The organism is Massilia cellulosiltytica, assembly GCF_047325105.1.
In the GTDB taxonomy this organism is placed as follows: Bacteria; Pseudomonadota; Gammaproteobacteria; order Burkholderiales; family Burkholderiaceae_D; genus Telluria; species Telluria orientalis.
The window spans coordinates 1762455-1817138 of record NZ_CP168562.1 but is presented as its reverse complement, the minus strand read 5'-3'; the positions used below and the strand labels follow the sequence as shown (position 1 = coordinate 1817138).

Genomic DNA, 54684 nt, shown 5'->3' with positions numbered 1-54684 from the left:
CTGCTCGGCTATGCCAACACCCACCTGGCCCAGCTGGCGCGGCGCTACCGCCTGGAGCGCGTCGTCAGCACGGCCGGCCCGTCGCTGGCGCTGATGGTGCGCGACCAGGACATGGGCGGCGAAGTGCGCTCCGTAAACTCCCTGTCCGGCGGCGAGTCGTTCCTCGTGTCGCTCGCGCTCGCGCTGGGCCTCGCCTCGCTGTCGTCGAACCGCGTCAAGGTGGAATCGCTGTTCATCGACGAAGGATTCGGCAGCCTGGACAGTGATACGCTGGGCGTCGCGATGGATGCGCTGGACGCGTTGCAGTCGCTGGGCCGCAAGGTCGGCGTCATCTCGCACGTGCAGGAGATGACGGAACGCATCGCCACCAAGGTGCTCGTCCGGCCGGCCGGCGGGGGGAGCAGTGCCGTGACCGTGCAGTGCTAAAATGCGCCCCTTCCTTTGATTCATCGCTATCTTTCATCATGAACAAACCCGCCCGTTTCCTGACCTTCAAGTGCGCCAAATGCGCCAAGCCGGTCAAGGTCGCCCTGCAGAAAGTGTCCGCCTGCTCGCACATCCAGCCCTACCAGGGCATTTGCGAATGCGGCGAAATCAAGCGCCACGCGACCGGCAACCCGGACGCCGTGAAATCCTTCGTCGAGTCGAACGAACTCCACTGGCACCACCACCATTGATCGGACGCGCGATGACGACTCCCGACGGCGCGGTGCGCATCCACTGGATCGAACACGGCGAGGAACGCTCGGCGCGCTGGCGCTCGGAAAGCGGCTGGCCGGCGCCGAAGAAGGTCGTGCTCGCGGACGACACGATGAGCGCCGACGCGGCCTGGCGCCACGCGCTGGACGGCACGGCGCTGCTGTGGCGCGGGGACTTCCAGAACGCGCGCCAGCTGCTGCAGGCGCTCGTGCGCCGCGTCGACCATAAAGGTTCGCGCGCCAAACGCGCCAAGGCCGGCAAGGCGCCGGCGTCGCTCACCGAACAATTCCACCGCCACCGCCTCGCGCAACTGCAGCGCGCGCGCACGCTGGCCATGCTGCTGGTGCCGTTCGACGCGGACCACGGCGTCCCGCTGCGCCGCGCGCCCGACGTGCGCGAAGCGTGCACGGAAGCCTACGGTGGGGCGACGGAACCGTACGTCGCCTCGCTGCGCGAACTGCTGGGCGTGATCGGCGCGCACGAGTGGCGCCGCAAGGGCGTGTTCATTCCCGCCCTCGACGAGCGCATCCACCCGTGGTACGGCGTGTTCTCGCCGGTGCGCGGTGAATATGTCGAACTCGTCGCGCAGGCGCCGTTGCCGGCCGGCGCGACGCTCGCGTTCGACATCGGTGCCGGTACCGGTGTGCTGTCGGCCGTGCTGGCGCATCGCGGCATGCAGGGCGTGCTCGCCACCGACGTGGACGAGCGCGCGCTCGGCTGCGCCCGTGCCAACGTCGAGCGCCTGGGTCTCGCCGGCCAGGTCGAGATCGTGCGCGCCGACCTGTATCCCGAGGGCCGCGCCGACCTCGTCGTCTGCAATCCGCCCTGGCTGCCGGGCAAGCCGAGCTCCGCCATCGAATACGCCGTCTACGATCCCGACAGCCGCATGTTGAAAGGTTTCCTCGCGGGATTGAAAGAGCACCTGCGCGATGGCGGCGAAGGCTGGCTCATCCTGTCCGACCTGGCCGAGCACCTGGGCCTGCGGTCGCGCGATCAACTGCTCGGCTGGATCACCGAGGCGGGGCTGGACGTCGCCGGCCGCCACGACATCCGCCCCACGCACCCGAAGGCCAGTGATCCCGACGATCCGCTGGCCGCGGCACGCATGGCCGAGGTGACGTCGCTGTGGCGCCTGCGGGTGGCTGGCTAATGAATCGACAACCCGATTTGCGCTCCGGCGCCGATCGGGTTAAAATAGCGTACTCAGACGCGGGGTGGAGCAGTCTGGCAGCTCGTCGGGCTCATAACCCGAAGGTCACAGGTTCAAATCCTGTCCCCGCAACCAAATACCGTAACAACAAGCCCGACTCTTGTAGCCGGGCTTTTGTTTTCTGGGCCAGCGCAGCGCATGAGAGACAAGAAAGACAACGCGACCTTCGACCTGCCCGGCTTCGAGCCGGCGCCGCACGACGATGACGCCGCGGCTCTTTCTTCGTCTCCGTCCGCAGTTCCGGCGGCAGCCAAGCGTCCCCGGGCGCGCCGCACGGCACAGAAACAGGAACAGCTGATGCTGATGAACCTGGCAGAAACAGATGCGACCGGCCTGCCGGTCTGGAAACACGATCCCGATCTGGACCTTACCGGCTTGCCTGTCTGGAAGCCGGCACCCTGAAGCACGCGACATGAACACCGGTTCGTCGCGCCAACGAAACGCCGACACCATGTCCGACACCACCTTTTCCTCGCTGCAGCTCGCAGCCCCCTTCCTCGCCAACCTCGACCAGCTCGGCTACAAGGACATGACGCCCGTGCAGGCGGCCACCTTGCCGCTCGCACTCGCAGGCCGCGACCTCATCGCGCAGGCCAAGACGGGCAGCGGCAAGACGGCCGCGTTCGGCATCGGCATGCTGCTGAAGCTGAACCCGACCCTGTTCGCCGTGCAGGGCCTCGTCATGTGCCCCACGCGCGAGCTGGCCGACCAGGTCGCGAACGAGCTGCGCCGCCTGGCGCGCGGCATCGGCAACGTCAAGGTCGTCGTGCTGACGGGCGGCATCTCGATGCGTCCGCAGATCGCGTCCCTGGAATTCGGCGCGCACATCGCCGTCGGCACGCCGGGCCGCATCCGCGACCACCTGCAGCGCCGCACGCTCGACCTCGCGCGCCTGCGCACCCTCGTGCTGGACGAGGCCGACCGCATGACGGACATGGGGTTCTACGACGAGATCGCGGCCATCGTGCGCGAATGCCCCGCGCATCGCCAGACCCTGCTGTTCTCCGCGACGTATCCCGACGACATCCGCGCCGCCACCGCGCGCTTCCTGCGCGATCCGCTCGAGGTCGCCGTCGACACGGCGCACGCGCCGGCCCGCATCGAGCAGCGCTTCTACGAGATCGGCTTCGACGGCCGCGTCGATGCCGTCGCGCGGCTGCTGCGCCATCACCGGCCCGTGTCCGCGATCGCGTTCTGCAACACGAAGGCGCGCTGCCGCGAAGTCGCGGACGCCCTGCGCGCGCAGGGCTTTTCCGCGCTCGCACTGTACGGCGAAATGGAACAGCGCGAGCGCGACGAGACGCTCGTGCGCTTCGCCAACCGCAGCTGCGCGGTGCTCGTCGCCACCGACGTGGCCGCGCGCGGCATCGACATCGCGGGGCTGGAAGCCGTCATCAACGTCGACGTGTCCAAGGATCCGGAAGTGCACGTGCACCGCGTTGGCCGCACGGGACGCGCGGGGGCGAACGGCCTCGCGCTGTCGCTGTGTGCGCCGAACGAAAAGCGCTGGGTCAAGCTGATCGAGGACGCACAGGGCTTCACGGCCGAGTGGCATGCACTCGGCGAACTGGATGACGACGACGGTGCGGTCGACCCCGCGCCGATGATCACGTTGTGCGTATCCGGCGGCAAGAAGGACAAGCTGCGGCCGGGCGACCTGCTGGGTGCCCTCACCGGCGACGCGGGCCTGCTGAAGGAGCAGGTCGGCAAGATCGCCATCTTCGAATTCGTCAGCTACGTCGCGCTCGACCGCCGGGTCGCGCAGCAGGCGTTCGACCGGCTGAACGGCGCCAACCCGTTGGGACCGGATTTCGGCACCATCAAGGGCCGGCACTTCAAGATGCGCTTCATCGACGACTGATCGTCGACAGGTCGCGCTTGTAACAGTTGTAACAGGCGCGCACGGTTGAGTTGTGCACGGGCACCGGCGCTACAAATCTGGCATGATTTTGCCAAGCCCATGCCTTAGCAAAATGACCAGCCTAACTACCATCGGACCGGAGCAGCAGCACCTCGAAGGCCGCACCGTCAGGGACATCGTCGAGTACAGTCCCGAACAGGTCAACGAAGTCTGGTGCCGCAAGATCCTTCGCCAGATCCTGCAGTCGCTCGAACTGCAATACGCGATGCACATGCCGCATCGCGCCATCACGCCCGACACGATCGTGTTCCACGAGAATGGCGAGCCGCTGCTGATTCCCACCGACTTCGGTCCGCCGGAAGCACAGGAGGCCGATGACCTGAACGCGCTGGCACGCATCATCCATTACGCCATCACGCGCGAGCTCGCACCCATGGGCCCATTGGCCGGCCGGGCCGAGGGCTACAGCGATTCGCTCGTGAATGCCGTCGACCGCTGCATGGATTCCGACCCGGCGCGCCGCCCCCAGAGCATCGAACAGCTGCGCGACCTGCTCGGCATCGTCCCGCTCGGTCCGCCCGTCGGGGCCGCGGTGGCGTCGCACATGACGCCGCCGATGCCTCCCGACGCGCCCGCGCCTGCGCCCGCACCCGCGCCCGACCTCGGTTCCGCAGCCGTGCGACCCGCAGCCGTGCCGCCCGCAGCCGCGCCACCCGCGTTCATGCAGACCGCCGAGCGCCCACGCCGAAGCCTGAACCTGAACCGCTGGCAACGCTGGGCCGTCGCGGCCGGCGGCGGCGCCGTCCTCATCGCGCTGGCGCTCGCCATGTTCGCGGAAATGCGCGATTCGGGCTCGTTCGACCACGTCGTGCTCACGTTGCCCCAGCAGGCCGATAAACCGTCCGTCGCGACCGGCGCCGCGGCCGCGGGCGCACTGGACAGTGGCGAGGGCTATGTCGCACCGGATTCGCCGGCAGCGAGCCCGGCGGCCGTGCCGCAAACGCCCGCCAACCCGGCCGCGCCCATCGTCGCCGGCCAGGCCCAGTCCGCGCCGGACACCCGGCTGCCCGGTGTCGTCGTCACGCCGAACGGCAACCTCTACAAGTTGCAGATCCAGCCATGGGGCGTCGTCTACGTTGACGACGTCGACCGCGGCGTGAGTCCACCCGTCAAGCGCCTCGTGCTGGCACCCGGCCGCCACACGATCCGCGTGACGAACCCGAACTTCCACGACCGCGTGCTCGAGGTCGATACGGCGAGCAGCGACGGCCAGATCACCGTCGACTTCACGGCGGAACCCTGATGCCCCACGACCGGAGACCAATGAATACCCACCGCTTCGCCCACGCCATCCTGCTGACCGCGGCGGCCGCCCTCCTCGGCGGCTGTGCCGACCTGCCCGGCTTCGACAAGAAGCCGGCACGCAGTCCCAGCCATCCGAAGGCGGCGGCGGTGGAGCGGGACACCCCGGCAGTGCGCGAAGCCCCGGCGCGGCCGAAGGAAAAACCGCGCGAGCGCGACGACGTGTCGACGCCCAGCGCGGGCCTGCAGGAAGGCATCCGGTTGTACAACGACGGCGACTACAACGGTGCGATCCGGCGCCTGTCCGCGCGCGACGTGAACAACGGCCCGCTCGCCACGCGCCTCACGGCCTTGAAATACATGGCGTTCAGCTATTGCGTGACGTCGCGCCCCGGTCCGTGCCGCCAGGCGTTCGACCGCGCACTGCGCCTCGACCCGTCGTTCGACCTGGCACCGGGCGAGCACGGCCATCCGCTGTGGGGGCCCGTCTTCACGAAGGCCAAGCAGGCGGCAACGCCGCGCTAGAACGTGAGCGCGCTGCCGGCCCATTGCGATCGCCCGCTGGCCGATAGTACGCCGACGAGCGGCCACACCGACCACCCGCACCTGGTGCTGGCCACGTCGATCCTGGCCAGCAGCCTCGCCTTCATCGACGGCTCCGTCGTCAACGTGGGCCTGGCAGCCATCGGCCGCGACCTGGGCGGCGCGGGCGCGGACCTGTCGTGGGTCGTGAGCGGCTATCTTCTCCCCTTGAGTTCGCTTCTTCTGCTGGGCGGCGCGGCCGGCGACCGCTACGGCCGGCGCCGCATCCTGCTCGCCGGCATCGCGACGTTCGCGCTGGCCTCGCTGCTGTGCGCGTGGGCGCCACGGCTGTGGCTGCTCGTCGGCGGGCGCGTGCTGCAAGGCATAGGCGCAGCCTTCTTGCTGCCCAACAGCCTGGCGATCCTCGGCGCCACATTCGACGGCAAGGCGCGCGGCAAGGCCATCGGGATCTGGGCCGCGGCCGGCGCGGCGGCCGGTGCCATCGGGCCGCTGCTCGGCGGCTGGCTCATCGACACGGTGGGCTGGCGCGCGGTGTTTTACATTAACCTGCCGATCGCGGCAGTGGCCATGTTCCTCGGCTGGCGCTACGTGCGCGTGCCGCGCGGCGAGAAGCCCGTCGCGCTCGATCCGGCCGGCGCGCTGCTGGCCAGCGTCGGCCTGGGCTGCTTGACGTGGGGCCTGGCCGCGGCATCGGCCGACAAGGGCGTGACGGCGGCATCCGGCGGCGCGATGGCGGCCGGCGTGCTCGTGCTGCTGGGGTTCCTGTGGGCGGAGCGGCGGGCGGGCGACAAGGCGATGCTGCCATTGAAACTGTTCGGATCGAGCGGCTTTTCCGGCCTGAACCTGATGACGTTCCTGCTCTACGGCGCCCTCGGCGCGCTGATGCTGCTCGTGCCGTTCGTGTTGATCCAGGCGCTGCAGTATTCGGCGAAGCAGGCGGGCGCGGCGCTGCTGCCGTTTCCCATCGTCCTCGCGATCGGTTCGCCATTGATGGGCAAGGTAGCCGGCAGCCACGGGTCGCGGCTACCGTTATCGATCGGCGCGCTCATCGTCGCCGGCGGATTCCTGCTGGGCACGCGCATCGGCGACGGCGGCTATGCCACCACCGTGCTGCCCGCCATCCTCGTCATCGCCGTCGGCATGGCGTGCGTGGCCGCCCCGCTGACGACGGCCGTGCTGTCGTCCGTGGACGCCCATCACACGGGCGTCGCGTCCGGCTTCAACAGCGCCGTCGCGCGCGGCGGCGGGCTCATCGCGACGGCGCTGCTGGGCGTCGTGCTGACGGCGCAAGGCCGCGCACTGCTGGCGCCGTTCCACGTGGCGATGGTCGTATGCGCCGCCTGCGCACTGGCGGCGTCGATCTGCGCGTTCGCGTGGGTCAGGCGCGCGGGTTGACGGACGCCGGATACGTGGGCGCGCGGCGCCGCTGGCTCGCCTGCTCGTAGGCATAGGCCATCGCGATCAGCGCCGCTTCGCTCCAGGCGCCGCCGACGAACGACAGCCCGACGGGCAGCCCGTGCACGAAGCCGGCCGGGACCGTCACGTGCGGGTAGCCGGCCACCGCCGCGGGCGACGAAAAGCTGGGGCCGTCGTGGTCGCCGTTGATGTAGTCGGTCAGCCAGCCCGTGCCGCCCGTCGGCGCGACCAGCGCATCCAGCTTTTCCTCGCGCAGGATCTGGTCGATGCCCTCGTCGCGGCTGTAGCGATGGTTGTTGGCGAGTGCGTCGCGGTAGGCCCTGGCGTCGAGGCCCGGCCGGGCCGCCGCCGCGATCAGGTGTTCCTGGCCGAAGTGGCGGAGTTCCTGCGCGGCGTGCCTGTCGTTGAACGCGATCACGTCGGCCATCGTCTTCACGGACGCGTGCGGCGCGTAGCCGGCCAGGTATGCCTCCAGGTCGGGACGGAATTCGGACAGCAGCACTTCCAGTTCCGAGTCGCCGTACTTGTCGACGTTGGGCACCTGCACGTCGACGAGCGTCGCGCCCTGCGCGCTCAGGATGGCCAGCTCGGCTTCGATCACGGCGTTCACGGCCGGGCTATTGAAAAAATTGCGCGCGACGCCGATGCGGCGGCCGCGCAGGCCGTCCGTCCGCAAGGCCGCCGCGTAATCGGCCGGCCTGCCCTGCATGGTGCCCGTGGCGGCGTCGTCCGGATCGGCGCCGGCGATGGCCGCGAGCAGCAGCGCGGCGTCGGCCACGGTGCGCGTCATGGGGCCGGCCGTGTCCTGCGAATGCGCGATCGGGATGATGCCGCTGCGGCTGACGAGGGCCAACGTGGGCTTGATGCCGACGATGCCGCAGATCGATGCCGGCGACACGATCGACCCGTCCGTCTCCGTGCCGATGGCGAGCGTGGCGAGCGCGGCCGCCATCGCGGCGCCCGAGCCGGCACTGGAACCGCTCGTGTTGCGGTCGAGTGCATACGGGTTGCGCGTCTGGCCGCCGCGTCCGCTCCAGCCGCTGACGGAATGCGTCGAGCGCATGTTCGCCCATTCGGACAGGTTCGTCTTGCCGAGGATGACGGCGCCGGCCGTGCGCAGGCGCGCCGCGACGAACGCATCGCGCGTGGCGCGCACGCCGTCCAGCGCGAGCGAGCCGGCGCTCGTACTCATCCTGTCGCCCGTCGCAATATTGTCCTTCAACAGGACGGGGATGCCGTGCAGCGGGCCGCGCACCTTGCCGGCCTTGCGCTCGCGATCGAGGTCGGCGGCGATCCTGGCGGCGTCGGGATTCAGTTCGATGACGGCGTTCAGGCGCGGCCCGGCCTTGTCGACGGCCGCGATGCGCGCGAGGTAGCGCTGCACGAGCGTCTTCGACGTCAGCTTGCCCGTTTCCATCAGCGCCTGCTGCTCGCGCACGCCGGCGTCCAGGACGGCATCGAGTTCCTTGCCCGTCGCCGTGGCGGTCACGCCGGCCGCGGCGCTCGCCGCCAGTCCCAGTCGAACGAAATCCCTGCGATCCATGCGTCCTCCTCGAGAATGCGCCAGCATAACAGCATCTTGCTTATATGACATGCACGTGTGCCGGACGTATCGACGAAAAAAAACGCTGCCCGATGGACAGCGTTTTTTTCAGAGAGCGGTCGGCTTAGTTGCGGACGACTTTCTTGTACTCGGCGGTACGGGTGTCGATCTCGATGACGTCGTCCTGGTTGACGAACAGCGGCACCTGGATGGTGAACTGCTTCGACTCGATGGCGTTTTCGAGCTTGGCTTCCTTCAGGACGTTGCCCGAGGTATTGCCCTTGACGGCCGGTTCCGTGTAGATGATCTGGCGTGCGATGGTGATCGGCAGTTCGACCGAGATGGCCTTGCCGTCGTAGAACACGGCTTCGCATTCCATACCGTCTTTCAGGTAGTTGATGGCGTCGCCCAGGTTTTCTTCTTCGATTTCGTACTGGTTGTACTCTTCATCCATGAAGACGTACAGCGGGTCGGCGAAGTACGAGTAGGTCACCGGCTTCTTGTCCAGGACGACGACGTCGAACTTGTCGTCGCCGCGGAACACGTTTTCCAGCGGTGCGTTGGTGAGAAGATTCTTCATCTTCCACTTGTACGTGAAGCCCGTGCGGCTCGAGCCATTGACGTCGGAGCGCAGCACGATGAAAGGCTTGGCATCAACCATGATGATGTTGCCGACACGGATTTCTTTTGCGGGTTTCATAGGAGGGTTTTAACCTAAAAATGAGTTGCAGTAATCAAGCATGATACCATGTTCCTCGCCCGTCGCCTACCGCAGCGACCGGGCGAAATCCAGCAGGTTGCGCACCAGGTCGCCATTCGCCGACATCCGCGCCTGCCACTCGGCATCGCGTGAGCGTATCGTTGGCAAACTGGCTTGCAGCGATGTCCACAGGGCCGGCCAAGCGGCCGGCGCATCACCTTCCACGCCATTCCAGCGCAGGGAAAAATCGATCAGGCTGTCCAGGTTCTCCGCGTACTTTTGCAGGAACGCGCGGAGTTTAACATGATGCAAGTTTTCATCTTGCGGATAAATGTGCCAGATGAATGGTCGCCCAGCCCATTGCGCGCGCACCCAGGAATCCTCGCCCCGGACGAAGTTCACGTCGCACGCCCACAGCAGGCGGTCGTAATCGTCCTGCGACAGGAACGGGATGGTGCGGACCGTGAGATTGCCGTGCGTCGCCACCGCGTCGGCGCCGACGAACGCCGCCACCTGCTCGTGTGCGACACCTTGCGGCACGAGGCACGTCACCGGACGATCCCCCGCCTGCCACGCGGCGAACAGCGCCGCCACCGGCGCGTGCGGATAGCAGAACAGGCTGACCGTCAGCGCGGCCATCTCGTCCTTTCCGACGCCCAGCCGCGCCAGGAAATCCGCCCGCGCCGCCGCGTCGGCCTGGAAGCGGTCGCGCGCGTCGAGCAGATCGCGTTCGCGCAGCAGGCCGCCCGTCTTGTCCGTAAAACCCGGGAAGAAGAAATGCTTCGTCAGCTTCAGGCGCGGATGCATCGACGGCAGCGCGTGGCAACCCTCGACCCATTCCTCGGCGCTGAGGCCTTCGTAATTGATCCACACGGGCCGCGGCTCGCACTGGGCCATCGCGGCGACATAGCCCGGCGGGATGTCGACGCCGAAGAATTCGATGACGATGTCGGCCACGTCGGCCGGCGCGTAGACGCCGTCCTGGTCGCGCCAGTGCAGAACGCGCACGCCGTCGACCACCTGTTCGCCGGCATCGACGGACACGCCCGGCCAGATGCGGCGGAAACTGGCGAGGTCGTCGACCCACAGGGTCACCGCGATGCCATGCTCGCGGTGGAACTGGCGCGCGAGGCGCCAGCAGATGCCGATGTCGCCGAAGTTGTCGACCACCTTGCAGAAGATGGCGAGAGTCGTGGAGCGTTGATCGTTGTGCATGGTCGCGGACCCAAAGAAAAACCGGAGCACCTTTCCGCATGTGCGGGTGGTCTGCTCCGGTCTTTGACTGGCGTCCCCACGGGGATTCGAACCCCGGTACTCACCGTGAAAGGGTGATGTCCTAGGCCTCTAGACGATGGGGACCTAAAACTGTTTTTACTACTGCTTGCCGTATTCTTGGCGTCCCCACGGGGATTCGAACCCCGGTACTCACCGTGAAAGGGTGATGTCCTAGGCCTCTAGACGATGGGGACCCTGGAACTTTTACCGCTATGCCTTATCGCAGGCATCTTACATCAAAACTGGCGTCCCCACGGGGATTCGAACCCCGGTACTCACCGTGAAAGGGTGATGTCCTAGGCCTCTAGACGATGGGGACCTGAACTTTGCTACTACGTATTCTTGGTGGAGGTAAGCGGGATCGAACCGCTGACCTCTTGCATGCCATGCAAGCGCTCTCCCAGCTGAGCTATACCCCCAAATTCCCGCTTCGGGGTGAGAGCCCCAATTTAACGGGCGGGCTCTGACCCCGACTTACTAATAAAAAAGCCGCTCAAGGCGGCTTCCTTGCAACTCTACTGCGACAGGCCAATCAAATCTTGGCGTCCCCACGGGGATTCGAACCCCGGTACTCACCGTGAAAGGGTGATGTCCTAGGCCTCTAGACGATGGGGACCCTGGACTGCACTGTGTTACTCTGTTTTTCCCTGCTTGGTGGAGGTAAGCGGGATCGAACCGCTGACCTCTTGCATGCCATGCAAGCGCTCTCCCAGCTGAGCTATACCCCCTACGGGAAAACAGCACTATAACACACTACATTTACTGCTTACGTCGTTTTTCAACGTCGCTGCCGAATCTGGCGTCCCCACGGGGATTCGAACCCCGGTACTCACCGTGAAAGGGTGATGTCCTAGGCCTCTAGACGATGGGGACCTGGACTACGACATACTGCACTTCAGAGTTGGTGGAGGTAAGCGGGATCGAACCGCTGACCTCTTGCATGCCATGCAAGCGCTCTCCCAGCTGAGCTATACCCCCGCAGCGCTGAAGTGCGAGCATTATAGCGGACGCACTTGCATTACGCAAATAGTCACAACCCCTTGTTCACTCGGGCAAGCACAGTGTCACGGCCGAACAATTCCAGCACCGCGTCGATGGCCGGCGTCTGCAGTTGACCGGTGACGAGCAGGCGCAGCGGCATGGCCAGTTGCGGCATCTTGAGACCGTGCGCGGCCAGCACTTCCTTCATCATCGCGGACAGCGCAGGCTTGGTCCATTCCACGTCACGCAGGCGCTCGGCGAACTGGGCCAGCGCGGGACGCACGACGTCCGTCAGGTGCTGGGCCAGCAGCGCCGCGTCCGGCTTCGGCTCGCGGTAGAACAGCATGGCGGCGTCTGCCAGTTCGTTGATCGTGTTGGTGCGCTCTTTCATGAGGCCCAGTACGGCGGCCAGCGGCGGCGCGCCGTCGAACACCGCGCCTTCGCGCTCCATCTTCGGACGCGCGAGACCGGCCAGGCGCTCGTTGTCGGCCTGCTTGATATAGTGGTTGTTCAGCCAGCCCAGCTTTTCCGGATTGAACTGCGCGGCCGACGCGGTCAGGTGGTCGAGGTTGAACCACTCGGTGAACTGCTGCATCGAGAAGATCTCGTCGTCGCCGTGACTCCAGCCCAGGCGCGCCAGGTAGTTCAACATCGCTTCCGGCAGATAGCCCTGCTCCGGGTATTCCATCACGCTGACGGCGCCGTGGCGCTTGGACAGCTTCTGGCCGTCCGGGCCGAGAATCATCGGCAGGTGGCCGTACTGCGGCAGTTCGGCGCCCAGCGCGCGCAGGATATTGATCTGGCGGGGCGTGTTGTTGACGTGGTCGTCGCCGCGCAGCACGTGCGTGATCTTCATGTCCCAGTCGTCGACGGCGACGCAGAAGTTATACGTCGGCGTGCCGTCCGGACGGGCGATCACGAGGTCGTCCAGTTCCTTGTTGGCGATGGTGATCGGGCCCTTGACGACGTCGTGCCACGTGACTTCGCCGTCCAGCGGATTCTTGAAGCGCACGACGGGCTTGACGCCTTCCGGCACGGGCGGCAGCACCTTGCCCGGTTCCGGGCGCCAGGTGCCGTCGTAGCGCGGCTTGTCGCCGGCGGCGCGCATGCGCTCGCGCATCGCTTCCACTTCTTCCGGCGAGCAGTAGCACAGGTAGGCCGTGCCGGCTTCCAGCATGCCCTTCACCACCTCGCGGTAACGGTCCATGCGCTGCATCTGGTAGAACGGGCCTTCGTCGTGCGCGAGGCCCAGCCATTCCATCCCCTGCAGGATCGCCTGCACGGCTTCCGGCGTCGAGCGCTCCAGGTCGGTGTCTTCGATGCGCAGGACGAAGGTGCCGCCGAAATGGCGGGCATAAGCCCACGAATACAGCGCGGTGCGCGCGCCGCCGAGATGGAGATAGCCGGTCGGGCTGGGAGCGAAACGGGTACGGACGGTCATGGTCGGATGCGAAGGGAACGCATGAATAGTAATGAAGCGGCTATTTTACCGCGAGGCCCGGCAATGGGGGGGCAAGCGATCCTGCGACATGGTTACTCACGATGACTGAAAATTACTTTACAGAAATTAAAGTTTTGGCTACAGTCTCGTCCGGCTTTTCCATCTCATGCATATATCACTCTACCCATGACGAGCGACCCGAGCACCGCTGCCATTGCGCGCCTGCGCGGCGAATTCGTCTGCGCGGCGACGGAAGCCGGCTTCCTGCACGAGCAGGCGCCGACGATCCTGCGCGACCTGCGCCGCGCCCTGATCGTGTGCTCGCTGTTCTACCTGATGTTCAGCGTGGCCGACGTATTGGCGCTGGGCCTGCAGGGCGCCATCCCGTCCCTGCTCGCCCGCGCCGTCGTGCCGGTCTTCGCCTGGGCCGGCCTGCGCCATGCGCGCCGCGCCGCCACGCCCGTCAAGGCCGCGTACCGGGTGGCGAGCGTGTTCACATTGCTGGGGATGCTCACCTATATGTTCGTCGCCTGGCGCCGCCCGGCCGACACGCTGCTGCACGGCACGTCCGTCGGCCTCATGGCCGTCGTGATCCTGATCTTCATCCCGAACCGCCTGCGCACGTCGGTCGCCATCGCGCTGGGTTCCAGCCTCGTGTTCGTCGCGCTGGCGTGGATCCAGCACCTCGAAACGACGCGCCACCTCGTGTCGATGACGATGCTGGTCCTGTTCGCCAACGCCTTCGGCGCCGTCGCCGCGAACCGCCACGCGCGCCTGTGGCGCGAGCAATATCGCACGCGCCAGGTGCTGACGAATTTGTCCGTGCGCGATCCGCTGACCGGCTGCTACAACCGGCGCCACCTGAATGCGGCCCTGCTCGACGGCGAGATCGCCCGCGCGCGGCGCTACCGCTTGAGCCTGTCGCTGATCATGTGCGACCTGGACGGCTTCAAGGCCATCAACGACACGTACGGCCACCACGCGGGCGACGAGTTGCTGCTCCGCTTCGCCGACCTGTTACAGGCCATGACGCGCGAATCCATCGACACCGTCGTGCGCTACGGCGGCGAGGAATTCCTGATCATCCTGCCGGAGACCCGGCTGGACGGCGCCGTCGAACTGGCCGAGCGTGTCCGCGCCGCGTTCGCCGCCGAACGCATCCCGTACGGCGACACCGCGCTGGCCACGACCGCCAGCTTCGGCGTCGCCGGCGCCGACTTCGCGGCGCACCAGGCCATCACGCCGCAATCGCTGATCGCCGTCGCGGACGACCTGATGTACGACGCCAAGCGGGGCGGCCGCAACCAGGTACGCGCACGCCAGGTCGAGACGGGTATCGCACGCGTGGCATAGAATCGCCCGGATGAGCGATTCTTCTTTACCCGATCTGCGCGCCCACTACGACGCCATGTGGGACCGCGCCTGGCCGGACGTCTCCCGCGGCGACGTCGAGTGCGACTTGCACCTGGCCGGCGGCCTCGATCCGCGCCGCGGCCTCACGCTGGTCGCGCGTCCCGACGCGGCGCTGGCGGCCCGCTTCGAAGCCGTGCAGGACGCCTTGCTCGCCGCCGACCCGCGCCAGTACCGGCAACCCCTTTCCGACCTGCACATGACGGTGCTGTCGCTGTTCACGGTCACGGAAGATTACGCACCGCACCTGGCCCGGCGCGCGGATTATGCGGCGGCCGCGCGCGCGGCACTGGACGACCTGGCGGCGTTCGAGATCGGCTTCGAAGGCATCACGATCTCGCGCGGCGCCGTGCTGGCCAAGGGATTCCCGCGCGACGGCACACTGGAACGGCTGCGTGCGCGCCTGCGCGACGCGCTGCGCGCACGGGGGCTCGACGGCACACTGGACCAGCGCTACCGGCTCGTCACCGCGCATTCGACGGTGCTGCGCTTCGTCGCCCCGCCCGCCGATCCGGCGCGACTGGCCGCTGTGCTGGGGGCGATGCGCGACGTGCCGCTCGGGACCATGCGGGCAAGCAGCCTGCAGCTCGTGATCAACGACTGGTATATGTCGAGCGCGGCGGTCGAACCGGTCGCGACATTTACGCTGCGGCCGCCGTCCGACGCAACGTGACGGTCTGTTCGCCGGTGGCGCGCGCCCGCAACTGGCCGCAGCCGCCGTCGACATCCTGCCCGGCCGAGTCGCGCAACTTGGTCAGGATGCCCCGCTCGAACAGCCAGGCGGCGATAGCCCGCGCCTTGTCCCAGTCGGGCCGGCGGAACGGCAGCCCGGGATTCGTGTTGTAGGGGATCATGTTCAGCACGGCATACTTGCCGCGCAAGAGGTCTACCAGGGCTTCGAGTTCGTCCGGCCCGTCGTTGACGCCGTCCAGCAAGGTCCACTGGTACTGGATCGGATAGCCGGTCAGGCGCGCATAGCGTTCGCCCTCGTCGACCAGTTCGCGCGCCGCGAAGCGCGGTGCGCGCGGCAGCAGGCGTGCGCGCAGGTCCGTCTTGGTCGTGTGCAGCGACAGTGCCAGCGCCGGTTTCACGCGGCCTTGCGGCAGGCGCTCGAACACGCGCGGATCGCCCACCGTCGAGAGCACGAGATTCTTGTGCGCGATATTGCCTTCGACGCCCAGCAGCTCGATGGCTTCCAGGACATTGTCGAGGTTGTGGGCGGGCTCGCCCATGCCCATGAACACGACCTTCTTGACGGGCCGCAGGCGGCGCGCCAGCACGACCTGGGCGACGATCTCGCCGCTTGTCACCTGCCGGATCAGGCCACTTTGACCCGTCATGCAGAACTGGCAGCCGACCGCGCACCCGACCTGGCTCGATACGCACACGCCATCGCGCGGCAGCAACACGGATTCCACCGTCTGACCATCGGCGAGGCCGACCAGCAGGCGGGCCGAGCCGTCGTCCGCGGGGTGCGTGCTGATGACGCGGGCGAGCGCGTCCAGTTCCGCATCCAGCTGCGGCAGCGCTTCGCGCACGGGCTTCGGCAGGAAGTCGTCGGGACGGCGGCGGCCGCGGTCGTGGTCCATCACGCGGACCCAGTCGCGCAGCACGCGGTCTTCGTGCAGGGGCCGGGCGCCGAGGGCGCGCAGGCGGGTGCGGATTGCTTCGATACGCAAAATAAACCGGAAATCAAAACAACGTCATTCCCGCGCAAGCGGGAATCCATACTGCGCCACTTCGATAAGCTCAGTATGGGTCCCCGCTTTCGCGGGGACGACGGTAGGTTAATCGTTCTTGACGACGATCGTCGGAAACTTCGCCGACATATCCTTCGACTGCTCCGCCACCTTCACGGCCACCTTGCGCGCGATCTCCTTATAGATCGCGGCGATGGCGCCATCCGGCTCCGCCACGACGGTCGGCGTACCGGAATCCGTCTGCTCGCGGATCGACAGCTGCAGCGGCAGCTTGCCGAGGAAGTCCACATGGAAGTCTTCGCACATCTTCTGGCCGCCGCCTTCGCCGAAGATCGCCTCGACGTGGCCGCAATTCGAGCAGATGTGGGTGCTCATGTTTTCCACGACGCCGACGATCGGGATGCCGACCTTCTCGAACATCTTGAGCCCCTTGCGCGCGTCCAGCAGCGCGATGTCCTGCGGGGTCGTGACGATCACGGCGCCCGTCACCGGAACCTTTTGCGACAGCGTGAGCTGGATGTCGCCCGTACCCGGCGGCATGTCGACGATGAGGTAGTCGAGGTTCTTCCAGTTGGTCTGTTCCAGCAGCTGCTGCAGGGCTTGCGTGACCATCGGGCCGCGCCACACCATAGGCTCGTCCGGATCGATCATGAAGCCGATCGACGACACCTGCACGCCGTGGTTTTCCAGCGGCTCCATCGTCTTGCCGTCCAGGCTCTGCGGACGGCCGTTCACGCCCAGCATCATCGGCTGCGACGGGCCGTAGATGTCGGCGTCCAGCAGGCCGACCGCGGCGCCCTCGGCGGCCAGCGCCAGCGCGAGGTTGACGGCCGTCGTCGACTTGCCGACGCCGCCCTTGCCGGACGCGACGGCGATGATGTTCTTCACGTTCGGCATCACCTTCAGGCCGCGCTGCACGGCGTGCGACAGGATCTTGCTCGTGACGTTGACGCTGGCGTTGTCCACGCCCGGAAGCTTGCGCAGCGCGTCGACGACGGCCGCGCGGATGCCCGCGACCTGGCTCTTCGCCGGATAGCCGAGCTCGATGTCGAGGGCGACGTTGCCGCCGTCGACCTGGACGTTCTTGACTGCCTTGGAGGTGACGAAATCTTTATGGGTGTTGGGATCGACGACAGCGGCCAGGGCGGCCTTGACGTCATCTACAGTGATGCTCATTGGGTTCTCCGGATGTGATGCGCAAGTTTAGCGCAAAACACGGTATCCCCTGTTGTCAGGCCGGCAAATGCACGAAGTACCCCCTGCGCGCTTGGGGTCATCCGCTGGTAAAATGCTTTTTTTCCTCGACAACCTCACCCTTCGACCATGACACGCAAGCTGTTCGTCACCACCGCCCTGCCCTACGCCAACGCTGCCTTTCACATCGGCCACATGATGGAATACATCCAGGCCGACATCTGGGTCCGCTTCCAGCGAATGCAGCGCGACGCCGGTGCGCAGCGCGTCGTGCACTTCGTCGGCGCCGACGACACGCACGGCACGCCGATCATGATCGCCGCGGAGAAGGAAGGCGTCACGCCGCAGGAATTCGTCGCGAAGATCGCGGCCGGCCGCGCGCAATACCTGGACGGCTTCCATATCGCGTTCGACAACTGGTACTCCACGGATTCGCCAGAAAACGTCGACCTGTCGCAGGGCATCTACCGCCGCCTGCGCGACAACGGCCTGATCTACACAAAGACCGTCGACCGCTTCTACGACACGGCCAAGGGCATGTTCCTGGCCGACCGCAACATCAAGGGCGAGTGCCCGGTCTGCCACGCGAAGGACCAGTACGGCGACAACTGCGAAGTATGCGGCGCCGCCTACCAGCCGACCGAGCTGATCAACCCGTACTCCGTGTTCACGGGCTCGACGCCGATCCTGAAGCCGTCCGAACAATACTTCTTCAAGCTGTCCGACCCGCGCTGCTTCCAATTCCTGAAGGAGTGGCTGAACACGCCGGGCCGCCTGCAGCCGGAAATGGTCAACAAGGTCTCCGAATGGCTGGGCGAGAACGGCGAAAAGCTGGCCGACTGGGACATCTCGCGCGACGCGCCCTATTTCGGCATCCCGATCCCGGATGCGCCAGGTAAATTCTTCTACGTGTGGCTGGACGCGCCGGTCGGCTATCTCGCCAGCCTGAAGAATTACTTCGAAAAGCAAGGTATCGATTACGAAGCGTTCCTGAACGATCCGTCCGCCGAGCAAGTGCACTTCATCGGCAAGGACATCGTGTCGTTCCACCTGCTGTTCTGGCCGGCGATGCTGAATTTCTCGGGCCACCCGATTATCGACAAGCTCAAGGTCAATGTCCACGGCCACCTGACCGTGAACAACGAGAAGATGTCGAAGTCGCGCGGCACGGGCATCTCGCCGCTGCGCTACCTGCAGCTGGGCATGAATCCGGAATGGCTGCGCTACTACCTCGCGTTCAAGTTGAACGCCCGGGTCGAAGACCTGGACTTCACGGGCGAGGACTTCGTCGCGCGCGTGAACAGCGACCTGATCGGCAAGTACGTGAACATCGCCAGCCGCTGCGCCGGCTTCATCGCCAAGCGCTTCGACGGCAAGCTGGCATCGACCTTGTCGGACGATGCGAAGAGCTGGATCGCGCGCGCCCTCAATGGCGAGAATGGCGAACGCCAGGCCGCCATCGCCGCGAACTTCGAGTCGCGCGAATTCGGCAAGGCGCTGCGTGAAATCATGGAAGTGGCCGACGTCGCCAACCGCTACGTCGACGAGAACAAGCCGTGGATCCTGGCCAAGGACGAGTCGAAATCGGCCGAACTGCACGACGTGTGCACGACCGCGCTGATCCTGTTCCGCCAGCTGACGATCATGCTGTCGCCGGTGCTGCCGCACGTGGCCGCGCGCGTGCGTGAATTCCTCGGCGACGAGGCGTACTCGTGGGAAGACACCCAGGGCGAGGGCGTCTACGCCCCGCTGCTGGGCCGCACGATCGGTGCGTACAGCCACCTGATGCAGCGCGTGGATGCCAAGATGGTCGAGGACCTGTTCGACAAGCCCGCGCCGGCACCGGCCGCTGCCGCGCCGGCCGCCGCCGTCGAGACCGCCGCCGCCCCGGCCCCGGAAGCCTCCGACATCGAGGAACTGGCACCGGAAATCTCGATCGACGACTTCACGAAAATCGACCTGCGCGTGGCGAAGATCGTCAATTGTGAGCACGTCGAAGGCGCAGGCAAGCTGCTGCGCCTCACGCTGGACGTGGGCGAAGGCCGCTATCGTAATGTGTTCTCGGGTATCAAGTCGGCTTACCAGCCGGAGCAATTGATCGGCAAGCTGACGGTGCTCGTGGCCAACCTGGCGCCGCGCAAGATGAAGTTCGGCGTGTCGGAAGGCATGGTGCTGTGCGCGTCCGCGCAAGATGAAAAAGCGAATCCGGGCCTGTATCTGCTGGAGCCGGTGAGCGGCGCCCAGCCGGGCATGCGGATCCGCTAAGCGGGCCGTGCCGGTGGCGCTAGTTGCTCTGCAGCGGCGCCATCAGCGAGCTCTTGTTGTCCTTGTAGTCCTTGCCGCCGATCTGGCTGACCATCTTTTCGGTGCGTTTGGCCGGAATGCGGCTGCCGGTGATCGGCGCGGCCGCGTCCGTCGTCGATGTGGATGCGGCGCCCGGCGCGGGCATGTCCGCGGCGGCAGGCTCATTCGTACTGGCGCACCCGGCCAGGATGAATGACAAGGCAGCGCAAGGCAGGACAGCTTTCATGGATCACCTGTACGGGAATAGGTTGAGGGAAAGATAAATACCTTGCCAGAATACTATCAATTCCCGCACGCGGGTAGCAGTATAATGCGCTGTTTTTAGAAAAAAATAGGACGCGAGCAATACCATCGACGTCCATCCTCCACACTTTAGAGTAGTAGCGACTAATATGACCGAATACAAAGCCCTGAGGCACATCCCGCAAGCGAATCTGTTCCGCCAAGGTGACGTCTTCGTCCTGTTCGGCGAACTGTTCGGCCGCGGCTATGTGAACGGCCTGATCGACGAGGCGCGCGCCGCCGGCATGACGATCCTCGGCATCACCGTCGGCCGCCGCAACGACGATGGCACCCTGCGCGCCCTGACGCCGGAAGAACACGTGGAAGCGGAAGCCAAGCTGGGCGGCCGCATCATCAATGTGCCCCTGATGGCCGGTTTCGACATGGACGCGCCCCCGGGCGAGCAGAATCCGACCGAGATGCTGTCCGGTATTACCCTCAAAAGCTGGCAAGAAGACAAGCTGGACTGGACCAAGATCGAAGCCTGCCGCACCGCCGGCGTGCAGCGCTTCACGCAGTCCGCGCAAGACGTCATGGCCGAGATCGACAAGCTGATCCCGGACGGCGCCAACGTGTTCTTCGCCCACACGATGGCCGGCGGCATCCCGAAGATCAAGGCCTTCCTGGCCATCGCCAACCGCATCTATAAAGGCCGCGGCGACCGCTTCATGTCGTCGCGCGCCCTGCTCGACAGCGACCTGGGCAAGCTGATCCTGATGAACTTCGACGAAGTGTCGGCGAACACGCTGAAATACCTGATCGATGCGTCCGCCGCCATCCGCGCGCGCGTGGAAGCCAAGGGCGGCCAGGTGCGCTACACGGCGTACGGCTACCACGGCACCGAGATCCTGATCGGCGGCGAGTACGTGTGGCAGACCTACACGAACTACACGCAGGGCTATGCCAAGATGCGCCTGGAGTCGATCGCCGAGGCCGCCTGGGCCCAGGGCGTCACCGCCACCGTGTTCAACTGCCCGGAAATCCGCACGAACTCGTCCGACATCTTCGTCGGCGTGGAACTGTCGCTGTTCCCGCTGCTGCTCGCCCTCAAGAAGGAAGGTGGCGGCGCATGGGCACAGGAGCAATGGGACATCTGCCAGGGCCTGCTGGGCGAAGGCGTCTCGCTGCAATCGATCCTCGACAAGCTGGAAGCGTATCTGCAGACCGCCACCAGCACCTCGTTCCGCAACTTCGACGCCTGGCCGATGGACAACACGCCGGAACTGGCCGACCTGATGATCGGCACGTCCGACGAGATCACGTCGCTGCACACGGACAAGAAGGCGCTGATCACGGACCACCTGTCGGCCCTCGTGCTGGAAGGCACCGGACCGCTGATGTTCCACGGCGCCGCCGAGAAGATCGCACCGGTGCTGTGGCTCAACCACGACATCATCGCCCGTCAACTGAATGCGCTGCACCAATAAGCACTGACTCGCAGTATCATTCCTTGTTTTTATGATGCGGCGGCTCTCGATAAGCGAGGCCGCCGTTTGTACGACCTGCCTAGAAAAGCCATGAAACACATCCAGTACGAATCCGAGCACACCAAGTTCATCAAGGAACTGAAGGAAAAGACCCCGGGCATGGAAGAGCGCCAGCAGGCCGGCCGCTCGCTGCTGTGGGACAAAGCCCCGCTGTCGCTGGACGAGCAGCGCCGCATCGACGAGTCGCGTCTCCGCCAGCAGGCGTATCCGTACCAGACGAAGGTCTGACCTACCCGGTCTGACGCCCTCTCGATCATTCCCAGGCCGACGACGATGGTGCCCGAGCAGGCGACGCCCGGGGGGCGCGCCGATCCCGACACGGGCGACGGCACCACGGCCTCCCCTTCCGATACCGCGAGTGTCGACGCCCACGTCGACAGCGCCATCGCACGCCTGTACGGCGAGCCGATGCTGCAGCTGCCCACGGACCTGTACATCCCGCCCGATGCGCTCGAGATCTTTCTTGATGCGTTCGAAGGTCCGCTCGACCTGCTGCTGTACCTGATCCGCAAGCAGAATTTCAATATCCTCGACATCCCGATGGCCCAGGTCACGTTGCAGTACCTGGAATACGTCGAGCAGATCCGCAAGAGCAACCTGGAGCTGGCGGCGGAATACCTGTTGATGGCCGCAATGCTCATCGAGATCAAGTCGCGCATGCTGTTGCCAAAGCGCGTCGACACGCTCGTCGAGGAGGCGGAAGACCCGCGTGCGGAACTGGTGCGGCGCCTGCTGGACTACGAGCAGATCAAGATCGCAGCCCAGCAGTTGGGTGCCCTGCCCCAGGAAGGCCGCGACTTCGTGCGCCCGCAGCTGCACATCGAGCAGGCGCTGGGGCCGGTCTGGCCGCAGGTCGACCCGCACGATCTGCAGCGCGCCTGGATGGACGTGCTGCGCCGCGCCAAGCTGACCCAGCACCACCGCATCGGCCGCGAGGAATTGTCCGTGCGCGAGCACATGTCGGCCATCCTGCGCACCTTGCAGTCGGCCCGCTTCGTCGAGTTCTCGGAACTGTTCGGCGGCCAGGCGAGCGTGCCAGTCGTCGTCGTGCATTTCGTCGCCATGCTCGAACTGGCGAAAGAAACCTTAATCGAAATAACCCAGGCCGAACCTTTCGCCCCCATCTATGTGCGGCTCGCCTATTCTCCCGCGTGACGCCATTACGAATCCGATACCATGAAAATCATCTCCACCATTGACGAACTGCGCGACCAGCTGCGCGGACAACTGCGCACCGCCTTCGTGCCGACGATGGGCAACCTGCACGAAGGCCATCTGTCGCTCATGCGCCTGGCGCGCCGCCACGGCGACCCGGTCGTCGCCTCGATCTTCGTCAACCGCCTGCAGTTCGGCCCGAACGAGGACTTCGACAAATACCCGCGCACGTTCGAAGCGGACGTCGCCAAGCTGGAGAAGGAAGGCGTGTACGTCCTGTTCGCGCCGACCGAAAGAGACCTGTATCCGGAGCCGCAGGAATACCGCGTGCAGCCGCCCGACGACCTGGGCAATATCCTGGAGGGGGAGTTCCGCCCCGGCTTCTTCAACGGCGTGTGCACGGTCGTGACGAAGCTGTTCTCCTGCGTGCAGCCGCGCGTGGCCGTGTTCGGCAAGAAGGATTACCAGCAGTTGATGATCGTCCGTAACATGGCGCGCCAATTCGCGCTGCCGACGGAAATCATCGGCGCCGAGACGTTCCGCGCGGAAGATGGCCTGGCGCTGTCGTCGCGCAACGGCTACCTGAGCACGGCGGAACGCACCGAAGCGCCGTTCCTGTACCAGACACTGCAGTACGTGGCGGAACAGACCCGCGCCGGCCATGCCGACCTGGCCGCGCTGGAGCGCGACGCGATGGAACGCCTGGCCGCGCGCGGCTGGCAGCCCGACTACGTGTCGATCCGCAAGCGCATGAACCTGCAGGCGCCGGGCCGCGAGGAATATGAAGCGGGCGCACCGCTCGTCGTCCTGACGGCCGCCAAACTTGGTGCGACGCGTCTGATCGATAATCTTGAGATCTGACTCTAAAAATTCCTTTGTTGCAAATATGTTGTAGGAATTGGCAACTCTTCTTGTTAGACTCGTGGCTTGGCTTTTTACCCACACCACGTAAAAAGAAGGAGTAGCGTCTTGACCGACCTCTCGATGCTTCAAATGCGCAAGGGCCCGCCCAAACCGGCGGACGCCGCGGACCGGATCCGCCCCGATTCCGGCGCCCATGACATGCGCGACCCGTTCGACATCGGCGACGCGTTGACCACGCTCGCCCTGACCGGCGAACCCTTGACCGTATACCCGCGCGGCCAGGACTTCGTCATGGCGCGCATCGACAGCGTCGATCCCGACCACAAGGTGTTCACCCTCGAGCTCGCCGGCAACGACGTCCTGGCGGAAGGCGAGGCCGTGTTCGTCGCGGCGCTCGGGAGCAATGCGAAGATCCAGTTCGAGCTCGACGCCGGCTGGGCCATCGTGGAGGGACGCCCGGACCTCGTGCAACTGCCGCTGCCGGAGGTCTGCCTCGTGCTGAACCGGCGCGCCGAGCCTCGCCTGGAGTCGCCGGTCGGCATGAATTACGGCGCCCGCTTCACGCTGCTGGGCAAGGTGTTCGAGATGCCGCTGTACGATTTCTCACGCGGGGGCGTCGGCCTGCGCGCGACGCCGGAACAGGCGCTCGAACTGTACGTCGGCAAGAAGCTGGAGGGCGTGCAGCTGGAACTGGGCACGTCGCTGGCCGTCTCGGCCGACCTCGAAATCCGCCTGCTGCGGCCGTTCCGTACCTTCCTGCTGGGTCAGCAGGTGCAGGTGGGGTGCCGCATTTCGAATATTTCGATGCAGATGCGGCAGACGCTCGAGCGGGCTGTTGTCAAGGTCCAGAAGCGCAGATAAACAAAACGGCCCGTCAGGGCCGTTTTTTCACGCTGCGACGTTCTGCGCCCACGCCAGCGCCGATAAATGCGCCTTGTTGACGTCGAGCGGGCTGATATCCAGCGACGCCGCCAACGACGCCACGAGGTCCGAATTCAACTCGCACGCCTCGGCCAGCGCGAGATAAGGCCCGTATACGCCATCGCGCCCCAGCAATGCCTGCACGACCTGCTCCGGCAGCTGGATCGTGTCCAGCACCTCCTTCATCGGCAGCCCCAGCAGGCGGTCCAGCAGCGAGAACATGCCCGCCACGAACAGGTGCTCGCCCTCGCCGCGCGGCAGATACGTCTGGCCCAGCAGTTCGCACAGGCGCGCACGCACGACCGCCGTTTCCATCAGCACGGGCGAATAGCCGCTCGTGCTGGCCGTCGCCAGTAGCAGGACGAGCCAGCGGTACAGCGGCGCGTAGCCGAGCATCGCGATCGCCTGGCGCAGCGACTGGATGTCGCGGCCGGAGCCGAAGCCGGCCGAATTGATGAAGCGCAGGAGTTTATAGATCAGTGCCGGATCGCGCTTGAGCACGGCCTCGATCTTGGGCACGTCCTCGTTGTTCTGCACCATCTGCATCAGCTGCAGGATGATGGTCTGGGCGGGGTTCATGCCCTTGACGGGATTGCCCGGCCGCGGCGTCAGGTGCAGCTTGCCGACGAAGGCATCCAGGCCCAGCGCGGCGCAGGCGTCGAAATCCTGCCACGTCGACACCGGCCGGCCGACGAGGCGCAGCGCCGACTGCTTCGCGGCGGCGTACGCGCGCGCCTGGGCGGCCACGTCGGCGCCGGTAAAGCGCACTTCGGCGTAGGACGCGAAGGGAGACAGGTTCTTGCCCAGCAGGGTCAGGTCGGCGCCGCGGATCGAGATGCCGACGCCGCCCGCGCGCAGCGCCTGCACGGCCGCGCGGGTGTCAGGATTCGCGAGATCGCGCACGGGCAGCGAGAGGACGGTGCGTTCCGGGGGCAGCGCGTGCAGCGCATCCAGCGACAGCATCGCCGGCACGGCGTCGAGGAACAGGATCTTGTCGCGCAGGAGCCAGCCCTGCTCCTCGTCGACCACGTGTTCGGCCACGAAGGCGACGAGGCGTTCGAGGTCGGCGTCGCCGAGTGGCTGGCCGTCGCGCTGTTGCCAGCGGAGCTCGTACCCGATCACACGTTGCTTCGGGTCGAGCAGGGGTTCACGGACGATGAAGTGAGTCTGGTGCATGTCTTGTAACGATCGCCGGGTGGAACGAAAAACGGCGGCTCGAGGCCGCCGCGTCGGGATCAGAAGCCCAGGCTGTCGAGCAAGTCGTCAACCTGGCCCTGGTCGGCCACGATGTCGCTATTGCCTTCCGGGTTGATCTGCGGACCGTTCAGCAAGCCATTGTCGAGCTCGCGCTTGATCTCGCTCGGCGCGAAATCGACGAGCACCTGCACCAGCTGCTTTTCCAGGTTCTGGGCGATGCCCGTGATACGCGAGATCACCTGGCCGGTCAGGTCCTGGAAGTCCTGGGCCATCATGATGTCCATCAAATGCGCCTTCGTGGCGCTGGCCGCTTCGCGCGATTCGGCCAGGCTCGCGACCGTGCGCTCGGCCAACGCACGCCAGTCGCCGTCGGCGCCCGGGGCAGCCAGCAGGGCCTGCCACGAACGGCCGAGTTCGGCGGCACGGTCGTCGATGCCGTCCTGAAGTGGATTGGCGGCATCGGTCGCGTCGAGCACACGCTTGGCCGATTGCTCGGACAGCCGGACCACGTAATCGAGGCGGTCGCGCGCATCGGGGATGTCGCTGGCCGCCTTTTCGATCAGCTTGTCCAGGCCCAGCCCGCGCAGGCTTTCGTGCAATGCGCGGGTCATGTGCCCGATCCGGCTCAGAACCTCGTCGGGCGAAGTCGAGTCGGCGATGTGCTCGCTCATTTACGCGGCCTTTTCCATCTTTTCGAAAATCTTGTTCAGCTTTTCGTCCAGCGTGGCCGCGGTGAACGGCTTCACGACGTAGCCGTTGGCGCCGGCTTGCGCCGCCGCGATGATGTTTTCCTTCTTGGCTTCGGCGGTCACCATCAGCACCGGCAGCTTGGCCAGTGCGGGATCGGCACGGATGTTCTGCAGCATCGTCAGACCGTCCATGTTCGGCATGTTCCAGTCCGACACGACGAAATCGAACTGTTCGCTGCGCAGCTTGGCCAGTGCCTGGACACCGTCTTCTGCCTCGTCGACATTGCCGTAACCCAGTTCTTTCAGCAGATTTTTGACGATGCGTCGCATCGTCGAAAAATCGTCAACAACCAGGAAACGCATCTTAGGATCAGCCATGAAATACTCCGTTGTTTCTTAACTCTGATGATGGGCTTCGAGGACTACGAAGCCCCTAGTATAGGTTGGTCGGTTCGGCACTGCGAATACAGGCTAAAGCATAGCAGTTTTGTTGCTCTACGGCGATAAAACCGCAGTGAATGCACCGTACGCGGATCAAACGCGCAACGCCCGGCCTCCATGCGTTGCCAGATGGCCAAGCACGAGGCCCGGCAATGCGCCCAGGGCGGCCACCTCGTGGGCGGCGCCGATGGCGATCGCTTCGCGCGGCATGCCGAACACGACGCACGACGCTTCATCCTGGGCGAAATTGTAGGCGCCCGCGTTCTTCATCTCCAGCATACCCTGTGCGCCGTCTTTTCCCATGCCCGTCAGGATCACGCCGACGGCATTCTTGCCGGCCGCCTGCGCCGCCGAGCGGAACAGGACGTCCACGGAGGGACGGTGACGGTTGACGGGCTCGCTCTGCTCGATCTTCGTCATGTAGTTGGCGCCGGATCGCGTCAACAGCAAATGGGAGTGGCCCGGCGCGATGTACGCGTGGCCCGGCAGCACACGCTCGTTGCCGGCGGACTCGACGACGCTGATCTTGCACAGCGAATCGAGGCGGCGCGCGAACGACGTCGTAAAGCCTTCCGGCATGTGCTGGGCGATCAGGATGCCGGGGCAGTCCGACGGCATCTGCATGAGGAATTCGCGGATCGCTTCCGTGCCGCCGGTCGAGGCGCCGATGATGATCAGCTTTTCCGACGACGTCAGCGGGCTGCGCAATTGCGGCAGCGGGGTCGTGGCGCCGGCCGTGGCCGCATGCAGGGTGCGCGGCTTGATGCGGGCGCGCGACGCGCCGCGGATCTTGTCGGCGATCAGTTCGGTATATTCGCGCATGCCGCTCTGGATCGAGATCTTGGGTTTGGTCACGAAATCGACGGCGCCCAGCTCCAGCGCGCGCATCGTGATCTCGGAACCGCGCTCCGTCAGCGACGACACCATCAGCACGGGCATCGGGCGCAGGCGCATGAGTTTTTCGAGGAAGTCGAGGCCGTCCATCTTCGGCATCTCGACGTCCAGGGTGAGCACGTCCGGGTTCGTGCGCTTGATCAGTTCGCGCGCGACGAGCGGATCGGGCGCGACGCCGACCACTTCCATGTCGGGCTGCGAATTGACGATCTCGGTCATTACGCTGCGGATCAGCGCGGAATCGTCCACGATCACCACTTTGATCTTTGTCATTGGTTCTGCCTTTCTCTTCAGAACAGGTCGACGGCGCCGGAGACGGGCGTGACCTTGAGGCGGCTGGCGTAATCGAGCTCGCGCTTCGCCAGCGTATCGTTATGGGTTTGCATCAGTTTCTTGACGAGCACCTTGCCCGTGCGCGGGAAGAAATACACCTTGCGCGGATAGATGTCGTTCAGGTCCTCGGCCAGCACCGGAATCCGTTCCGTCTTGAGAAACTGAATGACGAACGCGGCATTGCGCTCGCCCACGTTCATCGCGGAAAAGCCGCGCAGCACGGCGCCGCCGCCGAACACCTTCGCTTCCAGGTGCTCGCGCCGGGCGCCGGCCTTGAGCAGGTCGTTGATCAGCACTTCCATCGCATGCGTGCCGTAGCGCATCGAGGCCGAGACGGGGTTGCCCGGATCGCCGCCGTCCGGCAGCATGAAGTGGTTCATGCCGCCCAGGCCCTTCACACGGTCGCGGATGCACGCCGACACGCACGAGCCGAGCACCGTCACGATCAGCATGTCCTTGCCCGTGTAGTAGTACTCGCCGGGCAGGATCTTGGCCGCGTCGCAGTCGAACGTGCGGTCGTAATAGACGTTGGTGGCGAAATGGCTGTTCGTTTCCATGGGCGGTGTCGTGGGCGTCAGCCTTGGTTCAATTCGTAGACCGTCTTGCCGCGCAGGCGCAGCGAGTCGGACACGTACAGGAAGTTCTCGGAGTGGCCGGCGAACAGCAGCGCGTCCGGCTTCATCAGGGGCACGAAGCGCGACAGGATCTTGCGCTGCGTGGCCTTGTCGAAGTAGATCATCACGTTGCGGCAGAAGATCGCGTCGAACGGGCCCTTGACGTCCCAGCCGTCGGCCAGCAGGTTCAATTGCCGGAACGTGATCAGCTGGCGCAGTTCCGGGCGCACGCGCACGAGGCCTTCCTGGGCGCCCTTTCCTTTCAGGAAAAAGCGGCGCAGGCGCGCCTGTTCCATCTTGTCGACGCGTTCGAGCGGATAGACGCCGGCGCTGGCCGTGGCCAGCACGTTCGTATCGATGTCGGTGGCGATGATCTGGACCGGCGGGGTCAAGGTATCGAACGCCTCGCACGCGGTCATCGCGATCGAATACGGCTCCTCGCCCGTGGAACTGGCGGAGCACCAGATCGTGAGCGGCGCGCCGTGTTTCGCGCGCGCCTTGAGCGCGTGTTCGGCCAGCAGCGGGAAGTGGTGCGCCTCGCGGAAGAACGACGTCAGGTTCGTCGTCAGCGCGTTCGTGAACGATTCCCACTCGGCCGGCATGCGGCCCGCTTCCAGCGCGTCGAGGTAGGACGCGAACGAGGCGATGCCGTTCGCGCGCAGGCGGCGCGCGAGACGGCTGTAGACCATTTCCTGCTTGCTGTCGGCCAGGGAGATGCCGGCGCGCTGGTAGATCAGGGCCCGCACGCGCTCGAAGTCGGCGCGCGTGAAATTGAATTCCTTGCCCGTCTCCTGCTTGTTGGTATTGGTGGGCGGCACGTTATAACCTATGGATTGCTGTCGTTCTGCGGACCGCGTGCGGTCCGGGTGTGTCCCTTGCGCCGCGCTGTGTGTCTTATGCCGCCAACCGGTCCATCAGGCCCATCTCGCTGGACGACATCAGCTTGTCGATGTCGATCAGGATGAGCATGCGCTCGTCGACGGTGCCGAGGCCGGTCAGGTAGTCGGAATTGAAGGCGGAGCCCATCTCCGGCGCCGGCTTGATCTGGTCCGGCGTGAGCGTGGTCACGTCCGACACGCTGTCCACGACCATGCCCATGATGCGGCCGCCGATGTTCAGGATGATCACGACGGTGAACTGGTCGTAGGTCGGCGTGCCCAGGTTGAACTTGATACGCATGTCGACCACCGGGATGATGATGCCGCGCAGGTTGATCACGCCCTTGATGAATTCGGGGGCGTTGGCGATGCGGGTCACGGCTTCGTAGCCGCGGATCTCCTGCACCTTCAGGATGTCGATGCCGTATTCCTCGGAGCCGAGGGTGAAGGCCAGGTATTCGCTGCCGTTGCCGTCGTGGGCATCGTTCGGCTTGTTCGTCGGTTGAGTGGACATGTCGGTTCCTTATCGGAGCAAAAGTAAGGGTTAAATCAGGAGATGACGGATTCGTCGGACAACTGGCGCGACGAGCGCAGCAGCGCGCCCACGTCCAGGATCAGCGCCACGCCGCCATCGCCGAGGATGGTGGCGCCCGAGATCCCGGCGACCTTGCGGTAGTTCGCTTCCAGGTTCTTCACGACGACCTGCTGCTGGCCGACCAGTTCGTCGACGAACAGCGCGGCCTTGCGCCCTTCCGCCTCGAGGATCACGAGGATGCCTTCGCACGGGTCGGTGATGCGCGGCTCGATGTTGAACATCTGGTACAGCGGGATCAGCGGCAGGTATTCGCCGCGCACCTTCACCACGCGGCCCTGGCCGTGGATCTCCTTGACGTCGGCGCGCGCCGGCTGCAGGGACTCCACGACGAAGCCCAGCGGCAGGATGTAGATCTCGTCGCCGCTGCGGATCGACATGCCGTCCAGGATCGCCAGGGTCAGCGGCAGCGAGATCAGGATCGTCGTGCCGAAGCCGCGCGCCGAGCGGATGTCGATGGTGCCGCCCAGCGCCTGGATATTGCGCTTGACGACGTCCATGCCGACGCCGCGGCCCGACACGTCGGTGACGATTTCCGCCGTCGAGAAGCCGGGCGCGAAGATCAGTTGCCAGACGTCGGCGTCGCTCATGTTGTCCGACACCGGCAGGCCATTCTGCCTGGCCTTGGCCAGGATGCGTTCGCGATTCAGGCCGCCGCCGTCGTCCGCGACTTCGATCACGATGTTGCCGCCCTGGTGAGCGGCGGACAGGAACAGGCGTCCCGACTCCGACTTGCCGGCGGCCATGCGCGCGGCGGGCAGCTCGATGCCGTGGTCGATCGAGTTGCGCACCAGGTGCGTGAGCGGATCGACGATGCGTTCGATCAGGCCCTTGTCCAGTTCCGTCGCGGCGCCGTTGGTGATGAAGTCGACTTTCTTGCCCAGCTTGCCGGCGAGGTCGCGCACCATGCGCGGGAAGCGCGAGAACACGAAGTCCATCGGCATCATGCGGATCGACATGACGGCTTCCTGCAGGTCGCGCGTATTGCGCGTCAGCTGCGACACGGACGCCAGCAGGCGCTGGTGCACCATCGGATCGAGGCCGTCGCTGCGCTGCTCGATCATGGCCTGCGTGATCACCAGTTCGCCGACGAGGTTGATCAGCTGGTCGACCTTTTCGATCGACACGCGGATCGACGACGATTCGGATCCCTGCGCGTGGCTGCCCTCGGCGGCCTTCTTGGCGGCTTTCTTTTCGGCCGCCGCTTCCGTCACTTCGAGCGGTTCCGGGCGTACCGGCTCGGGGCGCACGGGCACGGGCGGCAGCGCTTCGGCCACGATGCCCGCTTCGCGGCGGATCTGCTCGATCGGCTGGAAGAATCCATAGCCGAGTTCGTCCTCGGACGGCTCGTTCGTGGTGGCGTCCACCGCATCGGTCGGGTCGAAGAAACCGTAGCCTTGCTCGTCCTCGATGCGGGCGCGTTCTGCCGCCTCGCGCGCGCGCTGCTCGGGCGTGAGCGGGGGCGCCTCGAAGATCCTGAGGTCGTTCGGGTCGAGCACGAAGGAGCAGATGGCGATGATGTCGTCCAGGCTCTCGTGCGTCATGATGATCAGCGCCGTGCGTCCCGCTGCGAGCGGCACGACGGACACGCGGCCCAGCAGGCCGAGTTCGTCCACGAGCGCGTCGACGTCGCGCTTGGCGAGGTCGGGCAGCTCGATCTTGTAGCGGTGGGCGCCCTCGGCGACCTGCTGCTTCGGTTCCGCGTGCAGGAACGACGGCACGGTCGGCTGGTGCGTCGGCACGATCACGCCTTCGGACAGGTCGTGCAGCATCATGCGCACGTTGGCGACCGCTTCCTGGTCGACGTCCGCGCCATTGCGGTGGCCGTCGAGCTGCATCTTGAGGATGTCCTTGGCGGCCAGGAAGGCGTCCACGTGCTGGCTGGTGAGCGCCATCTCGCCCTTGCGGATGCGGTCCAGCAGGGACTCGAGCACGTGCGTCACTTCGCTCATGTCGGTCAGGCCGAAGGTCGATGCCCCGCCCTTGATCGAATGGGCGGTGCGGAAGATCGCGTTCAGGTCTTCCGGGTCCGGCGAATCGATATCGACGGCCAGCAGCAGACGCTCCTTCTCGGCGAGCAGCTCTTCCGCCTCGTCGAAAAAGACCTTGTAAAACTGGCTGATGTCGATGGTCATGTCAAATTTCCGTCTGGTGCGATCGGCGTGAAACGATCAGCCGATGACTTTCTTGACCACCTCGATCAGGCGCTGCGGGTCGAACGGCTTGACCAGCCAGCCGTTGGCGCCGGCCGCGCGGCCTTTCGTCTTCATGTCTTCGGACGACTCGGTCGTGAGCATGAGGATCGGCGTCTTCTGGTAGCCCGGCAGGCCGCGCAGCGACTTGATGAGGGTGAGCCCGTCCATCTTCGGCATGTTCTGGTCGGTCAGGACCAGGTCGACGGTCTGAAGCTTCGCCTTTTCCAGGCCATCCTGTCCGTCGACGGCTTCCACCACCTGGTAGCCCGCGGCCTTCAGGCTGAAAGCCACCATCTGGCGCAGGGAACTGGAATCGTCGACTGCGAGAATAGTTTTTGCCATCTTTATGCTCCTGCTGTTGGGGTCAGAGACCGGTTTTTCTTTTGGGGCTCTGATCCCGGTTTCAATCCGCGCCAGTCGCCCGGCCTTTTATTTATAGTCAGATGGGGTCAGAGCCCAACCCGGACACCGGGCTCTGACCCCATGGTTAAAATAATTCCACGTCGCCGCTTTCGAGATGCCGCTGCTCCACCGACTTGCGCAGCATACTCCGCAGCTCGAGCGACTGGATCGCCAGCGCCATGCTGACCTTGCCCAGGCGCTCGACGATCTCGTCGCCGTCGCTCTCCGGCAGGATCTCGTCGCCATGCTCGGACAACGTCGTCAGGAACTCGCGCAGGCCGGTCACGCGGCGCAACGTGCGGTCCAGCAGCTGGCTCGTCATGTCCTGGAACTGCATGCTCGTCACGGCCGCGTTCACGTGGCCGGCGATCTCGCCCGACATGCCAGTCAGGCATGCACTTTCCTCGGCCGTCGGCGCCTGGCCCGCCAGCAGGCGGTTGATCGCCTCCTGGCGCGAGTCGACCACGTGGTGGATCGCCATGAAACTGCTCGTCAGCTTCTCGACGGCTTCCTCCAGCAACAGCGTCGTCTGCACGAGGTCGGTCTCGACTTCGGACAGGTGGCGCCGGCCATGGTCGGAGACACCCGACAGGAGGCGCTTGACGTGTGACCCGAGAATCTTTTTTCTTGTCGTCATAAAATCCTCCAGAACTCCCCGCCCGTTATTTCTTTCCGTCCGGCGCTGCCGCCGGCTGTGCCAGACCGCCACCCGTTGCCTCGGCAACGGCCTTCACTGCCGCGTCGGCGCTCTCGCCCGGCACGTCCAAAGGCGTACCGTCGTGCAGCACGGCGTTCTCGGTACGCTTGTTCATCACGAGAATGCTGATGCGGCGGTTGATCGGGTTGAACGGATCCGCGCGGTCGAGGTGGACGGCCGAGCCGAGACCCACCACGCGCAGGATCTTGGCGTCGGACAGGCCTCCATGCACCAGTTCGCGTCGCGACGCGTTGGCACGGTCGGCCGACAATTCCCAGTTCGTATACCCTTCGGCCGTCGAATACGGCGTGGAATCCGTGTGCCCCGACAGGCCGATGCGGTTCGGCACGTCGTTCAGCACGAGACCCAGCACATCGAGGATGTCGCGGGTGTACGGTTGCAATTGCGCGCTCGCCGAGGCGAACATGGGGCGGTTCTTTTCGTCGACGATCTGGATGCGCAGGCCTTCGCTCGTCACGTCGAGCAGCAGCTGGTTCTTGTATTTGCGCAGCAGCGGATTGGCGTCGATCGTCTGCTGGATGCGTTGCTTGAGCTCTTCCAGGCGCGCCGCCTCCTGCTTCTCGAGGGCTTCGCGCGCGGACTTCAGGTCCATCGATTTCTTGTTGGGCTCGATGTCGCCGTTCTTGACCTGGCCGTTGCGGCGCGTCAGGTCCTTGCCGCCGCCCTGCAGGATCGAATTGCTGTTACCGGAGCCGGAGCCGCCCTGCATGGCGACCTTCAACGGCGTCTTGAAGTAATTGGCGATGCCTTCCATGTCGCCCTTGGTCGTCGAGCCGAGCAGCCACATGAGCAGGAAGAACGCCATCATCGCCGTCACGAAGTCGGCGTACGCGATCTTCCAGGCGCCGCCATGGTGACCATGGCCGCCCTTCTTGACGCGCTTGACGATGATCGGCTTCTGGCCTTCGTCAGCCATGCCGCACTCCCGCGCCGATGTGGTTAGCTCGCACCATTACTTGCTCTTGGCCTTCTTGATGTGGTCCTCGAGTTCGGCGAACGTCGGGCGCTCGGTCGAGTACAGCACCTTGCGGCCGAATTCGACGGCCAGCGCCGGCGCGTAACCGTTCAGGCTCGCCAGCAGCGTCACCTTCACGGTCTGGAACATCTTGCTCGATTCTTCCAGCTTCTGTTCGAGCAGGCTGGCCAGCGGTCCCACGAAGCCGTAGGCCAGCAGGATGCCGAGGAATGTACCGACCAGCGCGTGCGCGATCAGCATGCCCAGCTCGGCCGGCGGCAGGCCCACGGATTCCATCGTGTGCACCACGCCCATCACGGCCGCCACGATACCGAACGCCGGCAGGCCGTCGCCCAGCTTCGCGATACATTGCGCCGGGACCGCACCTTCATGATGGTGGGTCTCGATCTCGTTGTCCATCAGGTTCTCGATCTGGAACGCGTCCATGTTGCCCGAAACCATCAATCGCAGGTAATCGGTGATGAATTCGATAATGTGGTGGTCCGCCAGCACCAGCGGGTACTTCGAGAACACGGGGCTCTGCTCGGGGCTCTCGATGTCGCCTTCGATCGACATCAGGCCTTCCTTGCGTACCTTCGACAGCACGTCGAACAGCAGGGACATCAGCTCCATGTACATCTCGCGCGTGTACTTGGACCCCTTGAACAGCGTGGGCAGCGCGCCCAGCGTCGCCTTCACCGCCTTGGGCGTGTTACCGACGAAGAACGCACCGGCAGCCGCGCCGCCGATCATCAGCAGTTCGAGCGGCTGGAACAATGCCGCCAGGTGACCGCCGGCCATGGCAAAGCCGCCGAAGACGCATGCGCAGACGATTACGTAACCAACAATGACAAACACGGGACTCCCGATGCGTGATTCCGGGGTTCGCCCGGATTGGATCCAAGTTGATGAATCCAAAGAGAAATATTTACGTAGGGAACTAGATTAGCTTGAGAATGGCCCACGGGCAAGTAAAAGTGCCCGGACGACTGTCAAAATTGCCAAAGAAAGAGAATTTTCTTACTGTTAGTCGTCACAATGCGACGGTCGGGCATTCTTCCGGGAATGTCGAATTCGTAACTTAACAGGATGCTACCGGGCCGCATTTCGCTCTCCGCCTTGCGCCACAGTCCCGCCATCGCCGCCGGCGACAGATAGGCGAACACGACATCGTAGTGACCAAAATTCACCGTTTCGTAGTCGGCGCGCAGGAAGCGCGCGCGGCTGCCCGACAGTTTCCCGCGCAGGCGGCTGGCGAACCACGGCAGCGGCGCCAGTTCGATGCCGTCCACCTGAGAATCGGGACGGCGCCGCGCCAGGTCGAGCACGAGACCACCAAGGCCGCTGCCCACGTCCGCGATCGCGAGCGGACGGTCCGCGGGCAGCACACCGGCGACGGCATCACGGGCAGCACGCCCGGACGGGTAGTACGGCACCTGCGTGCGGAACGTCGACCAATATATTAGAAGGAACAGCACGAACAGCACGAGGAACACGCCCGGCGGCAGCTCGAAGCCGCGCGCCAGCAGCACGCCGGTCGGGAACACGAGTTCGATGGCCCGCCACCAGATGGCGAGCCGGAAGCCCCAGGCCAGCAGTGCGGCAAAGACGCCCTGGATGAGGGCGACACACTCCCACGATATGGGCAACCGCGCGGGTACGCCCGCACGGGCGAGCAGCCAGACGGCGATCAGGGTGAGAGGGAAAGCGCCGGCCTGGGCCAGCAGCGCGCGGACGGACGGCGCCGCGAACGCGCGGCGCGAGGCAGGCTGGGTCATCGACCTGGAGGGAAAACCGCTCAGGCGGCGGCGAGTGCGGCGGCGTCCTTGGCCTTGCGGGTCTTGCCGGCGCGCGAAGGCATGTGGCACAGGCCGCACTGGTAATCGTTGTTCAGGTCGAGGGCGTTGACGACGTATTTACCCTGGCATTTGGAGCACGGTGCCAGTTGGAGCATATTGCCCTGGAAGAAGCGCACGAGGGTCCAGGCGCGGGTCAGCGACAGCAGCGGCTCTTCGCCCGCGGCCGGCGGCATTTGTTCCAGGTACAGCTTGTACGCCTTCATCACGGCCTCGATGCCCGTGGCACCGGCATACTCGACCAGGAATTTATAGATGTTGATGTACAGCGAAGCGTGGATATTCGGTTGCCACGTCAGGAACCAGTCGGTCGAGAACGGCAGCATGCCCTTCGGCGGCGACACACCCTTCAGTTCCTTGTACAGCTTGATCAGGCGCTCGCGCGACAGGGAGACTTCGCTTTCCAGCAGTTGGAGGCGTGCACCGAGCTGGATCAGTTCGATGGCCAGCTGGATTTCCTGGGCTTCCGAGACGACGCTTTTCTTGGTCATGCTGTTCTCCGTGACTTCGATTCTGTTTGCTGGCTGCTGGCTGGATTCGGGGTCAGAGCGCAAAAAGGCAACTTCGCGCTCTGACCCCCGGCTTCGTTCTCTGCCGGGGGTGTGCGACCTCCGGTTTCGTTCTCTGCCGGGGGTGTGCGGTGTTCGATGTCAGGCGATTTCTTCTGCGGGCTGGCCAGCCATCAGGATGGCGGCGTGCGACTGGGCGAGGGCACGGTCCTTGCTGTGGCTCGTCAGCATGCCGAGGATCGCGGCGTCGTCGAAGCGGAAGCGGGCCAGCATCATGTTGCCGCCGGCGAGTTTCAGGATCTGGGCGTTGCTCATGCCTTCGATCAGGTCGGCGATGTCGGCCGAGATGCCGAGACGGAAAATTGCGGTGACCTTGTCCGCGCGAATCATCTGCTGTGCCAGCATCAGGTAGCTCAGGTTCGCATCACGAATTTCAGCCATCATGTCGTTCGCAGTCATTTCCATCTCTCCGTTTGATCTATCTGTGAGGCGTTGTGTGTTGCCGGTGAGATAGATTCTGACTGTGAGGAAACTTTTGGAGAATAGGAGACTGTCTGTATTTTTCGTCCGGCAAAGACGAGATCGATCCGTAGGAGTTTGTCTGACAAACCCTGCCGAATCGTGGTGGCTCCCCTATGAAAAGGGGCCGGAAGAATGATATGCAACCGGGGCGATTTCCTGCCCTTCGACGTCGCCAACAACGTATTGCTGTGTTGGTTTACGTCAACGGTTTCGGGAACTTTAGGGTTCCTCAAAAAATATTTTTTGTCCCTCAAGCAACCCTACTGACTCGTTATCGGACCGTTTTTGCCGAACTTTAGGGTGTCGACAAACTTTTTTTTCGATCCAATCCTGGTCATCTGAGACGGTTATCGTCAGCCTTCAGAGAAACTTTAGGGCCAGGACCAAAAATTTTTGAAAATTTTTTTCTGCGCCCGATTGATGTAAAACTGGCTACACTTCCCGCATGAACCTACCCACCTATGACATCGCCGCCGTCACCACGCGCGCGGCCTGCCTCGCGCTCGACGCCGCCGACCCGGCCGCGCCGCTGCGCGACCGTTTTGACCTGCCCGAGGGCGTCATCTACCTGGACGGCAATTCTCTGGGCGCCCGCCCGCGCGCCGCGCTCGACCGCACGCGCGACGTCGTCGGCCAGGAATGGGGCCAGGGACTGATCCGCAGCTGGAACACGGCCGGCTGGTTCGCCCTCCCCGGCCGGCTCGGCGACCGCCTCGCCCCGCTGATCGGCGCCACGGCCGGCGAAGTGGTCGTCACGGACACGACGTCGCTGAACCTGTTCAAGGCGCTGGCCGCCGCGCTGGCGATCCAGGCGGACCGCGACCCGGCCCGCAAGGTGCTCGTCACGGAACGCAGCAACTTCCCCACCGATATCTATATGGCGGACGGTCTCGCGCGCTGGCTGGACCGCGGCTACCGCATCCACCTCGTCGACTCGCCCGAGGAACTGGAAGCGGCCGTCGACGCGGATTGCGCCGTGCTGATGCTCACGCACGTGAACTACCGCACGGGGCGCATGCACGACATGGCCGCGCTGACGCGCCACGCGCACGCCTGCGGCGCCCTCGTGCTGTGGGACCTCGCCCACTCGGCCGGCGCCGTGCCGGTGGACCTGAACGGGGCCGACGCCGACTTCGCGGTGGGCTGCACCTATAAATACCTGAACGGCGGCCCGGGCGCCCCGGCCTTCATCTGGGTGCCCAGGCGTCACCAGGCCGCGTTCCGCCATCCGCTCACGGGCTGGTGGAGCCACGCGGCGCCGTTCGCCATGGCGCACGGGTTCGAGGCCGCCGACGGCATCGGACGCGCGCTGTGCGGCACGCAGCCGGTCGTGTCGCTCGCGCTCGTCGAGTGCGGGCTGGAGATCTTCGAAGCCACCAGCATGGCCGCCCTGCGCGCCAAATCGCTGGCGCTGACGGACCTGTTCATCGCGCTGGCGGAAAGCCGCTGCGCCGCCCACCCGCTGGGCCTCGTCACGCCGCGCGAGCATGCCGCGCGCGGGAGCCAGGTGAGCTTCACGCATCCGCACGGGTATGCGGTGATGCAGGCGCTGATCGCGCGCGGCGTCATCGGCGACTACCGCGAGCCGGAAATCATGCGCTTCGGCTTCACGCCGCTGTACACCAGTTTCGCGGACGTCTGGGACGCCGTGGAGATACTGCGCGACATCCTCGACCGCGCCGACTACGACACCCGCGCCGAGCGCAGCGCCGTGACCTGAGGAGGCACCGTGGACACCGATAAAAAAGACCCGCAGTGGCACGGCGCACAGATGGATTTCAGCCGCAGCATGAGCTACGGCGACTACCTGGGCCTGGACCAGATCCTGTCGGCCCAGCACCCGCTGTCGCCGAACCACAACGAGATGCTGTTCATCGTCCAGCACCAGACGAGCGAGCTGTGGATCAAGCTGATGCTGCACGAGCTGCAGGCCGTGCGCGCCCACATCCGCGCGGACGACCTGCCGCCCGCTTTTAAAATGCTGGCGCGGGTGGCGCGCATCATGGACCAGCTGGTGCACGCCTGGGACGTGCTGGCCACGATGACGCCCCCGGAATACAGCGCGATCCGCCCCTACCTGGCGTCGTCCTCGGGCTTCCAGTCGTTCCAGTACCGCGAGCTGGAATTCATCCTCGGGAACAAGAATGCCGCCATGCTGGCCGTGCACAAGGCCTCGCCCGAGCACCACGCGCTGCTCGAGCGCGAACTGCACGCGCCGTCGATCTACGACGAAGCCGTGCGGCTGCTGGCCCGCACCGGCCTCGCCATCGCGCCAGGCCGGCTGGACGTCGACCCGACGCAGCCGACCGTCCACGACGACAGCGTGATGGCCGCGTGGCTCGAGGTCTACCGCGATCCGGAGCACCACTGGGCCCTGTACGAACTGGCCGAAAAGCTGGTGGACCTGGAGACGGCCTTCCGGTTCTGGCGCTTCCGCCACGTGTCGACGGTGGAGCGCATCATCGGCTTCAAGACCGGCACGGGCGGCACGGCGGGCGTGAGCTACCTGCGCAAGATGCTGGACGTCGTACTGTTCCCCGAGCTGTTCGCGCTGCGCACGGCGCTGTAGCGGCGCGCCATCGTACAATGGCCGGCAAGACCACACTGGAGCGAACATGAAGTGCGACATCCTGACCCTGGCCGGCCTGTGGAACTCGGGCCCGCAGCACTGGCAGACCCATTGGGAACGTAAATATCCCGCCTGGACACGGGTGCCGCATCGCGACTGGAACAACCCGGACCGCGACGAATGGGTGGCCGAACTGGATGCCGCCATCGCCGAGTGCGAGGGCCGGCCGATCCTCGTCGCGCACAGCCTCGCCTGCATGCTGGTGGCGCAATGGGCGCAGTCCGGATCGAAGCTCAAGATCGCCGGCGCCTTCCTCGTCGCGCCGAGCGACGTCGAAGCGGCGTCCTACCCGATCGATGCCAACGGCTTCAGGCCGATCCCGCTGGCAAAGCTGCCGTTCCCGTCCATCGTCGTCGCCAGCAGCAACGACGAATACGTGGCCCCGGACCGCGCGCGCATGTTCGCCCAGGCGTGGGGCAGCAAGCTGGTGGAGATCGGACCGGCGGGCCACATCAACGGCGGCAGCGGCTACGGTCCATGGCCGGAGGGCGAAGCGATGCTCGACGAATTCTGCCGCGACCTGAACCCGTAACGCCGGACGGCACGATGACCCCGGCGCGGGCCGGCGCGCTCGACGCGCGCTTCTCCCTCTACCTCGACCTCGCGCGCGCCTGCGCCGCGCTGGCCGTCGTGGTGGCGCACTTCGGCTATTTCCGCATCTTCGACGACGCCCAGATCGCCCACATCCCCGACTTCGGGCGCGAGGCGGTCATCGCGTTCTTCGTGCTGTCCGGCTTCGTGATCGCGTACAGCGCCGAACACAAGAACCTGACGGCGCCGAGCTACGTCGTGGCGCGGGCGGCGCGCCTGTATTCCGTCGTGCTGCCCGTGCTGGCCCTGGCCTTCATCCTGGCGACGGTCGTGCAGGACGTGCTGCACGTGCCCATCGACGACTCGTACGAGCTGCGCCGCCCCTGGCTGTACGTGCCGTTCCACCTCGCCTTCCTGGGCGACGCATGGAGCTTCGTCGAGCGGCCGCCGTGGCTGATCCCGTACTGGTCGCTCGATTACGAAGCCTGGTATTACGTGCTGTTCGGCGTCTTCCATTTCACGAAGGGACGGCGCCGCTGGCTCGCCGCCGGTGCCGTGCTGGCGGTCGTCGGCCCGCGCCTGTGGCTGCTGCTGCCCGTGTGGCTGTCCGGCGTCGCGCTGTACCGCCTGCAGGGCCGGCTGACGTTCGGTCCCGCCCTCGCGCGCGCCGGCTGGATGCTGTCCGTCGTCCTGATCGGCCTGTGGGGCTGGTTCGACCCGGAACCCTACCTGCGCGACGTCGCCAACGGCCTGTGGCCCTTCGCCGGCATCCGCATGGGCAGCGCCGACCGCGTGCTGGCCGACTACGCCGTCATGCTGCTCGTGCTGCTGAATTTCGCCTGCGCGCGCCAGGCGGAATTCGACACCCTGCCGCGGCTGGCGCGACCGATCCGCTTCGTGGCTGGACATACGTTCACGCTCTACCTGTCGCATGGAATCGTGATCGGGCTGTGGCAATCGCTGCTGCCGATCGAGCGCGGGGCGGCGCACGAGATCCTCGCGATCGGCACCGCGATCGCCGTCGTGGCGCTGGCGTTGAATCCGCTCACCGAAGCGCTGCAGCGGGTGCTGCGGCGGGCGATTGCTGCCGCCCTGTCGCTGGGTGCGCGCGGACTGGGTATGCGGACCTGAATCCAGGTCGAAAAAAAAGCCGGGCAGTGCCCGGCTTCCATGATGACGCGCTTACTTGGCCGCCGTCGCCAGCAGCATCTCGTTCAGGCGCTTCACGAACGCCGCCGGATCCGTCAGGCTGCCGCCTTCGGCCAGCATGGCCTGGTCGAACAGGATGTGCGCCCAGTCGCCGAAACGCGGGCTCGCGGCGTCCTCGTACTTCAGGCGCGTGACGAGCGGATGGTTCGGGTTGATCTCGAGGATCGGCTTCGACTCCGGCGCATCCTGGCCGGCCGCCTTCAGCATGCGCACGAGGTTCGCGGACAGTTCGTGTTCGTCCGCCACGAGGCAGGCCGGCGAATCCGTCAGGCGGAACGTGACGCGCACGTCCTTGGCCTTGTCGGCCAGCGCCCCCTTCATCTTCTCGACGAGATCCTTGTACTGCGTCTCGGTCTCTTCGTGCTCCTTCTTCTCGGCCTCGTCCTCGAGCTTGCCCAGGTCCAGGCCGCCCTTCGCGACCGACACCAGTTCCTTGCCGTCGAAGTCGTTCAGGAACGACAGCATCCACTCGTCCACGCGGTCGGTCAGCAGCAGCACTTCGACGCCCTTCTTGCGGAAGATCTCCAGGTGCGGGCTGTTCTTCGCGGCGTTGTAGTTATCCGCCGTGACGTAGTAAATCTTGTCCTGGCCTTCCTTCATGCGGCCGATGTAGTCGGCGAACGACACGGTCTGGTCCGGGGAATCCGTCTGCGTCGACGCGAAGCGCAGCAGCTTGGCGATGCGGTCCTTGTTGGTGGCATCCTCGCCGATGCCTTCCTTCAGCACCTGGCCGAATTCCTTCCAGAAGGTCGCGTACTTGTCCTTGCCTTCCTGCTCGTCGCTGTTGGCCATCTCTTCCAGCATGCCCAGCACGCGCTTGGTCGAGCCTTCGCGGATCACGCGCACGTCGCGCGATTCCTGCAGGATCTCGCGCGAGACGTTCAGCGGCAGGTCGTTCGAATCGATCACGCCCTTCACGAAGCGCAGGTAGACCGGCATCAGCTGTTCGGCGTCGTCCATGATGAAGACGCGCTTCACGTACAGCTTGATGCCGCCGCGCTTGTTGCGGTCCCACAGGTCGAACGGGGCGTGGCCCGGCACGTACAGCAGCTGCGTATATTCGCTGCGGCCTTCGACGCGGTTGTGCGTGTAGGCGAGCGGCGGCTGGAAGTCGTGCGAGACGTGTTTATAAAACTCTTCGTACTGCTCTTTGGTGATGTCCGACTTCGAGCGGGCCCACAGCGCGGACGCCTGGTTGACGGTCTCGAATTCGTCCTTGACGACGGTTTCCTTCTTCTCCTCGTCCCACTCTTCCTTCTTCATCTCGATCGGGAGCGAGATGTGGTCGGAGTACTTGCGGATGATGGACTTCAGCTTCCACGACGACAGCAGCTCTTCCTCGCCTTCGCGCAGGTGCAGGACGATGTCGGTGCCGCGGCTGGTCTTCTCGACCTGCTCGACGGTGTAGTCGCCCTCGCCCGTCGATTCCCAACGGACGCCGTCCGCCGCGTCGGCGCCCGCGCGGCGGGTCTCGACGGTGACGCGGTCGGCCACGATGAAGGCCGAGTAGAAGCCCACGCCGAACTGGCCGATCAGCGCGGCGTCGGCCTGCTGGTCGCCCGACAGCCTGCTGAAGAATTCCTTCGTGCCCGACTTGGCGATCGTGCCCAGGTGCGAGATCACTTCGTCGCGGCTCATGCCGATGCCGTTGTCGGAAATGGTGACGGTCTTCGCATCCTTGTCGAACAGGACCTTGATCTTCAGTTCATGGTCGTTGCCGTACAGGCTGTCGTTGTTGATGGCCTCGAAACGCAGCTTGTCGGCCGCGTCGGACGCATTGGAAATCAGTTCTCGAAGGAAAATCTCCTTGTTCGAATACAAGGAGTGGATCATCAGTTGCAGCAGCTGTTTGACTTCTGCTTGGAACCCAAGGGTTTCTTTTTCGGCGACAGCCATCTTTTATATCCTCGTGACTAACAGGGTTGGACAGACCGGTTCGATATTGGGATACCAACAGGGATTTCAAGAGCTATTTTTTCCGAATCGCATTTCTTATACATACACTAAGATTCTCGACTTTTTGACCGAGTCGGCATAACGTTGCGGTCGGCCGAAATTTTTTTGCGCGGGCGTGTCGAAACCGTGGAAGCCCGATCGTCGTACGGATGGCGGCACCCACAACCACTCACGAAGGAGAAACATCATGACCCAGCAAGTGCGTCCCATCCCCGAAGGCTTCCACACGATCACCCCGCACCTCGTCTGCAGCGGCGCGGCCGACGCGCTGACGTTCTACGCGCAGGCCTTCGGCGCCGTCGAAATGAGCCGCATGCCCGGCCCGGACGGCAAGATCATGCATGCCCAGATGCGCATCGGCGACTCGATCTTCATGCTGGCCGACGACTTCCCCGACTACGGTTGCGTCGGCCCGCTGGCCCTGAAGAACACGCCCGTCTACATCCACCTGTACGTGGAAGACGTCGACGCCGCCTACGCCCGCGCCATCGACGCGGGCGGCAAGCCGATCATGCAGGTCGCCGACATGTTCTGGGGCGACCGCTACGGCCAGCTCGAGGACCCGTTCGGCCACCGCTGGTCGATCGCCACCCACAAGCGCGACATGACGCCCGAGCAGATCCGGGAAGAAATGCAGCAATCGATGGGCCAGGGCTGCGAAGGAGCACAGCAATGAAATTCATGGTGATCGTGAAGGCCAGCGCGGCCTCGGAAGCCGGCATCATGCCGAGCGAAAAACTGTTTACGGACATGGGCAATTTCAACGAGGAACTCGTCAAGGCCGGCGTCATGCTGGCCGGCGAGGGCCTGATGCCCAGTGCCAAAGGCGCCCGCATCCGGTTCAATGGGAACCAGCGCACCGTGATCGACGGTCCGTTCACGGAAACGAAGGAACTCGTGGCCGGTTTCTGGCTGATCGAGGTGGGTTCGAAGGAAGAAGCCATCGAGTGGTTCAAGCGCTGCCCGAATCCGCACGAAGGTGTCGAGAGCGAGATCGAAATCCGCCAGATCTTCGGCCCCGACGACTTCGGCACGGACCTCCCGGCCGACGTGCGCGAACAGGAAGACCGCCTGCGCGAACAAATGGCGGCACGCTAAGGAGACCACCATGCAGTTCATGCTCATCCGTACCGACAACGGCACGCGCGCCGCGGCCGCCGACCCGCAGGCCGTGCTGGACGACCTGCTGCGCCGCCTGCCGGGCGGCCAGGCGGCGACCGCCGACGGTCCGCGCGCCCCCGCGCTCGCGCTGGCCTTCGCGCCGGACGCCGACGCGCGGCGCCTGAAACTGTGGCCCGGCGGCGAAGCCGTGACCTCCGGCCCCTTCCCGGCCGGCGAGCGCCTGCCGGCCGGTTTCGCCGTGTTCGAGGCGCCGTCGCGCGCCGCGGCGCTGGCATGGCTGCAGGCCAATGGCGTGGTCTCCGCCAAGGACGACGTCACGGTGGAATTGCGCGAGACGGGTTGCCCCGGCGGCTGCGCGGGCATCCCGCCCGGCGCGGCCGGCGACGACACGTGCTACGCGATCCTGCTGCGCTCCGACGCCGGCACCGAGCGCGACGCCATCCCGCTGCAGGAAAAGCTGGACCGGCTGAACGCCTTCAACGCCATCCACGCGGCGGCCGGCACGCTGCTGGCCGGCGACGGCCTGAAATCCACGGCGCGCGGCGCCCGCGTGCGCGTCGCGAACGGCGGCGCCAGCATCATCGACGGCCCGTTCGCGGAAGCCAAGGAACTGATCGCCGGCTTCTGGATGATCCGCGCACCGTCGATCGATGCCGCGCTGGACTGGGCGCGCACGCTGCCCTATCCGACGGGGCCGGAAGTCGAGGTCGAGGTCCGGCCGGTGGCGCTGATCGCGCCGCTCGGCAAGCACGCGCCAGCGGACGAGACCACGGCCCGGCTGCGCGAGGATGCCAGCGTGCGCGCCGAACAGCTCGACGCCGCCCTGCGCGCCGAGCTGGCGCCGCAACCGGCCTGGGACCGTCCGTGACATGACGCGCGGCGCCGACACGGGCAAGATCGTCGAGGCCGTCTGGCGCATGGAGTCGGCGCGCATCGTCGGCGCGCTGACCCGCATGCTGCGCGACCTCGGCCGGGCCGAGGAACTCGCCCAGGACGCGCTGCTGGAAGCGCTGGAGCGCTGGCCGGCGGACGGCGTGCCGGACCGGCCCGGCGCCTGGCTGATGCAGGTGGCCAAGCGGCGCGCCCTCGACCACCTGCGCCACCACGCCATGCACGCCAGCAAGGAAGGCGAGCTGAGCTGGGAGATGGACAACCTGCTCGCGGACGGCGGTAGTTTCCGCGACCCGGCCGAGCTGGCCGCGCTGACGCAGGAGACCGCGGGCGAGATCGACGACGACGTGCTGCGCCTGATCTTCGTCTGCTGCCACCCCGTGCTGTCGGCCGAGGCGCGCGCGGCGCTGGCGCTGAAACTGCTGGGCGGTCTCGCCACCGGAGAAATCGCCCGCGCCTTCCTCGTGCCGGAAGCGACGGTCGCCCAGCGCGTCGTACGCGCCAAGCGCACGCTGGCGGAAGCGCGCGTGCCGTTCGAAGTGCCGCGCGACGACGAACTCAAGCCGCGCCTCGCGTCCGTGCTGCAGGTGATCTACCTGATCTACAACGAAGGCTATTCCGCGAGCGCAGGCAACGAATGGCTGCGGCCGACACTGTGCCGTGAGGCGCTGCGCCTGGGCCGCGTGCTCGCCGAACTGATGCCCGACGAGGGCGAAGTCCACGGCCTCGTCGCGCTGATGGAAATCCAGTCCTCGCGCGAGCGCGCCCGCACGGGCCCGGACGGCGCGCCGATCCTGCTGATGGACCAGGACCGTTCGCGCTGGGACCGGCTGCTGATCGGCCGCGGCCTGGCCGCGCTGGATCGCGCGGGCCGCCTCGGCGCGCTCGGCCCCTACGCGCTGCAGGCCGCCATCGCCGCCTGCCACGCGCGCGCGCTCACGCCCGACGCGACCGACTGGGCCCGCATCGCCGCGCTGTACGACGCGCTGTCCCAGCTGACGCCGTCGCCCGTCGTGGAACTGAACCGCGCCGTCGCGCTGGGCATGGCCTACGGCCCCGACGCGGGCCTCGCCCTCGCCGACGCGCTGCTCGACGTGCCTGCGCTCCGCATGTACCACCTGCTGCCGAGCGTGCGCGGCGACCTGCTGGCGAAACTGGGCCGGCATGCGGAAGCGAAAGCGGAGTTCGAACGGGCTGCCAGCCTCACGCAGAACGAGCGCGAGCAGGCGCTGCTGCTGGAGCGGGCGCGGTCGAGCGCGCTACTGGAAAGATAGGCCCGTGGGCAAGATCGACCTCAAGAAAGACCTCAAGCATCTGTACCAGCCGTCCGCGCGCGACGTCGTGCAGGTGGACGTCCCCGCAATCCGCTACCTGATGATCGACGGCGCGGGCGATCCGAACACGTCGCCGCACTATGCGCGGGCCGTGGAAGCGCTGTTCTCCGTGTCCTATACGGCCAAGTTCATGGTCAAGAAGGGACCGGCGGGCATCGACTACGCGGTGATGCCGCTGGAGGGCCTGTGGTGGTCGGACGACATGGCGTCGTTCGTCGCCAACGACCGGACGAAGTGGCAATGGACGATGATGATCCACCAGCCGGCGTTCGTCGACGAGTCGCTGCTACGCGACGCGCTGGCGGAAGTGAAGCGCAAGAAGGGACTGGACACCGTCGACGCACTGCGGATCGAACGTTTTACGGAAGGCCCGTGCGCCCAGGTCCTGCACGTCGGCCCGTTCACCGCAGAAGGTCCGACGATCCAGCGGGTGCACGATTTCATCGAGGCGCGCGGCCGCCTCGCCGGCAAGCACCACGAAATCTACCTGAGCGACATCCGCCGCGCCGATCCGGCCCGGTGGAAGACGGTCATTCGCCAGCCGATGGCGTAGCGGACAGGAACGGCGCCAGGGCCTGCCCGGCCGCGGCCGGATTGATGGCGCGTGCCTGCAGCGCATGCATGGCGGCGACGACGTCGGCCTGGCGGCCGCCGTCGTGCAACAGCGTCTGGTTGTCGGCCATGGCACGCAGCAGCTGGGTGGTGAGGCGGTCCAGCTCTGGGCGGATGGTCTTGCCGAGGTCGGGCGCGTCGTCGAAGCGGCCCGCGCCCTCCGCTTGCCAGCGCTCGTACAGCGCGCGCTGCACCGTCTTGGAGGCGTCGATCTGCGCGCGGAACACGGTGCGTATCCATGCCTCCGGCAGGCCCAGCGCGCTTCCCTGGCGCACTGCCGCGGCGATGACTTGTTCTTCGCGCGGCAGGTCTTCGATGGCGGCCTGCGTATTCCACTTGGCCCGCGCCACATCCTGCGCCAGCAGCAGGCGCTGGTCGATGGCCTGGCGCAGCGGCTCCAGCCCCCAGGGGAACGCCAGCCATCGATCCAGGCGCTGCGGCACGTCGCCATTGTCGAGGCGCTGCTGCAGCCAGCGGTCGACGTACGTCTTCAGCGCCGCATCGCGCGGCAGCAGGATGGCCTTCTGCGCCATGTCGAACGGCGCCTCCGGATGCACCGCGCACAGCTGCGGATGCAGGCGCTGCTGCAAACGGGTTTCGATGGCGTCGGTGATCATGAGGTCGGCCGCACCGCTGACGATCTGGCCGAAGATGGTCACATTGTCCGGGTACACGGTCAGCCGGGCGTGCGGCGCCCGGGCACGGGCGAAGCGTTCGTTGGTGCCGCCCGGATTGACGATCAGCCGCACCTCCGGCCGGTCGATCTGCGCCAGCGTTTGGAAGCGGGCGGCGTTCTCGCAGCGCGTGATCGGGGTCTTGCCATCGTGCAGATAGGGCACCGAGAACAGCGCCTCCCGTCGACGCTCGGCCGTCACCGAGACGCCGCTCAGTGCGAGGTCGAACTTGTCCGCCCCCAGGTCGGCCATCAGCGTCGGCCAGGTGGTCGGCACCAGTTCCAGCCGCACGCCGAGCGAGCGCGCCAGTTCGCCCGCCAGCTCCACATCCATGCCGATGAACCCGCCGCCGGCCTGCCGGTAGCTGAAGGGCTTGTAGTCGCCCGTACTGCCCACGCGCAGCACGCCGCGCGCGGCGATGTCGTCCAGTCGGCCGGCCTGCGCCGGCGTCAGTGCAGCTGCCAGCAGGACGGCTATCCAGGCTCCATGAATCGTTGCGGCGCGCATGCTGTTCCTTTGTCTGTCCGTAGCGGACCGCGCAGCGTAGGACAAGAGAATATGCCTGTCAAGCCGGGCCAAGCACCGCCGCGAGCCCGTCGAAGACGAACGCCGTGAACACCCGGATCCGCTGCACGCGCCTCAGGTCGGGATGCGTGAGGATCCACACGTCCGTGTCCAGCGCCGGATCGGGATCGGCCAGCCGGACGAGCCCCGGCCGCGCATCCGCCAGCAAACACAGCAGCATGCCGGCACCCAGGCCGGCCTCGACGGCCGCCGCCATGCCCAGCAGCGTATCCACGCTGGCGGCGATTTTGTCCGCCGGCACGTGCTCGCGCAGCCAGCGGGCCTGGCGCAGGTGCGCGAGGCTGTCGTCGGGCGCGATCCACTCGTGGTCTCCGCGCGGCCGCTGCGCCAGATACGCCGTCGACGCGTACGGCGCCGTGCGCAGGGTGCCGGCCTTGCGGCCGACGAGGTTGTCGGGCGGCATGTTCGACGGCCGGATGGCGACGTCCGCATCGCGCTTCGACAGATTCAGGAAGCTGTTGTTGACCGTGATCTGCAACTGGATGCCGGGGTAGCGCGCGCGAAAATCCGCCAGCACCGGCAGCAGCACGGCCATCAGGGTATCGGTCGTCGTGACGCGGATCGTGCCCTGCAGTGCCGCATCCTGCCCGGCCAGCTTCCGCTCGATGTCCTGCATGCCCTCGCCGATCGGGGTCAGCAGCGCCTGTAATTCCTCGCCGCTGGCCGTCAGCACGTAGCCGGTCTGGAAGCGCTCGAACAGGCGGACGTCGAGCGCGGTCTCCAATTTGTCCAGCCGGCGCAGTACCGTCGAGTGGCTCTGCCCGAACCGGCGCGCGGCGGCCGAGACGGAGCCGCCGCCCGCCACCGCCAGGAAGTATTGATAGTCGTCCCAGTCCATGGATATGCAAAAACAGACAAGCAATGTCTGAATAAATCGAATGTTCATCCATTTTTGCACAAGCTACGCTCTCCCTGTCCATCACAGGAGGAAAACATGTACACCGCTTATGTCGCCGACACCCCGAACGGCAGGAAACTCATCATCGCGCTGGAAGAACTCGGCCTGGACTACCGGGTCCGCCACGTCGACCTGGGCGCGGGCGAGCAGTTCGCGCCCGCGTTCTTGAAAATCAGCCCCAACAACAAGATCCCCGCGCTCGTCGACGACCACACCGGCCAGGGCATGTTCGAATCGTGCGCGATCCTGGCCCACCTCGGCCGCGCCACGGGCAGGTTGATCCCCGACGAGGATGTCGTGCTGCAATGGCTGTTCCTGCAGGCGGCCAGCGTCGGGCCGATGCTGGGCCAGCTGTGGTGGTTCAGGCACGCGGCCCCGGAACGCAACGCGATGGCGCTGGACCGCTACACGCGCGAAACGCAGCGGCTCTACGGCGTGATCGAGCGCCGCCTCGCCGTCTCGGCCTGGATCGCGGGCGACGCGTACACGATGGCGGACATCGCGTTCTACCCGTGGCTGGCCACCTATGACGAGCTGGGCATCGCCCCACGCGACTATCCGCACGTGGACGCCTGGCTGCGCAGGATCGACGAGCGCCCGGCCGTCGCGCGGGCCCGGATCAAGATGCGGCAGGCCTGACATGGCCGCATGGGCGCAACTCTTCGCGGCCGGGGTGCTGGAAGTCGCGATGGCCTTCGCGCTGAAGGCATCGGCGGGCGCCACCCGCCCCGTTCCCTCGCTCGTGGCGGTGCTCGCCGCGCTGGGCAGCATCTGGCTGCTCGCTGGTGCCGTACGCACGCTGCCGCTCGGGATCGCGTATGCGGTGTGGACGGGCATCGGCGCCCTCGGCGTCAGCCTCGTCGGTGTCGCCATCTTCGCCGAGACGCTGTCGCCGGCGCGGATGCTGTGCATGGCGGTCGTCTTCGGCGGGATCGCCGGTCTCAAATTCCTGGAGCAATCATGAATACGATTTATATTGTTATCGCCTTCCTGGCAGGCTGCGGCCTGCCGTTGCAGGCGGCGGCCAACGCCCGCCTGGGCAAGGCCGTCGCGAGCCCGTTCGCCGCCGCGACCCTGCAACTGTTCGTCGCCACCGTCCTGCTGTTCATTGCCGTCGCGGCCGGCGGCGCCCTGCCCGCGCTGGGCCGGCTGGGGCAGGCCCACTGGTGGCAGCTGCTGGGCGGCCTCGCCAGCGCCATGTTTGTCGTCGCGGGGATCGTGTTCATCCCCCGCATCGGTGCCGTCATCACGATCGGGCTGTTCATCGCGGGGCAGGCGTTCACGTCGCTGCTGCTGGACGGTGCCGGCCTGCTGGGCGTCGTCCAGCGCGCGCCCGGGCCGTTCACGTGGCTGGGCGCCGCATGCGTCGCCGCCGGCATCCTGTTGATCGTGCGCGGCCAGCGTCCCGCGGCGGGCGCCCCGCCCCGCCGGATCAAGCCGGCGTGGGTCGCGGCGGCCGCGCTGTGCGGCGGCGTGCTGCCCATGCAGGGTGCGCTCAACGCGGCCGTCGCGCGGACCGTCGGTGCGCCGCTGGTCGTGTCGCTCGCGAGTTTCGCCGTGGCGACGGCGGGCATGGCGATCGTGCTCGCCCTCGTGCTGGCCTTGAACCGCAACGAACGTCCGACGCTCGGCGGACTGTGCGCCGTGCCGTGGTGGGCGTGGCTGGGCGGGCCGGTGGGCGTGTGCTACGTCACGACCGTCTTCCTCGCGCTGCCCGTGATCGGCGCGGCCGCGACGGTCGGATTCACGATCGCCGGGCAGCAGGTCGTGGCGATCCTGACCGACCGGTTCGGCCTGTTCGGCCTGCCGAAAAGTGCCGTCTCCGGCGTCCGGCTCGCCGGCGCGCTGGTCTTGCTGGCCGGCGTCGTGTCGATCAAGCTGCCCTGACCATCAGGCCAATGCGCGCTCGAGGAAGCGCCACGCGGTGTCGTCCTCCATGGCCGCCACGTTCAGGCGCAGCTTCGTGGACGGCAGCTGGTTCGGCGAGAACAGGCTGCCCGGCGCGAGCAGCAGGCCCTCGTCCATCGCGCGCGCCGCGAGCACGTTGGTGTCGCGGCCGCAGTCGGCCCACACGAACATGCCCGCGGTCGGCGCCGGCTCCAGGGTCATGCCGAGCGATTCGATGCGCCGCAGCACCGGCGGGCGGATGGCGTCCAGGCGGGTACGGATGCGGTCCAGGTGCTTGCGGTACACGCCCTCGGACAGAATTTTATAAACGACCCGCTCGCCCAGGTCGCTCGTGCTCAGGGTGGCCAGCATCTTGCGGTCCGCCAGGCGCTGCGCGATGTCGGCGGAGGCGGCGATGAAGCCCACGCGCAGGTTCGGCGCCAGCGATTTCGAAAAGCCGCCCAGGTAGATCACGCGCTGCAGCTGGTCCAGCGCCGCCAGCCGGGTGGCGGGCTGCGAACCGCCCGGGTGCAGATCGCAATAGATGTCATCCTCGACGACCGTGATGTCGTGGCGCTCGGCGATGCGCAGGATCTGGAAAGCCTTCGCGGCCGACAGCGACGTGGAGCTCGGATTGTGCAGCACCGAGTTGATGATGTACAGGCGCGGCTTGTGCAATGCCGCCAGCGCCTCGAACTCGGCCAGGTCCGGGCCGTCCGCCTGACGCCGGATACCTACCACTTTCAGCCCCATTGCGGCGAACGAGCCGAACATCAGGAACCAGGCCGGGTCGTCGACGAACACGGTGTCGCCCGGGCGGCAGAATTCGCGCGCGACGAGGTCCAGGCCTTGCGTCACGCCCAGCGTCGTCACGAACTGTTCGGGCGCGGCCGCGATTTCCAGCTCCGCCAGCTTGCGCTGCAGCTGTTCGCGCAGCGGCGCGTACCCCTGCGGACTGGCGTAGTTCAGCAGCGCGCTGCTGTTCTGGCGGCTGACGGCACGCAGCGCGTTGGCGACGCCCTGCCCGTCCAGCCACGCGGTCGGCAAGACGCCGGCCGCGCTCGTCGGCTGGCCCGGCATCTGGCGGAACATGTGGCGGACCAGCCAAACGACGTCCAGCGCGCGCTTTTCCAGCGCGCCCGCAATGTCCGGGTCGTCGCGGCGCAGCGCCGTGTTCAGCGGCGCGCGCTCGCGCACGAAAAAACCGGCGCCGCGGCGCGATTCCAGGTAGCCCTGCGCGACGAGGCGGTCGTAGCTGGCGACGACCGTGAACGGCGAGACGCCGTGCGCCGCGGCGAAGCGGCGGATCGAGGGCATGCGCGCACCCGCGCGCAACTGCTTGTCGTCGATTCGGGCGCTGATCATCCGGACGATCTGGTCGGCCAGCGGTTCGCCGGAATCGCGTGACAGCAATGTCGGGATCGTTGTATCGGTCATTTCACCATTACAGTGCGAAAAGGATATCGGTAAGTGTATAGGGACTGTACTGCTCGTCCGGACTAGCATAACCCTGACCAAAGTTTGCTGCAACGACAACCGGAGAACGTATGCGTCCCACGACACTCACACCGACCCCACCCCTCGGCACGACGTCCGACGAAGCGCGCGGCATGCTGCTGGGCCTGGTCGGCGTCGCCATCTTCAGCCTCACCCTGCCGTTCACGCGGCTCGCGGTGCGCGAGCTCGACCCGCTGTTCCTCACGCTGGCGCGCGCGCTGGGCGCCGCCGTGCTCGCGGCCGGCTGGCTGCGGATGCGCCGTGTGGCGTGGCCGGGACGCGCGGCGCTGCGGCCCCTGGTCATCGTGGGGCTCGGCTGCGTGCTCGGGTTTCCGCTGCTTAGCTCCATCGCGATGCGCTGCGTGCCGGCGTCGCACGGTGCCGTGCTGGCGGGCATGCTGCCGCTGGCGACGGCGCTGTACGCGGCGCTGCGCGGCTACGAGCGGCCATCGAACGGGTTCTGGCTCGTCGCGCTGCTGGGTTCCGGACTGGTCGTCGCGTTCGCGCTGAGCCAGGGCGGCGGCGCGCTGCAGGCGGCCGATGTACTGATGTTCGGCGCCATCGTCTCCGCGGCGGCCGGCTATGCGGAAGGCGGCCGCCTGGCGCGCACGCTGGGCGGGCAGGAAACCATCTGCTGGGCGCTCGTACTGGCCGCCGTGCCGGCCGCCGTCCTGCTGCTGGCGCTGGAGGGCGAGCAGATCGGCCGCCTGGGCGACGTCGGCGCGGCCAGCTGGCTCGCGTTCGGCTACGTCACCGTATTCTCGATGTTCATCGGCTTCTTTTTCTGGTACCGCGGCCTGGCGCTGGGCGGCGTGGCCCGCGTGGGACAGGTACAGTTGCTGCAGCCCTTCCTGTCGCTGGCCGGCGCCGCCATCCTGCTCGGCGAGACGCTCACGCTTGCCAACGTCGGCTTCGCGCTGGCCGTGATCGCGACCGTCGCGCTGGGGCGACGCATGCAGGTGAGGCGATAATGCGTATGCGTCCTGTGATGCCTACGCCCGCCGGCAAGTCGTACAATAACGGCTTTCTTTTCAAACAACCCTGGGGAATCCATGTCCGTCTACGACAAACTCAACGCACTGAACATCACTCTCTCGGCACCGGCGACGCCGGCGGCTGCCTACGTCATGTATGCGCAGACCGGCAACCTGGTCTTCCTGTCCGGCCACATTTCCAAGAATGCGGACGGTACGGTGAACACCGGCCTGCTGGGCAAGGACAAGACGACGGAACAGGGCAAGGCGGCGGCGCGCGCCGTGGCGGTCGACCTGATCGGTACGCTGCAGGCGGCCGTCGGCGGCGACCTGAACCGCGTGAAGCGCATCGTCAAGGTGATGAGCCTGGTCGCGTCGACGCCGGACTACACGGAACAGCACCTCGTCACGAACGGCTGCTCGGAACTGCTGGGCGAAGTGTTCGGCGACGTCGGCAAGCACGCGCGCTCGGCCTTCGGCGTGGCGTCGCTGCCCCTCGGCGCCTCGGTCGAGATCGAACTGATCGCCGAAGTGGAATAAACTATCGCTCTGCTACAGAATTTTAACCGGAGCATGCTTATCAGGCGTGCTCCTCTATCGAGAGAGCAGCCTACCCGGCGTGCTTTATAATGGCCGACGCACCATCGTGGCCCTTCCTGTGAGACCAGTATGAAAATCGAAAATCCCAATCCCATCCAGTGGCAGTTCTCGGAGCGCGCCCAGCAGCTACAAAGCTCGGCGATCCGCGAGATCCTGAAGATCACCCAGCGTCCGGAGATCATCTCCTTCGCCGGCGGCCTGC

General features: G+C 66.0%; 57 protein-coding genes, 9 tRNA genes and 1 pseudogene (2 of these 67 running past the window's edge). 32 read left to right on the top strand and 35 right to left on the bottom strand.

Annotated elements, in window-relative coordinates; all coding sequences use genetic code 11:
• From ACEN9H_RS08165 to ACEN9H_RS08125, 9 genes are all read left to right on the top strand, one after another.
• Nucleotides 1–426: the 3' portion of an AAA family ATPase gene (locus ACEN9H_RS08165; protein WP_413674347.1), read on the top strand. The gene continues 3486 nt to the left of window position 1, outside the view; only the last 426 of its 3912 coding nucleotides appear in the window; its start codon lies beyond the left edge, outside the window; its stop codon occupies nucleotides 424–426.
• Between the two features lie 38 nt (nucleotides 427–464).
• Complete coding sequence (locus tag ACEN9H_RS08160) at nucleotides 465–677, top strand: hypothetical protein (RefSeq protein ID WP_056137254.1); 213 nt, start codon at nucleotides 465–467, stop codon at nucleotides 675–677.
• A gap of 11 nt (nucleotides 678–688) precedes the next feature.
• Complete coding sequence (locus tag ACEN9H_RS08155; RefSeq protein ID WP_413674346.1) at nucleotides 689–1849, top strand: methyltransferase; 1161 nt, start codon at nucleotides 689–691, stop codon at nucleotides 1847–1849.
• 58 nt (nucleotides 1850–1907) lie between these two features.
• Nucleotides 1908–1984 (top strand) — tRNA-Met (locus ACEN9H_RS08150).
• Nucleotides 1985–2047: 63 nt separating this feature from the next.
• Complete coding sequence (locus ACEN9H_RS08145; protein ID WP_056137253.1) at nucleotides 2048–2311, top strand: hypothetical protein; 264 nt, start codon at nucleotides 2048–2050, stop codon at nucleotides 2309–2311.
• Between the two features lie 49 nt (nucleotides 2312–2360).
• Entirely contained in the window at nucleotides 2361–3770 is a 1410-nt protein-coding gene (dbpA, locus tag ACEN9H_RS08140; protein ID WP_413674345.1) for an ATP-dependent RNA helicase DbpA, read from the top strand.
• A 112-nt stretch (nucleotides 3771–3882) separates the two neighbouring features.
• Nucleotides 3883–5073, top strand: a complete 1191-nt coding sequence (locus ACEN9H_RS08135) for a hypothetical protein (protein WP_413674344.1) — start codon at nucleotides 3883–3885, stop codon at nucleotides 5071–5073.
• 20 nt (nucleotides 5074–5093) lie between these two features.
• Complete coding sequence (locus ACEN9H_RS08130) at nucleotides 5094–5597, top strand: TssQ family T6SS-associated lipoprotein (protein WP_413674343.1); 504 nt, start codon at nucleotides 5094–5096, stop codon at nucleotides 5595–5597.
• Nucleotides 5598–5600: 3 nt separating this feature from the next.
• Complete coding sequence (locus ACEN9H_RS08125) at nucleotides 5601–7010, top strand: MFS transporter (protein WP_413674342.1); 1410 nt, start codon at nucleotides 5601–5603, stop codon at nucleotides 7008–7010.
• Here ACEN9H_RS08125 and ACEN9H_RS08120 read toward each other — a convergent pair.
• The 12 genes from ACEN9H_RS08120 to gltX form a co-directional block, all read right to left on the bottom strand.
• Entirely contained in the window at nucleotides 6994–8574 is a 1581-nt protein-coding gene (locus ACEN9H_RS08120) for an amidase (protein WP_413674341.1), read from the bottom strand. The two genes, ACEN9H_RS08125 and ACEN9H_RS08120, sit on opposite strands and share 17 nt — an antisense overlap.
• Before the next feature lie 124 nt (nucleotides 8575–8698).
• Nucleotides 8699–9274, bottom strand: a complete 576-nt coding sequence (locus ACEN9H_RS08115) for an elongation factor P (protein ID WP_056137248.1) — start codon at nucleotides 9272–9274, stop codon at nucleotides 8699–8701.
• A 66-nt stretch (nucleotides 9275–9340) separates the two neighbouring features.
• Nucleotides 9341–10489 (bottom strand): elongation factor P maturation arginine rhamnosyltransferase EarP, encoded by a 1149-nt coding sequence (gene earP, locus ACEN9H_RS08110; protein WP_413674340.1) that lies wholly within the window; start codon nucleotides 10487–10489, stop codon nucleotides 9341–9343.
• Between the two features lie 68 nt (nucleotides 10490–10557).
• Nucleotides 10558–10633: transfer RNA gene (locus tag ACEN9H_RS08105), tRNA-Glu, on the bottom strand.
• Between the two features lie 34 nt (nucleotides 10634–10667).
• A tRNA-Glu gene (locus ACEN9H_RS08100) sits at nucleotides 10668–10743 on the bottom strand.
• A 49-nt stretch (nucleotides 10744–10792) separates the two neighbouring features.
• Nucleotides 10793–10868: transfer RNA gene (locus ACEN9H_RS08095), tRNA-Glu, on the bottom strand.
• A gap of 24 nt (nucleotides 10869–10892) precedes the next feature.
• A tRNA-Ala gene (locus ACEN9H_RS08090) sits at nucleotides 10893–10968 on the bottom strand.
• Between the two features lie 121 nt (nucleotides 10969–11089).
• A tRNA-Glu gene (locus ACEN9H_RS08085) sits at nucleotides 11090–11165 on the bottom strand.
• Nucleotides 11166–11201: 36 nt separating this feature from the next.
• Nucleotides 11202–11277 (bottom strand) — tRNA-Ala (locus ACEN9H_RS08080).
• A gap of 69 nt (nucleotides 11278–11346) precedes the next feature.
• A tRNA-Glu gene (locus ACEN9H_RS08075) sits at nucleotides 11347–11422 on the bottom strand.
• A 29-nt stretch (nucleotides 11423–11451) separates the two neighbouring features.
• A tRNA-Ala gene (locus ACEN9H_RS08070) sits at nucleotides 11452–11527 on the bottom strand.
• Between the two features lie 52 nt (nucleotides 11528–11579).
• The gene (gene gltX, locus ACEN9H_RS08065) at nucleotides 11580–12971 is read right to left on the bottom strand and encodes a glutamate--tRNA ligase (RefSeq protein ID WP_413674339.1); all 1392 of its coding nucleotides are present in this window, start codon (nucleotides 12969–12971) and stop codon (nucleotides 11580–11582) included.
• Between the two features lie 186 nt (nucleotides 12972–13157).
• On the opposite strand from gltX, the gene ACEN9H_RS08060 reads away from it, so the two are divergent.
• Nucleotides 13158–14324, top strand: coding sequence for a diguanylate cyclase (locus tag ACEN9H_RS08060; RefSeq protein WP_413674338.1), 1167 nt, complete (start codon nucleotides 13158–13160; stop codon nucleotides 14322–14324).
• 10 nt (nucleotides 14325–14334) lie between these two features.
• Nucleotides 14335–15054: a 2'-5' RNA ligase family protein gene (locus ACEN9H_RS08055; protein ID WP_413674337.1), complete on the top strand. Its 720-nt coding sequence runs from the start codon at nucleotides 14335–14337 to the stop codon at nucleotides 15052–15054.
• Here the strand turns inward: ACEN9H_RS08055 and ACEN9H_RS08050 are convergent.
• Nucleotides 15023–16060 carry an RNA methyltransferase gene (locus ACEN9H_RS08050; protein WP_413674336.1) on the bottom strand — a complete coding sequence of 346 codons (1038 nt, stop codon included), beginning with the start codon at nucleotides 16058–16060 and terminating at the stop codon, nucleotides 15023–15025. The genes ACEN9H_RS08055 and ACEN9H_RS08050 overlap by 32 nt on opposite strands.
• Before the next feature lie 108 nt (nucleotides 16061–16168).
• A complete protein-coding gene (gene apbC / locus ACEN9H_RS08045; protein WP_413674335.1) occupies nucleotides 16169–17257 on the bottom strand; it encodes an iron-sulfur cluster carrier protein ApbC in 1089 nt (362 codons plus the stop codon).
• 147 nt (nucleotides 17258–17404) lie between these two features.
• Here apbC and metG point away from each other — a divergent pair, with 147 nt between their 5' ends.
• The gene (gene metG, locus ACEN9H_RS08040; RefSeq protein WP_413674334.1) at nucleotides 17405–19540 is read left to right on the top strand and encodes a methionine--tRNA ligase; all 2136 of its coding nucleotides are present in this window, start codon (nucleotides 17405–17407) and stop codon (nucleotides 19538–19540) included.
• A gap of 19 nt (nucleotides 19541–19559) precedes the next feature.
• Here metG and ACEN9H_RS08035 read toward each other — a convergent pair whose 3' ends face one another.
• On the bottom strand, nucleotides 19560–19805 hold the full coding sequence (locus ACEN9H_RS08035) for a hypothetical protein (RefSeq protein ID WP_156650961.1): 246 nt from the start codon (nucleotides 19803–19805) through the stop codon (nucleotides 19560–19562).
• A gap of 166 nt (nucleotides 19806–19971) precedes the next feature.
• On the opposite strand from ACEN9H_RS08035, the gene ACEN9H_RS08030 reads away from it, so the two are divergent.
• From ACEN9H_RS08030 to ACEN9H_RS08010, 5 genes are all read left to right on the top strand, one after another.
• The gene (locus ACEN9H_RS08030; RefSeq protein ID WP_413674333.1) at nucleotides 19972–21288 is read left to right on the top strand and encodes an enoyl-acyl carrier protein reductase FabMG; all 1317 of its coding nucleotides are present in this window, start codon (nucleotides 19972–19974) and stop codon (nucleotides 21286–21288) included.
• A gap of 90 nt (nucleotides 21289–21378) precedes the next feature.
• Nucleotides 21379–21576, top strand: coding sequence for a DUF3460 family protein (locus ACEN9H_RS08025; RefSeq protein WP_056137239.1), 198 nt, complete (start codon nucleotides 21379–21381; stop codon nucleotides 21574–21576).
• A 45-nt stretch (nucleotides 21577–21621) separates the two neighbouring features.
• Complete coding sequence (locus ACEN9H_RS08020; protein ID WP_371764503.1) at nucleotides 21622–22503, top strand: segregation and condensation protein A; 882 nt, start codon at nucleotides 21622–21624, stop codon at nucleotides 22501–22503.
• Between the two features lie 21 nt (nucleotides 22504–22524).
• Nucleotides 22525–23364 carry a pantoate--beta-alanine ligase gene (gene panC / locus ACEN9H_RS08015; protein ID WP_056137237.1) on the top strand — a complete coding sequence of 280 codons (840 nt, stop codon included), beginning with the start codon at nucleotides 22525–22527 and terminating at the stop codon, nucleotides 23362–23364.
• Between the two features lie 108 nt (nucleotides 23365–23472).
• The gene (locus ACEN9H_RS08010; protein ID WP_413674332.1) at nucleotides 23473–24228 is read left to right on the top strand and encodes a flagellar brake protein; all 756 of its coding nucleotides are present in this window, start codon (nucleotides 23473–23475) and stop codon (nucleotides 24226–24228) included.
• A gap of 27 nt (nucleotides 24229–24255) precedes the next feature.
• Here ACEN9H_RS08010 and ACEN9H_RS08005 read toward each other — a convergent pair whose 3' ends face one another.
• The 15 genes from ACEN9H_RS08005 to flhD all read right to left on the bottom strand — a co-directional run bounded on the left by ACEN9H_RS08005 (nucleotide 24256) and on the right by flhD (nucleotide 37020).
• The gene (locus tag ACEN9H_RS08005) at nucleotides 24256–25464 is read right to left on the bottom strand and encodes an EAL and HDOD domain-containing protein (RefSeq protein WP_413674331.1); all 1209 of its coding nucleotides are present in this window, start codon (nucleotides 25462–25464) and stop codon (nucleotides 24256–24258) included.
• Nucleotides 25465–25523: 59 nt separating this feature from the next.
• Nucleotides 25524–26156 carry a protein phosphatase CheZ gene (gene cheZ, locus ACEN9H_RS08000; protein ID WP_371764500.1) on the bottom strand — a complete coding sequence of 211 codons (633 nt, stop codon included), beginning with the start codon at nucleotides 26154–26156 and terminating at the stop codon, nucleotides 25524–25526.
• Complete coding sequence (gene cheY / locus ACEN9H_RS07995) at nucleotides 26157–26552, bottom strand: chemotaxis response regulator CheY (RefSeq protein ID WP_036230336.1); 396 nt, start codon at nucleotides 26550–26552, stop codon at nucleotides 26157–26159.
• Nucleotides 26553–26708: 156 nt separating this feature from the next.
• A complete protein-coding gene (locus ACEN9H_RS07990; protein ID WP_413674330.1) occupies nucleotides 26709–27782 on the bottom strand; it encodes a protein-glutamate methylesterase/protein-glutamine glutaminase in 1074 nt (357 codons plus the stop codon).
• A gap of 17 nt (nucleotides 27783–27799) precedes the next feature.
• Nucleotides 27800–28399: a chemoreceptor glutamine deamidase CheD gene (gene cheD / locus ACEN9H_RS07985; protein WP_056137233.1), complete on the bottom strand. Its 600-nt coding sequence runs from the start codon at nucleotides 28397–28399 to the stop codon at nucleotides 27800–27802.
• 17 nt (nucleotides 28400–28416) lie between these two features.
• The gene (locus ACEN9H_RS07980) at nucleotides 28417–29274 is read right to left on the bottom strand and encodes a CheR family methyltransferase (RefSeq protein ID WP_413674329.1); all 858 of its coding nucleotides are present in this window, start codon (nucleotides 29272–29274) and stop codon (nucleotides 28417–28419) included.
• Nucleotides 29275–29350: 76 nt separating this feature from the next.
• A complete protein-coding gene (locus ACEN9H_RS07975) occupies nucleotides 29351–29848 on the bottom strand; it encodes a chemotaxis protein CheW (protein ID WP_036230347.1) in 498 nt (165 codons plus the stop codon).
• 35 nt (nucleotides 29849–29883) lie between these two features.
• The gene (gene cheA / locus ACEN9H_RS07970; protein ID WP_413674328.1) at nucleotides 29884–32061 is read right to left on the bottom strand and encodes a chemotaxis protein CheA; all 2178 of its coding nucleotides are present in this window, start codon (nucleotides 32059–32061) and stop codon (nucleotides 29884–29886) included.
• Nucleotides 32062–32097: 36 nt separating this feature from the next.
• Nucleotides 32098–32463 (bottom strand): response regulator, encoded by a 366-nt coding sequence (locus ACEN9H_RS07965; protein ID WP_036230353.1) that lies wholly within the window; start codon nucleotides 32461–32463, stop codon nucleotides 32098–32100.
• Nucleotides 32464–32608: 145 nt separating this feature from the next.
• A complete protein-coding gene (locus ACEN9H_RS07960; protein WP_056137231.1) occupies nucleotides 32609–33160 on the bottom strand; it encodes a hypothetical protein in 552 nt (183 codons plus the stop codon).
• Nucleotides 33161–33185: 25 nt separating this feature from the next.
• Complete coding sequence (gene motB, locus ACEN9H_RS07955; protein ID WP_413674327.1) at nucleotides 33186–34157, bottom strand: flagellar motor protein MotB; 972 nt, start codon at nucleotides 34155–34157, stop codon at nucleotides 33186–33188.
• 36 nt (nucleotides 34158–34193) lie between these two features.
• Nucleotides 34194–35054, bottom strand: coding sequence for a flagellar motor stator protein MotA (gene motA / locus ACEN9H_RS07950; RefSeq protein ID WP_056137229.1), 861 nt, complete (start codon nucleotides 35052–35054; stop codon nucleotides 34194–34196).
• 134 nt (nucleotides 35055–35188) lie between these two features.
• Nucleotides 35189–35974, bottom strand: a complete 786-nt coding sequence (locus tag ACEN9H_RS07945; RefSeq protein WP_413674326.1) for a class I SAM-dependent methyltransferase — start codon at nucleotides 35972–35974, stop codon at nucleotides 35189–35191.
• A 20-nt stretch (nucleotides 35975–35994) separates the two neighbouring features.
• Nucleotides 35995–36543: a flagellar transcriptional regulator FlhC gene (gene flhC / locus ACEN9H_RS07940; RefSeq protein ID WP_259447566.1), complete on the bottom strand. Its 549-nt coding sequence runs from the start codon at nucleotides 36541–36543 to the stop codon at nucleotides 35995–35997.
• A 159-nt stretch (nucleotides 36544–36702) separates the two neighbouring features.
• Nucleotides 36703–37020, bottom strand: a complete 318-nt coding sequence (gene flhD / locus ACEN9H_RS07935) for a flagellar transcriptional regulator FlhD (protein ID WP_036230363.1) — start codon at nucleotides 37018–37020, stop codon at nucleotides 36703–36705.
• A gap of 508 nt (nucleotides 37021–37528) precedes the next feature.
• Between flhD and kynU the strand changes: the two genes are divergently transcribed.
• The 4 genes from kynU to ACEN9H_RS07915 are packed head-to-tail and all read left to right on the top strand — an operon-like array spanning nucleotide 37529 to nucleotide 41374.
• Complete coding sequence (gene kynU / locus ACEN9H_RS07930) at nucleotides 37529–38803, top strand: kynureninase (RefSeq protein ID WP_413674325.1); 1275 nt, start codon at nucleotides 37529–37531, stop codon at nucleotides 38801–38803.
• Nucleotides 38804–38854: 51 nt separating this feature from the next.
• Nucleotides 38855–39652, top strand: a complete 798-nt coding sequence (gene kynA / locus ACEN9H_RS07925) for a tryptophan 2,3-dioxygenase (protein WP_160410132.1) — start codon at nucleotides 38855–38857, stop codon at nucleotides 39650–39652.
• 46 nt (nucleotides 39653–39698) lie between these two features.
• Nucleotides 39699–40244: an RBBP9/YdeN family alpha/beta hydrolase gene (locus tag ACEN9H_RS07920; protein WP_371768173.1), complete on the top strand. Its 546-nt coding sequence runs from the start codon at nucleotides 39699–39701 to the stop codon at nucleotides 40242–40244.
• A gap of 14 nt (nucleotides 40245–40258) precedes the next feature.
• Entirely contained in the window at nucleotides 40259–41374 is a 1116-nt protein-coding gene (locus ACEN9H_RS07915) for an acyltransferase family protein (RefSeq protein ID WP_413674324.1), read from the top strand.
• Between the two features lie 51 nt (nucleotides 41375–41425).
• Here ACEN9H_RS07915 and htpG read toward each other — a convergent pair whose 3' ends face one another.
• The gene (gene htpG, locus ACEN9H_RS07910; RefSeq protein ID WP_056137222.1) at nucleotides 41426–43348 is read right to left on the bottom strand and encodes a molecular chaperone HtpG; all 1923 of its coding nucleotides are present in this window, start codon (nucleotides 43346–43348) and stop codon (nucleotides 41426–41428) included.
• Between the two features lie 247 nt (nucleotides 43349–43595).
• Between htpG and ACEN9H_RS07905 the strand changes: the two genes are divergently transcribed.
• From ACEN9H_RS07905 to ACEN9H_RS07885, 5 genes are read left to right on the top strand one after another with little or no spacing between them, the layout of a single operon-like run.
• On the top strand, nucleotides 43596–44084 hold the full coding sequence (locus ACEN9H_RS07905; protein ID WP_056137221.1) for a VOC family protein: 489 nt from the start codon (nucleotides 43596–43598) through the stop codon (nucleotides 44082–44084).
• The gene (locus ACEN9H_RS07900) at nucleotides 44081–44506 is read left to right on the top strand and encodes a YciI family protein (protein WP_056137220.1); all 426 of its coding nucleotides are present in this window, start codon (nucleotides 44081–44083) and stop codon (nucleotides 44504–44506) included. The genes ACEN9H_RS07905 and ACEN9H_RS07900 overlap by 4 nt, the downstream gene beginning before the upstream one ends.
• A 10-nt stretch (nucleotides 44507–44516) precedes the next feature.
• A complete protein-coding gene (locus ACEN9H_RS07895) occupies nucleotides 44517–45398 on the top strand; it encodes a YciI family protein (protein ID WP_413674323.1) in 882 nt (293 codons plus the stop codon).
• A gap of 1 nt (nucleotide 45399) precedes the next feature.
• Nucleotides 45400–46695: an RNA polymerase sigma factor gene (locus ACEN9H_RS07890; protein WP_413674322.1), complete on the top strand. Its 1296-nt coding sequence runs from the start codon at nucleotides 45400–45402 to the stop codon at nucleotides 46693–46695.
• Between the two features lie 4 nt (nucleotides 46696–46699).
• Entirely contained in the window at nucleotides 46700–47308 is a 609-nt protein-coding gene (locus ACEN9H_RS07885) for a GyrI-like domain-containing protein (protein ID WP_413674321.1), read from the top strand.
• Here ACEN9H_RS07885 and aroQ read toward each other — a convergent pair.
• The 3 genes and pseudogenes from aroQ to ACEN9H_RS07870 all read right to left on the bottom strand — a co-directional run bounded on the left by aroQ (nucleotide 47286) and on the right by ACEN9H_RS07870 (nucleotide 49464).
• The gene (gene aroQ, locus ACEN9H_RS07880) at nucleotides 47286–47759 is read right to left on the bottom strand and encodes a gamma subclass chorismate mutase AroQ (RefSeq protein ID WP_413675564.1); all 474 of its coding nucleotides are present in this window, start codon (nucleotides 47757–47759) and stop codon (nucleotides 47286–47288) included. The genes ACEN9H_RS07885 and aroQ overlap by 23 nt on opposite strands.
• Nucleotides 47760–47771: 12 nt before the next feature.
• A pseudogene (locus ACEN9H_RS07875) lies at nucleotides 47772–48548 on the bottom strand (transporter substrate-binding domain-containing protein); the annotation flags it as partial.
• A 58-nt stretch (nucleotides 48549–48606) separates the two neighbouring features.
• A complete protein-coding gene (locus tag ACEN9H_RS07870; protein ID WP_413674320.1) occupies nucleotides 48607–49464 on the bottom strand; it encodes a LysR family transcriptional regulator in 858 nt (285 codons plus the stop codon).
• Between the two features lie 96 nt (nucleotides 49465–49560).
• On the opposite strand from ACEN9H_RS07870, the gene ACEN9H_RS07865 reads away from it, so the two are divergent.
• Genes ACEN9H_RS07865 through ACEN9H_RS07855 form a run of 3 tightly spaced genes read left to right on the top strand, consistent with a single transcriptional unit; the run spans nucleotide 49561 to nucleotide 51411 of the window.
• Entirely contained in the window at nucleotides 49561–50163 is a 603-nt protein-coding gene (locus ACEN9H_RS07865; RefSeq protein ID WP_056137214.1) for a glutathione binding-like protein, read from the top strand.
• Nucleotide 50164: 1 nt separating this feature from the next.
• Complete coding sequence (locus tag ACEN9H_RS07860; RefSeq protein WP_056137213.1) at nucleotides 50165–50488, top strand: DMT family transporter; 324 nt, start codon at nucleotides 50165–50167, stop codon at nucleotides 50486–50488.
• Nucleotides 50485–51411, top strand: a complete 927-nt coding sequence (locus ACEN9H_RS07855) for a DMT family transporter (RefSeq protein ID WP_413674319.1) — start codon at nucleotides 50485–50487, stop codon at nucleotides 51409–51411. Before ACEN9H_RS07860 ends, ACEN9H_RS07855 begins: the two co-directional genes overlap by 4 nt.
• Before the next feature lie 3 nt (nucleotides 51412–51414).
• Here ACEN9H_RS07855 and ACEN9H_RS07850 read toward each other — a convergent pair whose 3' ends face one another.
• Nucleotides 51415–52848, bottom strand: a complete 1434-nt coding sequence (locus ACEN9H_RS07850; RefSeq protein ID WP_413674318.1) for a PLP-dependent aminotransferase family protein — start codon at nucleotides 52846–52848, stop codon at nucleotides 51415–51417.
• A 110-nt stretch (nucleotides 52849–52958) separates the two neighbouring features.
• Here ACEN9H_RS07850 and ACEN9H_RS07845 point away from each other — a divergent pair, with 110 nt between their 5' ends.
• The 3 genes from ACEN9H_RS07845 to ACEN9H_RS07835 all read left to right on the top strand — a co-directional run.
• A complete protein-coding gene (locus tag ACEN9H_RS07845) occupies nucleotides 52959–53879 on the top strand; it encodes a DMT family transporter (RefSeq protein WP_413674317.1) in 921 nt (306 codons plus the stop codon).
• A gap of 81 nt (nucleotides 53880–53960) precedes the next feature.
• On the top strand, nucleotides 53961–54422 hold the full coding sequence (locus tag ACEN9H_RS07840; RefSeq protein WP_160410068.1) for a RidA family protein: 462 nt from the start codon (nucleotides 53961–53963) through the stop codon (nucleotides 54420–54422).
• Nucleotides 54423–54551: 129 nt separating this feature from the next.
• Nucleotides 54552–54684, top strand: the 5' portion of a protein-coding gene (locus ACEN9H_RS07835) for a PLP-dependent aminotransferase family protein (protein WP_413674316.1). It continues 1061 nt past the right edge of the window; the window shows 133 of its 1194 coding nt (coding positions 1–133); the start codon lies at nucleotides 54552–54554; the stop codon falls past the right edge of the window.

Excerpts from the sequence above, each read along its gene's own strand:
- ACEN9H_RS08160 (WP_056137254.1), top strand. The coding sequence starts at position 465 with ATGAACAAACCCGCCCGTTTCCTGACCTTCAAGTGCGCCAAATGCGCC.
- ACEN9H_RS08155 (WP_413674346.1), top strand. The coding sequence starts at position 689 with ATGACGACTCCCGACGGCGCGGTGCGCATCCACTGGATCGAACACGGC.
- ACEN9H_RS08145 (WP_056137253.1), top strand. The coding sequence starts at position 2,048 with ATGAGAGACAAGAAAGACAACGCGACCTTCGACCTGCCCGGCTTCGAG.
- dbpA (WP_413674345.1), top strand. The coding sequence starts at position 2,361 with ATGTCCGACACCACCTTTTCCTCGCTGCAGCTCGCAGCCCCCTTCCTC.
- ACEN9H_RS08135 (WP_413674344.1), top strand. The coding sequence starts at position 3,883 with ATGACCAGCCTAACTACCATCGGACCGGAGCAGCAGCACCTCGAAGGC.
- ACEN9H_RS08130 (WP_413674343.1), top strand. The coding sequence starts at position 5,094 with ATGAATACCCACCGCTTCGCCCACGCCATCCTGCTGACCGCGGCGGCC.
- ACEN9H_RS08120 (WP_413674341.1), bottom strand. The coding sequence starts at position 8,574 with ATGGATCGCAGGGATTTCGTTCGACTGGGACTGGCGGCGAGCGCCGCG.
- ACEN9H_RS08115 (WP_056137248.1), bottom strand. The coding sequence starts at position 9,274 with ATGAAACCCGCAAAAGAAATCCGTGTCGGCAACATCATCATGGTTGAT.
- earP (WP_413674340.1), bottom strand. The coding sequence starts at position 10,489 with ATGCACAACGATCAACGCTCCACGACTCTCGCCATCTTCTGCAAGGTG.
- gltX (WP_413674339.1), bottom strand. The coding sequence starts at position 12,971 with ATGACCGTCCGTACCCGTTTCGCTCCCAGCCCGACCGGCTATCTCCAT.
- ACEN9H_RS08060 (WP_413674338.1), top strand. The coding sequence starts at position 13,158 with ATGACGAGCGACCCGAGCACCGCTGCCATTGCGCGCCTGCGCGGCGAA.
- ACEN9H_RS08055 (WP_413674337.1), top strand. The coding sequence starts at position 14,335 with ATGAGCGATTCTTCTTTACCCGATCTGCGCGCCCACTACGACGCCATG.
- apbC (WP_413674335.1), bottom strand. The coding sequence starts at position 17,257 with ATGAGCATCACTGTAGATGACGTCAAGGCCGCCCTGGCCGCTGTCGTC.
- metG (WP_413674334.1), top strand. The coding sequence starts at position 17,405 with ATGACACGCAAGCTGTTCGTCACCACCGCCCTGCCCTACGCCAACGCT.
- ACEN9H_RS08035 (WP_156650961.1), bottom strand. The coding sequence starts at position 19,805 with ATGAAAGCTGTCCTGCCTTGCGCTGCCTTGTCATTCATCCTGGCCGGG.
- ACEN9H_RS08030 (WP_413674333.1), top strand. The coding sequence starts at position 19,972 with ATGACCGAATACAAAGCCCTGAGGCACATCCCGCAAGCGAATCTGTTC.
- ACEN9H_RS08025 (WP_056137239.1), top strand. The coding sequence starts at position 21,379 with ATGAAACACATCCAGTACGAATCCGAGCACACCAAGTTCATCAAGGAA.
- ACEN9H_RS08020 (WP_371764503.1), top strand. The coding sequence starts at position 21,622 with ATGGTGCCCGAGCAGGCGACGCCCGGGGGGCGCGCCGATCCCGACACG.
- panC (WP_056137237.1), top strand. The coding sequence starts at position 22,525 with ATGAAAATCATCTCCACCATTGACGAACTGCGCGACCAGCTGCGCGGA.
- ACEN9H_RS08005 (WP_413674331.1), bottom strand. The coding sequence starts at position 25,464 with ATGCACCAGACTCACTTCATCGTCCGTGAACCCCTGCTCGACCCGAAG.
- cheZ (WP_371764500.1), bottom strand. The coding sequence starts at position 26,156 with ATGAGCGAGCACATCGCCGACTCGACTTCGCCCGACGAGGTTCTGAGC.
- cheY (WP_036230336.1), bottom strand. The coding sequence starts at position 26,552 with ATGGCTGATCCTAAGATGCGTTTCCTGGTTGTTGACGATTTTTCGACG.
- ACEN9H_RS07990 (WP_413674330.1), bottom strand. The coding sequence starts at position 27,782 with ATGACAAAGATCAAAGTGGTGATCGTGGACGATTCCGCGCTGATCCGC.
- cheD (WP_056137233.1), bottom strand. The coding sequence starts at position 28,399 with ATGGAAACGAACAGCCATTTCGCCACCAACGTCTATTACGACCGCACG.
- ACEN9H_RS07975 (WP_036230347.1), bottom strand. The coding sequence starts at position 29,848 with ATGTCCACTCAACCGACGAACAAGCCGAACGATGCCCACGACGGCAAC.
- cheA (WP_413674328.1), bottom strand. The coding sequence starts at position 32,061 with ATGACCATCGACATCAGCCAGTTTTACAAGGTCTTTTTCGACGAGGCG.
- ACEN9H_RS07965 (WP_036230353.1), bottom strand. The coding sequence starts at position 32,463 with ATGGCAAAAACTATTCTCGCAGTCGACGATTCCAGTTCCCTGCGCCAG.
- ACEN9H_RS07960 (WP_056137231.1), bottom strand. The coding sequence starts at position 33,160 with ATGACGACAAGAAAAAAGATTCTCGGGTCACACGTCAAGCGCCTCCTG.
- motB (WP_413674327.1), bottom strand. The coding sequence starts at position 34,157 with ATGGCTGACGAAGGCCAGAAGCCGATCATCGTCAAGCGCGTCAAGAAG.
- ACEN9H_RS07945 (WP_413674326.1), bottom strand. The coding sequence starts at position 35,974 with ATGACCCAGCCTGCCTCGCGCCGCGCGTTCGCGGCGCCGTCCGTCCGC.
- flhC (WP_259447566.1), bottom strand. The coding sequence starts at position 36,543 with ATGACCAAGAAAAGCGTCGTCTCGGAAGCCCAGGAAATCCAGCTGGCC.
- flhD (WP_036230363.1), bottom strand. The coding sequence starts at position 37,020 with ATGACTGCGAACGACATGATGGCTGAAATTCGTGATGCGAACCTGAGC.
- kynU (WP_413674325.1), top strand. The coding sequence starts at position 37,529 with ATGAACCTACCCACCTATGACATCGCCGCCGTCACCACGCGCGCGGCC.
- kynA (WP_160410132.1), top strand. The coding sequence starts at position 38,855 with ATGGATTTCAGCCGCAGCATGAGCTACGGCGACTACCTGGGCCTGGAC.
- ACEN9H_RS07920 (WP_371768173.1), top strand. The coding sequence starts at position 39,699 with ATGAAGTGCGACATCCTGACCCTGGCCGGCCTGTGGAACTCGGGCCCG.
- ACEN9H_RS07915 (WP_413674324.1), top strand. The coding sequence starts at position 40,259 with ATGACCCCGGCGCGGGCCGGCGCGCTCGACGCGCGCTTCTCCCTCTAC.
- htpG (WP_056137222.1), bottom strand. The coding sequence starts at position 43,348 with ATGGCTGTCGCCGAAAAAGAAACCCTTGGGTTCCAAGCAGAAGTCAAA.
- ACEN9H_RS07905 (WP_056137221.1), top strand. The coding sequence starts at position 43,596 with ATGACCCAGCAAGTGCGTCCCATCCCCGAAGGCTTCCACACGATCACC.
- ACEN9H_RS07900 (WP_056137220.1), top strand. The coding sequence starts at position 44,081 with ATGAAATTCATGGTGATCGTGAAGGCCAGCGCGGCCTCGGAAGCCGGC.
- ACEN9H_RS07895 (WP_413674323.1), top strand. The coding sequence starts at position 44,517 with ATGCAGTTCATGCTCATCCGTACCGACAACGGCACGCGCGCCGCGGCC.
- ACEN9H_RS07890 (WP_413674322.1), top strand. The coding sequence starts at position 45,400 with ATGACGCGCGGCGCCGACACGGGCAAGATCGTCGAGGCCGTCTGGCGC.
- ACEN9H_RS07870 (WP_413674320.1), bottom strand. The coding sequence starts at position 49,464 with ATGGACTGGGACGACTATCAATACTTCCTGGCGGTGGCGGGCGGCGGC.
- ACEN9H_RS07865 (WP_056137214.1), top strand. The coding sequence starts at position 49,561 with ATGTACACCGCTTATGTCGCCGACACCCCGAACGGCAGGAAACTCATC.
- ACEN9H_RS07860 (WP_056137213.1), top strand. The coding sequence starts at position 50,165 with ATGGCCGCATGGGCGCAACTCTTCGCGGCCGGGGTGCTGGAAGTCGCG.
- ACEN9H_RS07855 (WP_413674319.1), top strand. The coding sequence starts at position 50,485 with ATGAATACGATTTATATTGTTATCGCCTTCCTGGCAGGCTGCGGCCTG.
- ACEN9H_RS07850 (WP_413674318.1), bottom strand. The coding sequence starts at position 52,848 with ATGACCGATACAACGATCCCGACATTGCTGTCACGCGATTCCGGCGAA.
- ACEN9H_RS07845 (WP_413674317.1), top strand. The coding sequence starts at position 52,959 with ATGCGTCCCACGACACTCACACCGACCCCACCCCTCGGCACGACGTCC.
- ACEN9H_RS07840 (WP_160410068.1), top strand. The coding sequence starts at position 53,961 with ATGTCCGTCTACGACAAACTCAACGCACTGAACATCACTCTCTCGGCA.